Source organism: Granulicatella sp. zg-84 (assembly GCF_010892375.1).
Classification (GTDB): Bacteria; Bacillota; Bacilli; order Lactobacillales; family Aerococcaceae; genus WM01.
The window spans coordinates 1-57,671 of the sequence record NZ_WNJX01000009.1; the positions used below are offsets into that span (position 1 = coordinate 1).

Sequence of the window (57,671 nt, forward strand, 5' to 3'; positions counted from 1 at the left end):
GGCTGTGTCGACTGTTTCCAGTCGTTTTGTCGTCCCTTGCGACGACTTATACATCATACCAACACACCTTTTTTTTGTCAACACCTTTTTCAAACTTTTTTTCTTTTTTTTCAAACTTTTTTATTTCAACCGTCAGATCAACGTTTTTGGCACTTATCTCTTTTCTGTTACCATTAACCACTTGTGATTTGTAAGTGAAAAATACGTATTTTGTATAGCTTTTCATCATTTTTTGTAATCCAAAAGCGGATAAATATGTATATTTATGTTCATTTATAACTAATAACATCTCAACTGTGCCCTAAAAATAAAGTATATTTTTTGACAAAAGTCTTTTTTAGACAATACTTTTTATTGTAAAACATCTTCTTCAGTAACATCGAATAGCAACTGCTATTCACACCATTATTTACTAATTCTTGAAAACAAGGCAATTTACACCTTTCTTCCCGATACCCCACCAACGCACAAAATAAGGCTAACAATCTCGTTAGCCTTATTTTTATTTTATTCATAAATTGTTAAATCATCTTCGTTTGTTGCTTCGTATTCCCCGTCAGCAATGCTGTATACGCCATTTGTTTTATTGCTTAAAACTTCTGGTTTCATACGGCGGTATCTAGACATACCTGTCCCGGCTGGGATAATTTTACCGATGATAACATTTTCTTTTAGACCTAATAATTCGTCACGTTTTCCACGAATAGCAGCATCTGTTAAGACACGTGTTGTTTCTTGGAATGAGGCAGCAGATAAGAAACTATTTGTTTCCAATGACGCTTTTGTAATACCTAGTAATACTGGACGTGCTGTCGCAGGAGTATCACCCATACGTAATGTTGCCATATTTTTCTCTGTAAAGTCTGCAATATCCATCAATGTGCCTGGTAAAATTTCAGTTGCACCTGGATCCATAACGCGTACTTTGCGTAGCATTTGACGAACCATTACTTCAACGTGTTTATCTCCAATTTCTACCCCTTGCATGCGGTATACTTTTTGCACTTCACGTAGTAAGTATGTTTCAACTGATAATACATCACGTACACGTAATAACTCTTTAGGATCAATAGACCCCTCTGTCAACGGCATACCACGATGTACACTATCTCCTACGGACACTTTTAAGCGAGAAGTATATGGTACTGTATAAGTTCTTGTATCTGTTTTCCCTTGTACAGTAACATCTTTACTTCTATCTGAAGGATTTTCTTCGATAGACGTAATATCCCCCGCAACTTCGGTAATGATAGCACGACCTTTTGGATTGCGCGCTTCAAAAATTTCTTGAATACGAGGTAAACCTTGTGTGATGTCATCTCCAGCAACCCCGCCTGTATGGAATGTACGCATGGTTAACTGTGTTCCTGGTTCCCCGATAGATTGCGCCGCAATAATACCTACTGCTTCCCCAACCTCAACATCTGAACCTGTTGCTAAGTTACGTCCATAACAGTGTTTACATACACCATGGCGGGTATTACATGTAAATACTGAACGAATTGTTACTTCTTCAACACCTGCTTCTGTGACACGGCGAGCATCATCTTCAGTAATCATTGTATTACCTTTTACGATAACTTCATTTGTTTCTGGATGGATAATTGAGCGTTTTGCATAACGACCCACTAAACGTTCTTCTAAACTTTCAATAACTTCATTGCCTTCTTTGATAGCAGAGATAGTTAATCCTCTATCTGTTCCACAATCTGTTTCACGAATAATCACATCTTGTGCAACGTCTACTAAACGTCTTGTTAAGTAACCTGAATCGGCTGTTTTTAAAGCTGTATCGGTCATCCCTTTACGAGCACCGTGTGTAGAAATAAACATTTCTAAGACAGATAACCCTTCACGGAAGTTAGACGTAATTGGTAATTCCATGATACGACCGTTTGGAGCAGCCATCAAACCACGCATACCAGCTAACTGTGTAAAGTTGGAAATGTTACCACGGGCACCAGAGTCACTCATCATAAAGATTGGGTTTCGATCATCTAATGATTCCATTAAGGCAACTTGGATGTTATCTTTCGCTTCGTTCCAAGTTGAAATAACATTTTGGTAACGTTCTTCATCCGTAATCAAACCACGTCTAAATTGTTTTGTAATATTATCAACTTTTTTATGCGCTGCATCTAAAATATCCTTCTTCACAGCTAAGTTTGTAATATCAGCAATACCAACAGTAATTCCCGAACGTGTTGAATAACTGTATCCTAAGTTTTTCATTCTATCCAACATCTCAGATGTTTGCGTGATGTGGAATCGTTTGAATACTTCAGCAATGATGTTTCCTAGATTTTTTTTCTTGAATGGTGCTACTAATGGTTGTTCTTGGATAAAATCAGACACATTCACGCCTCTATCTACAAAGAACTTATCAGGTGTAGCCACTTCTAAATTATATTGCGTTGGTTCATTTAAATAAGGGAACTCAACTGGCATAATTTCATTGAAGAAAATTTTACCAACTGTTGTCACTAACAAACGTTCTTTTTGTGAATCTGTAAATGGTTTATCCCCTAAAGCTGTTGGATCAACGGCAATACGTGTGTGCAAATGAACAAAACCATTTTGATAAGCGGTTCTAACTTCATCAACACTGCTAAACATCATACCTTCTCCAACACGACCAGCGTCTTCCATAGTCAAGTAATAGTTACCTAAAACCATATCTTGAGAAGGTGTTACAACCGGTTTACCATCTTTTGGATTCAAGATATTTTGTGCAGCTAACATCAATAAACGTGCCTCTGCTTGCGCTTCTTGTCCAAGTGGTACGTGAACAGCCATTTGGTCTCCGTCAAAGTCGGCATTATACGCTTCACACACTAGTGGGTGTAAACGAATTGCACGTCCTTCAACCAACGTTGGTTCAAACGCTTGGATACCTAATCTATGCAATGTAGGTGCTCGGTTTAGCAATACTGGATGTTCGCGAATAACTTCTGCTAATACTTTCCATACATCATCATCTTGACGTTCAATTTTACGTTTTGCATTTTTGATATTTCCTGCTAATTCGCGTTCTACTAATTCTTTCATTACAAATGGTTTGAATAATTCAATCGCCATTTCTTTTGGTAGTCCACATTGATACATTTTTAAATTTGGACCAACAACAATAACAGAACGACCAGAGTAGTCAACACGTTTACCTAATAAGTTTTGACGTAAACGACCTTGTTTCCCTTTCAACATGTGTGAAAGAGATTTTAATGGGCGATTTCCTGGTCCTACAACCGGTCTACCGCGACGACCATTGTCAATTAGAGCATCTACTGCTTCTTGCAACATACGTTTTTCATTTTGTACAATGATAGTAGGAGCGTTAATCTCAATAAGACGTTTTAAGCGATTATTACGGTTAATCACACGGCGATATAAATCGTTCAAGTCACTTGTTGCAAAACGTCCGCCCTCTAACTGAACCATTGGTCTTAAATCTGGTGGAATAACTGGTAATGTGTTCATCACCATCCAGCTAGGTCTATTGCCTGAATGTCTGAATGCATCTAAAATATCCAAACGACGAATTGCTCTTGTACGGCGTTGTCCTTGTGCTGTTTTTAACTCTTCTTTTAGTTCTGTAACTTCTTTTTCTAAATCTACACGTTCTAATAATTTTTGAATGGCTTCAGCTCCCATCATAGCAGTGAACTGGTTTCCATATTTCAATTTATATTCACGGTATTCACGTTCTGATAATAATTGTTTGTTCTCTAAAGGTGTTGTTCCTCCATCAATGACAACATAAGAAGCAAAATAAATAACTTCTTCTAATGAACGAGGACTCATATCCAATACCAATCCCATACGGCTTGGTATGCCTTTAAAATACCAAACGTGTGATACTGGCGCTGCCAATTCAATGTGTCCTAAGCGTTCACGGCGGACTTTCGCACGTGTCACTTCTACTCCGCAGCGGTCACATTTTACGCCTTTGTATCGAATACGTTTATATTTACCACACGAACATTCCCAGTCTTTTGTAGGTCCGAAAATACGTTCACAAAACAGACCTTCTTTTTCTGGTTTTAATGTTCGATAGTTTATTGTTTCTGGTTTTGTGACTTCACCATAAGACCATTCTCTTATTTTATCTGGTGATGCTAGTGAAATCTGCATACTATCAAAATTATTTACATCTATCAAGGGGCCAACCTCCCTTTATATTTTTCGAGCTGCCCAATATGCTCTTTTATTCATGAATCTAAGAGAGCTATGCTCTCTTAGATATTATAAATCAATGTCTGCGTCATCAATGTCATCCAATGTTATGAATTCATCATCCACAACATCTTCTTCAACGATTTCTTCTTCAGCCAATTCTTCATCAACTTGTCTTAAACGTTCTGCGTATTGTTCTAGGCGATTGACGTTCACAACATCATCGTCATCGTCCATATCACGCAATTCAATTTCTTCGTCATTTTCATCAAGCACTTTCATGTCTAAACCTAATGCTTGTAATTCTTTTACTAATACTCGGAACGCTTCTGGCACACCTGGTTTTGGAATTTGTTGACCTTTAACAATCGCTTCATATGTTTTCACACGACCAACAGTATCATCAGATTTGTATGTTAAAATCTCTTGTAATGTATAGGCTGCTCCATACGCTTCTAATGCCCATACCTCCATTTCACCAAATCTTTGTCCACCAAATTGTGCTTTACCTCCAAGAGGTTGTTGCGTAACAAGTGAGTATGGACCAGTTGAACGAGCATGTAATTTATCATCAACCATGTGTGCTAGTTTAATCATGTACATGACACCAACGGATACACGGTTATCAAATGGTTCTCCTGTTCTACCGTCATATAAAACTGTTTTAGCATCTTTTGCCATACCAGCTTCTTCAATCGTACCCCAAACGTCTTCTTCACGAGCACCGTCAAATACTGGTGTTGCAACATAAATACCTAATTCTCTAGCTGCCATACCTAAGTGTAATTCAAGTACTTGTCCGATATTCATACGTGAAGGAACCCCTAATGGATTCAACATGATGTCTACTGGTGTTCCGTCAGGTAGGAATGGCATATCTTCTTCAGGCATAATGCGGGATACAACCCCCTTATTACCATGACGTCCAGCCATTTTATCCCCTTCGTTAATTTTACGTTTTTGTACGATATATACACGTACCAACATATTTACACCTGGAGATAGTTCATCACCATTTTCACGTTTGAAGATTTTTACATCATGAACAATACCACCACCACCATGAGGTACTTTTAATGATGTATCACGTACTTCTCTTGCTTTTTCACCGAAAATCGCATGTAAAAGGCGTTCTTCTGCTGATAATTCTGTCAAACCTTTTGGTGTTACTTTACCAACTAAAATATCACCATCTTTTACTTCTGCTCCAACACGAATAATACCAAATTGGTCTAAGTTGCGTAACATATCTTCCCCAACATTAGGGATTTCACGTGTGATTTCTTCAGGCCCTAATTTAGTATCACGAGCCTCTGATTCATATTCTTCAATATGAATAGATGTGTACACATCATCTTTTACTAAACGTTCACTCATAATAACAGCATCTTCATAGTTATAACCTTCCCATGTCATAAAGGCAACAAGTACATTTTGGCCTAATGCCATTTCACCTTTTTCCATAGATGGTCCATCTGCTAAGATTTCTCCAACATCTACTCTATCGCCTTTTGAAACTAGCGGACGTTGGTTATAACATGTTCCTGAGTTAGAACGAGCGAATTTAATAATATCGTATTTATCTAACGCTCCATTATCGCGACGCACTCGAACTTCTTTTGCATCAACATACTCTACAATACCTTCATGTTTACAAATCAAGGCTGCTCCAGAGTCATGTGCTGCTTTATATTCCATACCAGTACCAACAAAAGGTGCTTTTGGATTAATTAAAGGAACAGCTTGACGTTGCATGTTCGCTCCCATAAGAGCACGGTTTGAGTCGTCATTTTCCAAGAAAGGAATACACGCTGTCGCTACAGCAACTACCTGTTTTGGAGATACGTCCATATAGTCTACTCTTTCAACTGGTACTTCCAAGTTACCTTGAGCAGATCTTGCCATGACAAGTTCATTTACAAAACTTCCGTCTTCATTTAACGGAGAGTTCGCTTGGGCAATCACAATGCTTGCTTCTTCATCTGCTGTTAAATAATGAATTTCGTCTGTTACTTTGTGTGTTACTGGATCTACTAAACGATACGGCGTTTCAATAAATCCATACTCGTTTACTTTCGCATAACTTGATAAACTGTTAATCAAACCAATGTTTGGTCCCTCTGGCGTTTCGATTGGACACATACGACCGTAGTGAGAATTGTGTACGTCACGTACTTCATATCCTGCGCGGTCACGTGTCAAACCGCCTGGTCCAAGGGCTGATAGACGACGTTTGTGCGTCAACTCACCTAATGGGTTTGTTTGGTCCATAAATTGTGACAACTGTGATGAACCAAAAAATTCTTTGATGGCAGCTACAACCGGACGAATATTGATTAACGCTTGTGGCACAACTGTTTCTGTGTCTTGAATAGACATACGCTCACGGACAACACGTTCCATACGTGCCAATCCTACACGGAATTGGTTTTGTAATAATTCACCAACTGAACGAATACGTCTATTTCCTAGATGGTCAATATCATCTACTGAACCTAATCCTTCAGACAAATTCAAGAAGTAGTTCAATGAAGCAATAACATCAGCAGATGTTAAGCTTTTAATATGTGAATCTACATTGCCATTTCCAATCACATTGATGATACGATCAGGATCATTTGGTGAATAAATTTTGACAATTTGGATAACAACCGGATCTGTCGTAACACCGTCATCTGTTGGATATAATGTCACAGCATTTAATCCATTGTTAAAATGCGGTTCTAATTTTTCTAATACATCTTTAGATAAAACCGTTCCTGCGCTTGCTAACACTTCGCCTGTTTCTACATCTACAAGTGTTTCAGCTAATGTTGTATCTCTTAAACGTAGTAATAAGTTTAATTTTTTGTTAACTTTATAGCGACCTACCGCAGCCATGTCATAACGTTTTGGATCAAAAAAACGTGCATTTAATAAATTACGTGAACTATCTGCCGTTTTCGGTTCACCCGGTCTTAAACGATCATAAATATCTTTTAACGCTTCTTCTGTTCTTGTATCGGCTGCATTTTTATGTACATCTTTTTCGATTGTATTTTTTAGTTGAGGATCTTCACCAAAAATATCTAAAATTTGGTCGTCAGAACCAAAACCTAGAGCACGAACAAGTGTTGTTACAGGAATTTTTCTTGTGCGGTCAATACGTGCATAAGCAATATCTTTTGCATCTGATTCATATTCTAACCACGCCCCACGGTTTGGAATTAACGTTGTTCCAAAACTACGTTTACCATTTTTGTCCATTTTTTCATGGTAGTAAACACCTGGAGAACGTACTAACTGAGAAACGATAACACGCTCTGCCCCGTTGATGATAAATGTTCCCATTTCTGTCATCAATGGTAAATCTCCAAAGAATACGTCTTGGTCTTTCACTTCTCCCGTTTCTTTGTTAATCAAGCGTAATTTAACATACATCGGTGCAGAATAATTCACATCTCGATTACGAGATTCTGCTAAACTATATTTTGGTTCTTGGAAATGATAATCTAAAAATTCTAATTGTAACTTACCTGCATGATCTTCGATTGGTGAAATATCATGTAGTACATCACGAATACCTTCTGCTAAGAACCATTCATAAGAATCTGTTTGAATTTCAATTAAGTTTGGTAATTCCAACACTTCACTAATTCTCGCATAGCTGCGACGTACACGGTGTTTACCATATTGAACATTATGTCCTGCCACTCATGTCACCCCTAGTTTATTTTATATAACATTTTCGTTACTTTTATTACAATTACGTTACAAAAATCAATAATGAGCAAAAAAAAGGCAAAAGAAATATGTTTACACAATGATTCTTTTGCTCCTAAAATGCGAATAAAATAAGGATTGGACAATATTTCAACACTTATTTTTGATTTTAAGTACACGTTTTGCATTATGATATTATACTCCTTTCAGTTCTTTATGTCAAAATATAATAAACAAAAAGCGTTAAGTTTATCATGCAAAACTTAACGCTTTTTTATTATTTAATTTCTCGGGTTTGTGCCACTATTTTATACCAATAGGCACTCTTTTTAGGATAACGTTCTTGTGTATCAAAATCGACATAAAATAAACCGTATCGCTTATTATATCCATTTGACCATGAGAATACATCCATTAACGACCACAAGAAATATCCTTTTACAATTACTCCATCCTCGATTGCTTGATGAATAGCCTCTAAATGTTGTCTAATATAGTCAATTCGTGGCTCGTCATCAATTACGCCGTCTTTAAACTCGTCCTTATACCCCATACCGTTTTCTGTTACATATATTTTTTTATAGTTTGGATATTCTTTTTTTATACGCACCATCATATCATATAGTCCCTTTGGATAAATGAGCCAATCCCAATCCGTACGTGGAATATCCATATCAAATTTATGTTCCCCTACACCTTTTAATCGGAATACAGACGTCCCCTTCTCGCCTGTTCCATTATGAAAAATCTCATTCTCACCAGAATAATTTTGAATAAAGTTGCTTTGATAATAGTTGATACCTAAAAAATCATTTTTATCACTGGCATGTTTCAGCAACTCTAAATCTTCTTTTTTTATGTCAACACTCGCATTATTCGCCCTTAAAATAAACTGAATGATGTCCAATGTTTCTGCTGAGTATCCTCCATTGAATGTCGCCTCTAATAAAAATGTATTCGATAGTGTATCATCTTTTTTAGCAGCAAATGTATTTTCTTGCTTGTTTTCATAAGGATACTTATATTCTAATGAATGAATAACACCTATTTCCCCTTTTATTTTCAATGCTTTAAAAGCAATCACTGTTTTAGCATGCGCAAGCATCATATTGTGCATAGATTGCACAAGTTTTCCATAATCAAATCGAATACCCGGCGGAAACTTTCCGACTAAGTATTGCCCACTTGATACTGGCCAAATTTCATTGAAAGTTACCCAATAACGAACATCTTCTTGAAATTCTTTAAAGCAAAAGATTGCATAATTCACAAAATGTTCAATATTATCTCGATTTAAAAAATCTCCATTACAATGTAGTACTTCTGGCGTGTCAAAATGATGTAATGTGACAAACGGTTCAACATGTCTTTTCCGACACTCTTTAAACAAACGATGATAAAAATCAATTCCTTCTTGGTTAGGCGTCCCATAACCTTCTGGAAAAATGCGTGACCATGCAACTGAAATTCGAATACCGTTTATACCGAATTGTTCACTTAACGCCAAATCAATGGGATACTTATGATAAAAATCACTAGCAGGTTCTGCTAGAAACTTTCCCTCTTTCTCTAAATATGTATCCCATGCAACCCGCCCTTTATTCCCCTCTTTTGTGGCACCCTCTGCTTGATACGCAGCAGTTGCTCCACCAAACACAAAATCTTTTGGTAACTTTTTCAACCCAATAACCTTCTTTCTAATCTTGAAACTGTTTTAACACAAAATCTAAAGAACCTTTCGGATCTCTTGTTAAGCCAATATATTCAGCACCTTTTGTTTTTACTAATTTGATATGCAATGCATCTGTTTCTTTTTTGATATCTTCATAGTTAGAAGCTACTTGTGGTGCTAGTACGACTAAATCAAAATTTGATAATATATCATGATGTGCTCCATAGGAGTCTGCCGCTGCACTAATTGGCTGTTGATACTCTTTTGCGGCTTTATTTAGTGCATTTGCTAAAAGTCCACTTGTACCACCACCTGCACATAAGACAAGTACGCGTGTTTCATTTATTAATACAGTCGTGTCAATTTCTGTTTGTGTATCTTGTTGATTCTCTTTTAAATATTGTTTTTCAGTCAATTCTTTTTCTAAAATTTGTTTATCATACACTTTAAAAAATGGATAATAAATAAGTGTATCAAGTATAATCAGTAATGGTGCTAATACGAATGCAAACTTATCCAGTCCCGTCGTTAAAATCAGTCCTATCGGGGCAGGTGTTGTCCAAGGAAGTGTATGTATACTTCCGTTCATTCCTAGTACATCAACAAATCCTTTAAATAAAAAGACGTTCACAATCGGAGCTAACACAAAAGGAATGAAGAAAACAGGATTTAAAACAAGTGGTGCTCCAAATAAAATAGGTTCATTCACTCCAAAAGCTGTTGGAATAAAGGACGAACGCCCTACCGCTTTATTTTGTTTCGATTTACCTAACCACATAAACATAAACGGCACAACAAATGTCGCTCCTGTACCTCCCATTGTTGCAACAAACATTTGTAAACCCGGTGTCACAATATTGGTTGCATGTGCGCCTGATTGAAATAATTTTAAATTAGCATCTACATTGATATACATTAACGCTGCTACAGCAGGTTCAACAACAGACGGCCCATGAATACCAACAAACCAAAATAACGCCATGGCTCCATAAATAATTGCAATACCGACATAACCGTCCGCTGCACTAAATAGCGGTTGTAACACTTCAATCATTGCTTGCGCAAAATGTTTACCTAATAAACTTCTAATTAGAATATCAATACCAAATAATACAAAAACAGTTAAGCTAAATGGAATAACATTTTTGAACGTTTGCGCAATATTCGGTGGCACTTCTTCTGGCATACGAATTGTAATATTATTTTTTGTACATAAATAATAAATATTTACTGTAATAAAAGCTGAAATAAATGCCGCTATTAGTCCAGTAGTACCTAAGTAGCCTTTTGAAAAGGCATTGTCTACTAAATCACAAGATAACAATAAAAAACCAACAATCGCTGCTAACATCGTCGATATATGGTTTATTTGATTTGTTTTTTCTAATTGACGATTAAAAGAATCTGTCAAAGACTTTGCCGTTGTAGCTGAAACAAGTACAGCAATAATCCCCATTGAATAATGATATGGTTTCATAATGAGTGCTTCAATATCTTTCGACCAAAAGAATCCAAAAACATTTGGTACAAAAGCAACCAATAGAAACATACTCGAAAATAATACAACTGGCATTGCGGCGATAAAGCCTTCTTGAATAGCTCTTAAATATTTGTTTCTTGAAATTTTTTCAAAAAATGGTTTTGTTGCTTCAATTTTTGATATTAACCCATTCATGTTTAACCCTACCCTTTTTTATATAAATAGATAATATGTTCCACAAGATCTTTTAACAATAATGTTGTCATCAAATGGTCTTGCCCATGTATCATAATAAAACTCATTTCAATATCATCGCCACTTGCTTCTTTAGCTAGCATATCTGTTTGAGTTTTGTGTGCATTCTTAATATTCTCTTGTGCTTCTGCAATCAATTCCTGAGCCTCTTCAAAATGACCTTCTTTTGCTTTTGATAGAGCATCTAAAAGAGCAGAACGAGCATCCCCAGCATAAGCGACAATTTCAAACCCGAGCATACAAACATCTTCTTTTTTCATTCGTTCACCCCCTTTTCAAATTTTTCCGTCCATGATGTCGCCGTAGTATTTAAAACGAAATTTAATGTTTCAATATGTTTTTTTCCTATCGTTTGTAACCATTCGATCGTTTTTTCTTTACCGTATCGAACAAATACCTCAATAGCTCCGCTCCATGTGGCACGTCCACATAATACACCATTGAAAGTTGATCCAGCTTCTTTAGCCAATACTAATGTCTTTTGGAATAAGTCAGCAGACACTCCTGCACTCAAAAAAATAAATGGTAGAGGAGTGCTATCTGACTGCATTTTAAAGAATGCCTTTGCTTCCTCTTGTGTATAGACAGATTCAACACCTTCTTGTGTAAAACCTTCAACAAATGCCATATTTACAGGCACCTCAACTTTCAATACATCTACACCGTATTGAACTTGACTAAATTCTTTCATCGCCTCAATAACCTTGTTAGGTTTTATACGGGCGTATTCTATACTTGTATTATCTTGAATAAGATTATCGTATGTCACAATTTCTAAAAAGAATGGTATATCTTCCGCTCGACATTCACTACCAATTCGTTCGATATACGCTTTTTTTCTATCGTTGATAGTCATCACATCATCTATATTGTAATAAAGTAAAAACTTACAAGCATCCGCACCTTGTTCTTTCAATCGTTTTACGGACCATGTATCCAATATATCTGGTAGACGTCCAATAGTATTGGCATCATATCCTGTTTTTTCATATGCAAGAAGTGCCCCTGCTGTTGAATGTCGAACACGCATTGCTTTTATCCCATACTCTGCATCTAATAAAATCGATGAGGCATAAGCAGTCAGTTGAGATGATACCAATATTTTGAACTGTTCAATTTGTTCAACACTAGCTTTTTCTTCTTGATGGCGCTCTATCATTTTTCTCAAAGCTCCTCGTTGATCAACTGCTAATGCTGATAAAATACCCTTTTCATTACTTAATCTATTTAAACACTCTCTTTTCCCCTTTGTTAAAAACATCTTACACCTCTCTTACTTGAATACCGTCATAAAGTTCTTGATAACGTTCTAAATTCACATGTCCTGTAATATTTTCCATTGCATTTAACATACCTAATACATTTGCTTTTTTCAGCAAATCTACATCAGAAGCTTTATGGGCTAAACTAGATACAATACCCGCAACCGTAGAATCTCCCGATCCAACTGGATTAACAACTTGAATTTTTGGAATATCTACTTTGTAATAGTTATTATGATGTTTAGCAAAGGCACCGTCTTTACCTAAAGATACAATAATCCATTCGATGTCTTTGAATAAATCATGGGACAGCACCTCTTTTAATACATCTATATCTAATGTAATTTGTTTCTTCAATAACTGAGATAGTTCATCAATATTTGGTTTGATAGCAACGGGCTTAACATTACTTTGGAGAACTTCGCTTAAACTATCTCCAGAACAATCTAAGACAACAGGTTTCCCAGCACGTTCACAAATAGATAGCATATCAACATAAAAATTGGCTGGTAATCCTTTTGGTAAGCTTCCTGAAATAGATACAATCTCCACATGTTCAATTTGTTTTTGAAAATATGCTAAAAAAGCATTAGCTTCTGAGTCTAATATGGTTGGACCACTTTCTAAAATCTCTGTTTGTTGCCCATTGTGTAAAATAGCAATACAGTTACGAGTATGTCCAGAAATATTAAAAAAGTCATGTTTAATGGATGCAGTATTTAATTTGTCACGTATATCCTCTCCTAAAGCTCCTCCCAAAAGTCCCCCAGCAACAACTTGTTCACTTAGCTGGTGTAAAACACGTGTCACATTTAACCCTTTTCCTCCGGGCGTTTTGTGAACAGATGACACTCTATTGACAGTGTCTAAATCAAATGTATCTAATTGATACGATACATCTACTGACGGATTCATTGTTATTGTTAAAATCATTTTATTTCCTTCTTCCTAATTCTTTTTCTAGAATGGCATCACAATTTGTAAAACATATTGTATGATCTTTTACTCTCCTAATTGTCCACTTTCTTAATTATTAGTCGTGATAATATCCTTCGTTCCATTTTTGTAAAAATTCATCAAAAAAATACGGATTATCCATATCATCATGTTTACTTTCAAGACATTTTATTTTAGCAATGATTTTTTCTGTGTATTCTGTCGGCTTATATTCTGCATGAATAAAGGCATCAATAATATCACACATCAACAATTCTCCAATAATCTTACCGCCAAAACCGATAACATTGGCATTTAATTGTTCTTTGGCATAAAGAGCTGTTGTCATATCTCTGACAAGGGCTGAGCGAATACCAGGTACTTTATTCACCGCATTATTTATACCCACCCCTGTACCACATATACATACACCTAAATCTGCAGCACCACTAGATACTATTTCACCGACTTTTTTTCCAAAAATGGGATAGTGCGTTCTTGTAAAATCATACGTTCCAACATCAATCACATCATGACCTTTAGACTTCAAAAAATCAGATACAACAATTTTTGTATCCGTAACAATATGATCACAACCTATTGCAATTTTCATTCTGTTTTCCCCTCTCCTTTTTAACACATTTTATTCAGCATATCGACGCGTATTTGATGACGTCCTCCATCATAATGAGCTGATAGAAATGCGATAACAATTTGTTTGGCTAATTCTTTTCCAACAATATTTGCACCAATCGTAATCAACTTAGCATTATTATGTCCACGTGTCATGTAAGCTGATCGTTCATCCGATACTTCCGCAGCAATGATACCTTTTATTTTTGTAGCAGTTATAAAACTACCTGCACCATAACCGTCAAAAACAATGCCTAAACTATCCACATCTTTTTTCAATGCCATCGCAACACGATAAGTGGTGTCTACAAAATCATCTGAAGCACTTAAATCAATGACATTATAATCTCTTGATAGCAAATACGTTTTAATATCATTTTTCAGTGCCTCCCCTTCCGTGTCAGCCCCTAAAATAACATTCATACTCATTAATACCTCCTTTTCAAAGATAATGAAAGATATTCTCTCTGTTTGTATTATAAACAAGTTTAAACATAAAATCAACATATTTTGTTTAAAAAATAAACATTTTATTGTTTGTATGTTTAAAAGTCTATATAACTAGTTTTTACAGAAAAAATAAAAAGCAATAACTTTCCTAAAATCAATATCTGTTTAAACCAATAAATTTGTTAATACTTAAAAAGGCTTGAAATCAACTTATTAAATATGTTGATTTCAAACCTTTTAGTTTAATTCTATATTCATTATTTTAAAATACTTTTGTAAAAGCACTTAATTCTTTTTTATATTCAGCATCATTTCCATTAATAATAACACCGCTAATTTTATCCAAAGTATAAAATGCTGAAAAATCTTCTTTTCCTATTTTAGAAGTATCAATCAATAAATATTTATCTAGAGAATTATTCAGTGCCATTTGTTGTGTATACCCTTCTTTGAAAGTAGATGTCATAATGGCATTATCTTTGACGCCATTACTACTAAAAAAGATTTTACTAAATCTCATTTGTGATAAAATCATATTGGTTAAATCACCACAAAATGATTTCGTCACCTCTCGCATTTCTCCACCTAATAAATAAATTTCTATATTTTCAGATTTTTCTTGCATCAGTATATTGTAAATTGGCAGACAGTTGGTAATCACACGCAGAGATTTTTTCGTTTTGACAATTTTATCTGCCAACATCGCTACCGTTGTACCAGGTCCCAAGAAAACTGTATCGCCTTCTTCTATTAATTCTAATGCTTTTGAGGCTATTTCTTTTTTCTCTTCAATGTTCATCATGTGCTTATCATCATGAGATAATTCTTTATGTTGGAAAACATTTTTACTTCTAGCACCCCCATGTGTTCGAACTAAAAAACCCGATTCTTCTAATTCTGTTAAATCTCGGCGCACGGTCATATCTGATACATTTAAATTATCTACAATATCCGAAACACGTATACTCCCTTTTGTATCTACTAATTTAATAATCGCTTCTAATCTTTCTTCTTTACTTAACATATCGTACCTCTCACCCTTAACAAAAGACTCTCTTTCATTATACACAAAACAAACAAAAAACAAACATATTTTGTTTAAAAAGAAAACAGCTTAAAAAAGCTGTTTAATAGTCTGTATCGGCTGTTTCTCCTTGGCAAATCGCCACACCGCTAGAAGCTCCTAGTCTTGTTGCACCTGCATCAATCATCGCTTTCGCATCTTCTTTTGAACGAATACCACCACTTGCTTTGACGCCCATATCTTTTCCTACAACTTCACGCATGAGTGCTACATCCGCAACTGTTGCACCTCCTGTTGAGAATCCTGTTGATGTTTTAACAAAATCAGCTCCTACACGTCGACAAATATCGCATACTTGGCGTTTTTCATCATCTGTTAATAAACACGTTTCAATGATAACTTTACTTAATGCTCCATGTGTTTTCGCAACGTCCACAACCGCTTTAATATCCTTTTCAACTAATACCCAGTTCTGTGATTTTACAGCCCCAACGTTAATAACCATATCTACTTCATCCGCTCCATTTTCAATAGCATTTTTCGTTTCAAACGCTTTGACTTCTGGTGTATTAGCTCCTTGTGGAAATCCAATAACAGTACACACTTTTACTGTTGATTCTTTTAACTGGTCAGCGGCAAAAGCTACCCATGTTGGTTGAATACAAACAGACATGAAGTCATATTCTTTTGCTTCTTGACAGATTTTTTCAATATCTTTTTGTGTTGCATCTGTTTTTAAAATTGTGTGGTCGATGTATTTATTTAATGCCATTTTTAGTTTCCTCCTAATTCTAAAGCATACGATAATGATGAAAGTAAGTACAACGGAGCTGTTTCTGCACGCATAATTCTAGGACCTAGCCCACAAAGTGTTGCACCCGCCTTTTCTAATAATGTAATTTCATCTGGAGAAAGTCCTCCTTCTGAACCAAAAATCGCTAAAAGTCGATCATTGGGTTTTAAAGATGTATATATTTTTTTTAATTGACTCATCTCTGACTGTTTCGCACTTTCTTCATACGCAACAATCACATGAGTGTAATCGTTTAAATGATTTATTAGTTGTTTAAACGACATCATTGGATAAATCGTTGGAACATAGTGCCGATGGCTTTGTTCTGCTGCTTCTTGTGCAATTTTTTGTAATCTTTGTATTTTCTTGTCTTGTTTTTTCATCTCCCATTTTACAACAGACCAACTCGTTTCAACTGGTAAAATACTATGTACACCTAATTCTGTTGCTTTTTGAGCAATAAACTCTAATTTATCCCCTTTAGGTAAGCCGCAAGCAATCGTCACATCAACAGGTAATTCTACCTGCCTATCATCATCCGCAATGTACGTGAGCCAAACAACATCATCTTCTATTTCTGTGATTTCAGCTAGAAATGCACGTCTGTTCGGTTCAACTAAATACACACATTGCCCGACCTTCATACGCATGACACGTATCATGTGGTGATACTGCTCTTTTACAATACCAATTCTATCTTTATTGACAACACTATCTAAAAAGTATCGTTGCATGCATCATCCTCTAGTGGTTTCACACAAATAAGTGACACCCAATCTTTCATACAATTTTCTTGAATAATGTCAAATCCTTTTTGTTGTAACTGTATCATCAGTTGTTCTTTTTTAGACAAAATAATACCGGACAAAATAAAATGTCCACCATATTTCAAGTTGTTCCAAGCATCATCGACCAATTTCTCTAAAATTTCAGCTAGAATATTTGCCACAATAATATCAACTTGTGTATGAACGCCCGTTAATAAATCATTCTCTTTCACAATAATATCTGCATATCCATTTAGGAGAATATTTTCTCGAGCAACACTTGTTGCTTTTTCGTCTAAATCATAGGCTGTCACATGTTTAGCACCTAATTTTTTTGATGCAATACTTAATACACCAGAACCCGTACCTACGTCTAAAACTATCTCGCCTCCACGTATCACACGTTCCAGTGCTTCTAATGATAGTTGTGTTGTTGGGTGTGTACCCGTACCAAATGCCATCCCTGGATCCATTTCAATGATTTGTTCATGCTCACTTGGTTGATAGTCAATCCAGCTAGGTACAACCGTTAAATAACGTGTAATACGTACGGGGAAGTAGTGTTTTTTCCAAGCATTCGCCCAATCTTCTTCTGAAACACTTGATAATAAAATTTCATTTCTTCCTAAAGGCAAATCGTATTGAGTTGCTTCATTTAATTTTTCTTGTATCAAAGACTGGATTTCAATAATATTTTTTGTATCTGGAAAATAACCTGATACAAATACTTCTTGGGTGTCATAAATATCTTCTACTTCAGGTTTAATCTGCCCAAATCCGTCGTCTTCTAAATACAGTAAGTCACTCGGATCTTCAATCGATACACCATTTGAACCTGCTTCAATTAAAATACTCGATACCATTTCTGTTGCTGGCGACGTTGTCGCTATTTTTAATTCATACCACTTCATCTTTAACCTCATTTATATTGTAAATAAAATGTATCAAATCTATTGATGTCTTTTCTTGTTTGAATATATTGTTGAAAGAGCAATTTATCAAAAACAATATCTTCATCATCTGCATGTTTTGCTTTTAGAGTCATGTGTCGTAAATAATCTAAAAATGTATCCACCTCACCTTTTAAACATCCTTTATCTTTTTCAAATGTTAATACAGCAAAATAATACGTTTCATTCAATAAACTAATTTTAGGATCATGTATTAACACTTTAAATTGTTTTTGACTGATTTGGAACATTATTTCTATTTCTGCACGTTCAGATACATTCGATACACGCCAACTAGATACGCTATATTTCGATAAATAGTGTAAAATATATGTAATTAAATCATTCTGTTTCATATTACCTCTTACACTAAAAGTGCTTCTAATATTGCCATATTCATATACACACCGTTTTTCATTTGTGTCAATATACGGCATTTGTCTAATGTCAGTACCTCGGGTGCGATTTCTACACCTTTATTGATTGGACACGGATGCAAAATAATCGCTTTTTCTTTCATGTTCCCTACTCTATCAAGAGTCAATCCATAATCTTTAAAATAGGTTTCATCACTAATGGATAGACTATGTCTTTCACGTTGAATACGTAAAAGAACCAATACATCTACCTCTTTAACTAAAGCGTCCATTGACATGTAATCTCCATACATCTGACATTTATCATTCTGAAATACTTCTGGACCGGAAAAATAAACTTTCATACCTAAGCGTCTAAACATTGCCATATCTGAATTAGCCACACGAGAATGTTTAATATCACCTACAATACCTACTTTTAAGCCTTCAAAAGAACCAAAATGTTCATAAATCGTCATCAAATCAATCATACTTTGAACGGGATGTTCACCCATTCCATCTCCAGCATTTACAATGGTGCATGTCACATTTTTATCTTCTAATAAAGAAGTGTAAAATTGTTCTTCATCAGAACGAATAACAAGTACATCAACACCTAATGTACACATCGTAACAACTGTATCGTGTAAGCTTGCTCCTTTTGTCACACTACTTGTTTCATAATCAAAGCTCAGTTGCTTAATCCCTAAATGATGTTCTGCCATTTCAAAAGCACATCTTGTATGTGTACTACTTTCAAAAAATAAATTGGCAATAAATTTAGGTTCTAAAAAATGGTAACTTGCCCCTTTTTTATATGCAATAGCTCTATCAATAAGCGATTGAACAATCTCTTTACTTAAATCACTAGTTGATACAAAGTGATTTAAATGTTGTAAATTTTTTCTTCCCATAGGTCTACACTCTCTCCAGTACAACCTCATCCACGTTGTCTACTTCTTTTAATCTTACAAAAATTTGCTCTGTTAAAGATGTTGGCATGTTTTTACCGATATAGTCAGCTTTAATTGGTAGTTCTCTATGACCTCTATCTACTAATACACCAACCGTAATGCGTTTAGCTCTTCCAAAATCCATAAGGGCATCCATTGCTGCACGTACAGTTCTAGCAGTAAACAATACATCATCAATCAATACAACACTTTGCCCTTTTATAGAAAAGGGAATATTCGATTCATTCACAACGGGTTGTGCTCGATCATCTATTTCATGTCGGTCATCACGATATAATGTAATATCTAATTCTCCTACCGGAACACTGACACCTTCAAATGTTTGAATTTTTTCTGCAATACGTTTTGCCAAATAAATCCCTCTTGTTTTAATACCAATCAGAACAAGATTTTCTGTTCCTTTATGTCTTTCTAAAATTTCATGTGTAATACGCGTTAACGCTCGATTCATTGCCGCTTCTTCTAAAATCAATATTTGTTCCAAAATATCATCACTCTTTCTCTATTCTTCTTTATTATTATACCGAATAGTTTACAGATAAAGCAACAACCACACTACCAACTCAGGCTTTAGACTGATTTTTTATCAAAAAACACAATATATAGTTACATAAATGCTTCTTATAACTATATAATCGACTTTTTTTAAAAAACCTCTATTTTTTATAAATCATTCATGTTATAATATACGCATAATGACTAAAAAGGTAAAAGCACCTCTAACATTGAAAGGAGTGGTTACTAGATGATTACCTTATATACTTCCCCAAGCTGTGCATCTTGTCGTAAAGCACGTTCTTGGTTAGAAGAACATGATATTCCTTATGTGGAACGTAATATTATTTCTGAACCTTTATCTATTGATGAAATAAAAAATATTTTGCGTGTGACAGAAGACGGAACAGAAGAGATTATTTCTCAGCGTTCTAAAACCTTTAAAAAACTAGATATCAATATAGATGAACTACCATTAAGTCAATTATTAGATTTAATTCACGAAAATCCAACATTATTACGTCGCCCTATTTTAATGGACGATAAAAAATTGCAAGTCGGTTTTAACGAAGATGAAATCCGTCGTTTCTTACCACGTTCTGTGCGTGTATTAGATTTAATTGCTGCACAGCAAGCTATATAAAACAAAACTCGCTTTAGACAGTTTGTCTAAAGCGAGTTCGTATTAACAGCGAACGGACGTTTTGACGTCCGTTCGCTGTTTTTATTTATTTCCATTCAATTGTGTAGGTTACTGCACCGTCAGACCAACGCACAGACATTACTTGGTACCCACTATACTTTTTATCTTGTAACATTTTTAATTTTTCTGGATTATTCAAAACATCTGCACCGTATGAATATGCTTCATCTAATGTATCAAATTCTAATCCTGAATTACCTAAGTCATCCAAACGATGTGCTGTTGATTTTTCTTTTTTTGCCTCTGTTGTTTCACTTGTTTTTTCTGTTGTTTGTTGAGTTGTTTCTTGTCGGGTTTGTGTCGTCACATAGGTTCCTTTTGTTTGTTGTGATTGCGTCGTCATCACTTGTCGTGAAAGGGCACCGTTCTCTAGTTTATTCACTTGATTATTGCGACTTGCATCATTCACTAGTGTAAAAAACAAGATGATTGCAATAGGAATAATAGATAATAGACCTACTGTCACAATAATTTGAATAGGAGAAATTTTTTTATGCGCTTTTCGTTTTGTTTTTTTAGCCATAAGTCACCTCTTTTATAAAACCAATTCCTCTAAAATATGCGCAACACCGTCTTCATCATTTGATGTTGTCATATAAGTCGCATGTTCTTTGACTCTATCCACTGCATTTCCCATTGCAACACCGTATCCAGCAACATCAATCATATCAATGTCATTATCGTTGTCGCCAATCGCCATTATTTGAGAAAGATCTATATTTAGAAACGTAGCTAAAGCTGCTACTGCATTTCCTTTGTTGGCATCTTTATGCAAAATTTCCAAGTAAAAAGGTGCACTTTTTACGAGGAAATATTTTTCTTTTATTGCTTGTGGTATTTTCAACAAAACATCATCTAAAATATGCGGTTCATCCACAAACATCATTTTGTATGGATTTAAATTTATATTTTTTAACTCGTCTATCGTTCGATAAGCAATGGGCATATTTACCAATACAGATTCATACGCTGTATAAATACCAATCATACGATTTGTCGTATATAAAGCATCATCTCCAGCAGCATGATAATGAACTTGTAATGTATCTGCCAATTCTCTAATTTCGTCTAGTTCTTTAAATGTAAAGGAATATGATTGAACAATTTGTTTTTTGTTGGTCGACTGTACCAAGGAACCATTATAGGAAATCACATATTGTTCATCACTCATTAAGTCTAACTCGTTCAAAAGGTTTTCAACACCTTTCGTTGGTCTTCCTGTACATAACACAATTTTTACACCTTTTTGTGTTGCTTTTTTAATTGTTTCTTTTACTTTAGGTGTCAGTTCACCTTTAGAATTTAATAATGTTCCGTCTATATCAATAGCGACCATTTTTATATTCGTCATGACTTCTCCTTAATAAGTTACTCAACTTTATTTAAAATCGTTTTAAACGATTCGTACTCCAATAATTCCTTAGGAAAATAAAACCGTATATCTCCATTTTCTTTTCCTGTTAAAGACTCTACCAACATACTCGCTTTGGACAGTTCAAGTAATGTGCCGTCTTTTTTCATCAATTTAATTGATGTACGTGCTTTCTTTTGGTTTGGTCTATAAAAATCATATGGTAAATCATAGCTATTATTGTATCCTGTATAATATTTTTCAGAAAATCCTTTAGACTCTGAAAAATCAATAATATTCTGTACATAGTCAGAATGCTCTACCGATACAGATTTCAGTGGTTTTCGAGATAAATAACGATGTGCCAAATCTTTTAAAACCGTATCGTTTTCATTTAAAAATAACGTAAAATAGGTGGTCATCACACCGTCATCTAATTTTAAATAATCTTGTAATGTCCATCTTTTTTCAAAAAACGGAATAAGGAGTGGTACATTCTGACTATTCTCTAAAGACCCATTATGGTAACAGTCATTCGCACGTTCAAAAAGGTTGTGAATAATCATTTCAACACCTCTAGAAACTGGATGAAAATAAACTTGCATATACATTTGATAACGACTGACAATGTAATCTTCTACCGCATGCATTCCGGAATAGTCAAAACAAATACCCTCTTTATATGGTTTAATGACTCTTAAAATACGATTTAAATCGAACATACCATAACTAACTGCCGCAAAATAGGCATCTCTTAATAAATAATCCATTCTATCAGCGTCAATTTGACTAGAAATCATTTGCACAACTTGTGGATTTGGATATGTTTTTTGAATAACAGATGCTACTTTTTCAGGAAACTCTGGACTAATTTGCGTTAAAATATGATTGATTTCTGTTTCTTTGGATAAGATAATTTTTGTTGTTAAACTTTCATGATCTGTATCAAAGACTTTTTCAAAAGTATGTGAAAATGGACCATGCCCAATATCGTGCAATAACGCTGCACATAATGTAACAAGTCTTTCGTTATCATTCCACAAGCCGTCCCCTTCTACTTTTGATTTATAAGCACGCTCAAATTTATCGCAAATACGTCTTGCTATTTCATAGACACCTAATGAATGCGAAAACCGTGAATGCTCTGCTCCATGAAAAATAGAGGACGAGGTCCCTAATTGTTTAATACGTCTTAATCTTTGAAACTCTGTTGCGTTAATTAAATCTAGTATTGTTTTATGTTGTACATGAATATAACCATGTACAGGATCTCTGAATACTTTTTCCCTCTCTAATGAAAACGTCATTCATACGCCTCCTCTTCATTCCAATTCGTATACTTTCCTTATTGTAATTATATCTCTTTTAGTTCGTTTTTCAAAGGGGTTGTGTCTATTCATCTTATGATTGTAATAATTTGTTACACAATCATCATCTATTTGATATATCTTTTATTAAGACGAAAAGAGCGTCTATCTGTTTGAAAGACGCTCTTTTATGAAAATTTATTCTTCTTTATTTGTAGTTGTCACTAATGGTTGCTGTACAGATTGTCGTACTGTTTGCTGTATTGTTTGTTCAACGGTCTGTTGTACCGTTTGTTGTATTGTTTCATTTTCAGTCGTATATGTACCAGCATTTCTAGTAGGTATCACAGCACACTCAACCGAATTCCCATTCGCATCAATACATTCTACTGAGTTGTATAAATGATAGATGTCATTATCTTGACTTAACGAAATATCTTTATCAATAAATGTCTGTTGCGTAATTGGATTTAATTTTAATTCTTTACGCAAAATATTACTTACACGTAAACGTTCTGTATCCGTCACAAGTCCGTAATAACCATTTTGAATATCTACACCAAACGCTTCAAAACTTTCTTGCTTCATATTTGTTAGTGCTGAACTATAATCTCTTTGTATTTCTAACAATCTATCAAATGTCAAATCTGTTTGAACATGAGAACTAATTGTATCTAAAATATTTTTATAGTTAAATAATGTATTAGCACTAAGTAATTTTTTCGCTAAAGCTGTAATCAATGTACGTTGTCTGCCCTCACGCCCAGCTGTTCCCTCTGGATCAACCATACGCATTCGAGCAAAAACATTTGCTCCAAAACCATCTAGATGAATCGATTCTCCTTCGACAAAATTATATCCTTCTTGTGAAAAAGTAATTGGACTCACAACATCAATACCACCAATTTTATCTACCAAATCCATCAATCCATCAATATCAATACGGATATAACTATCAATAGGGACTTGTAAATATTGTTGAACAGTATCTATTGTTCCTTTAATACCTCCATAGGCATAGGAATGATTGATTTTATCCCACAAACCATTTTCAACTGTTGCTGATACTTTCATTTTAGCATACGCATCTCTTGGGATACTTGCCAATGTTGTTGTATTGGTTTCAGGATTGATTGTTGCTAAAACAAGTGTATCTGCTCGTGCATCCTCTGAGTATCCATATTCACCACCTTGGTCAATCCCCACCAATAAAACAGAGAACGGATCTCTTTTTTTCAATGCTTCACTACGTAAATTGTCTTTCTTCACTTCGTGAGTTGTTTTATTAACAGCAGTTTTGAAACTATTCCACACATCAAATCCATAAATAGTCGCTCCCCCTAGTAACACAAGCAACACTGTCAACCAAATAAGACGTCTTTTTCTTTTCTTTTTTCTTTTTCTAGTTTCATTTAATGTTGTTCTTGAAAGTGTTTCTAGTGATTCATTGTAATATGGGTCTTTAAAATCGGATTTTTTTCTACGCATATAAACCCTCCATAATTTGTATCATTTGCTATTATACATCAACTCTTTGAAAATTTCTTTATTTTACACTATTTTGTTACATATATGTAACAAAAAACAATTCATTTTCATTTTAATAGGTTGCCTACCTATTAAAATTATGATACACTACTTAACAAAGAAATGGAGGTGCATCATGCCAAATCAACACAAACTTATCCAAGAAATGCTACAAACCTTTAAACGAGTTAGCAAAATATCCGTATTTAGAAATACCGTAGAATCTCTGACAGAGATGGAAAAATGTCTTTTAATGAAACTTTATTTTTATGAACAAGATCATAAAAATCCACTATCAATCAAAGAACTTAGCCATATTTTCAATATACGATCAGCATCTATTATCCAATTTATAAATGCTTTAGAAAACTATCAATACGTTAAAAGAGAACACTCAACAGAAGATAAACGTATGACCTTTATCACGCTAACAGAAGTAGGCAGACAGCTTGCCGTTGCTGTTTATAAAGATGATTTACGTATATTCGATACATTAGAAAAAAAATTTGGTAGCACTATTTCCACTACTTTAACACAATTAAACAATATTTTAGATACATTAGAAAGTATGCCAATAGAGCACATTACACTTTCTAATCAAGAAAGGAGTCACACACAACATGACACAAATTTGGACACACGTTAGCCGCTATAAAAGGCAGCTCTTTTTTATTTTTGGATTAACAATTTTACAAGTGAGTGCTAGTTTATATACCCCAACCATTTTATCAACATTAGTTTCAGAAGGTATTTTAAAACAAAATAATAATCAAATTTATTTACAAGGTACATATATGCTCATCGCTTCTCTTATAGATCTTGTTTTATCTATATGGATTGGATTAAAAATCGGAAAATTTGCAACTGGTCTAGCAAAAGACTTGCGTTCTGATTTATTTCATCATATACAACATTTCTCTACACAAGATTTTCAAGAGTTTGGGACTAGCTCTTATATCAACCGTACAACAACTGATGTACAAACATTAAGTCAAACTTTAGGATCTGCTATGCGACTAGCACTAACAGCTCCACTTGTTTTTATTGGATCTATTATTTTATCTATTCGGATTAGTTTAGGCTTATCTATTGTCTTAATGGTATCTATTCCAATTTTAGTTGTCTTTGTGTTCTTACTTGTGAGAGCTATTTCCAAAGATTTTACAAAACTTCGTCAATTTACCGATAAAATGACACAAATTGTACATGAAGGCCTAACTGGTGTACGTGTTATTCGTGCTTTTAATAAAGATACATTTGAGCTAGAACGTTTTAATACAATCAATACCAATTATAAACAACTACTTTTTGATATAAATCTAAAATTCAGCTACATCATGCCTACAATGATGATTATGATTAATTTCTCAAATTTAGCAATCGTTTGGTTAGGTGGACAATTTATTCAAAATAACTCTCTCGATTTGGGAGATTTAATGGCAATTTTACAATACTCTTCTCTAGTACTTATTTCTTTAATGCTTTTATCTATGGTTTTCATTATGATTCCACAAGGTATTGTATCTGCCAATCGTATTAACTCTGTACTTGAACAAAAACCTGAACAAACTTTTTCTAATGAAAGAAAAGGATTGAGCAGTATCACACATGTTCAATTTGATAATGTATCGTTCAAATACGATGGTGCAGAGAAAAAAATGTTGTCAAATGTATCATTTGAAGCAAAAACAGGTGAAAAAATTGCCATTATTGGTTCAACTGGTGCAGGAAAATCTACATTGATGAATTTATTATTACGCTTTTTAGATGCCACAGAAGGTACCATTACTTATAATGGCACAAATATACAAGACTTTGAAGAAGTTGAGTTACGTCAACAACTTGCTTTAGTCCCACAAAATAGAAATCTATTTTCAGGTACTATCGCAGATAACTTACGTTTTGGGAACGAAAACGCGACAGAAGAAGAGATGATTAGCGCACTAAAAGCTGCTCAAGCATGGGAATTTGTTTCTAAATTAGACAACACATTATATGCACGTGTCGAACAAGGAGGAGAAAATTTCTCTGGAGGACAAAAACAACGTCTAGCAATTGCTCGAGCTTTGGTTAAAAAAGCATCTATGTTTATTTTTGATGACAGTTTTTCTGCTTTGGACGCTAAAACAGAATCCCAGTTACGTCAAAGTTTGAAACCTATTAATGAACAAGCCATTGTTTTTGTTGTTGCACAGCGTATTTCTTCTGTTACTGATGCAACAAAAATAATTGTATTAAATGAGGGAAATGTCGTTGGCATTGGTACACACGACGAATTAGCACAATCCAATACGGTTTATCAAGAAATTATGCGTTCACAATCAAACTTTGAGGAAATGGAGGATGTACAACATGGATAAAAAACAACATCAAAAAGCACTTTTACGTTTATTAACATATATGAAGCGCTATTCTTTAGCACTCGTTGCTATTATTATCATTACTATCCTGTCAGTCTTTATGGATGTACAACTCCCTAAAATTTTAGGAGGAGCTACCACACTGATTTTTGATAGCTTTTCACAAAATCAACAAGTCGACTTCAACGGATTATGGCAAATCGCTCAAACACTGATTATTTTGTATGTTCTTGCTGCAGCTTTGAACTTTTTAGGAAAATATATTTTATCCATTATTCAAGCGGATATTATGTATCGACTACAAAAAGAAGTTAAAGAAAAATTAGTACGTGTGTCTATTCGTTACTACGATGAAAACTCAAAAGGTGATTTACTGAGTCGTGCAACAAATGATATGCAAACTATTGATAATGCTCTCGGACAAATTACAACCCAAATTTTAACGTCTGTTTTTACACTAATTGGTATTGTTTATATGATGTTCACTATTCATTGGGGTATTGCTTTATTAGGTATTTTGGGTATTCCTTTATCTTCAATGGTTATTTCATATATTACAAAACATTCACAAGTATTATATGTTAAACAACAAAATCGTTTAGGCGCCTTAAACGGTTATATTGAAGAACATTATACAGGTCATGAAATTGTCAAATCGTTCAGTTATGAAGAACGTTCTATGGATAAATTTAAAGCCATGAATGACAAATTATACCAAGCTAGTTGGAAAGCACAATTTCTATCTGGCATGATGTATCCTATTTCTCGTCTTATTAACAATATAGTTTATGTCTTTATCGCTGTTATCGGCGGCTTGTCAGTTAGTGCGGGAGCTTTATCTGTCGGAAGTATTCAAGCTTTATTACAATATACACAACAACTAAGTCGTCCAATGGGAGATGTAGCAAATATGATTGGCTTAATGCAAGCTATGAGTGCTGCGTGTCAACGTGTCTTTGATTTACTAGATGCTCCCGAAATGGAAATGGAAGAAAAACCTGAATTACCAAAAGTTGACGGACAAGTTGACTTCGACCATGTATCGTTTGGATACAGTATCGACAAACCACTGATGAAAGATTTGAATATCCATGTGAAAGCCGGACAAACTGTGGCGATTGTCGGCCCAACAGGAGCAGGAAAGACAACTGTTATCAATTTGCTCATGCGTTTTTATGATATTACAGGTGGTAAAATTTTTATTGACGGACACGACATTTCAAACTATAGTAAACAATCGCTTCGTGATAATGTCGGTATGGTACTGCAAGATACGTGGTTATTTAACGGAACTATTCGTGAAAATATTCGTTACGCTAAACAAGACGCAACAGATGAAGAAGTAGTATCCGCAGCAAAACAAGCATTTGCTGATGATTTTATTCGTAAATTGCCACATGGTTACGATACAATCATCACCGAAGAATCCGATAATATCTCACAAGGGCAAAAACAATTATTAACGATTGCTCGTGCCATTTTAGCAGGACCGTCTATTTTTATTCTTGATGAAGCAACATCAAATATTGATACACGTACCGAAATGCAAATACAATCTGCAATGGATCATATTATGGCAAATAAAACATCCTTTGTTATTGCACATCGTCTATCAACTATTCGTGATGCGGATAAAATCCTTGTGATGCAACAAGGAAATGTTATCGAGCAAGGAACACATGACGAATTATTACAAGCAAATGGATTTTATGCCGGACTATATCGTGCTCAATTTGAACAGTAGTGCTAATATAAAGAAAGCGAAAAAATGGCTCTTTATCAACTCATGTTGGTAAAGAGCATCGTCAAAAGAACGGCTAACCTAAAAGTCAAAACAAAGACGAGGTAGGGTCAAAAAATCATGACACGATAAATTTAGCTTTTTGAAAAATATGATGACATCAAAACTAAAGCGGAGAAAACAAACAGCCTAACACTGTTTGTTTTCTCCGCTTTTATCATATACTGACTTTTGGGTCAGCCTTTATTTTTTTGACCTAGTTTTATATGTAAAATTCTTCTACTAAGACGATTTAATGAAAAACATCAAAATAACGAGCGTATATTATACTGATACTGTTTGAAAATATCTTATATATTGACATAAATAAAAGATAGAGAAACATTTCAGTGATAAACTCACAAAAATATCACTCTATCTTTTTTATCATATTTTTTTCATCCTAGAATACTTTTGACTTACTCCCTAGGGAATTTTCTTGATATAAAAATAAAACTACTCATCAAAATAATCGAACTCATTACTAGCACTCTTTCTGTCAGCATCCATAATGACAAGCACAAAATGATATTCCTAGCAACCCAAGGATGTGGGTAAACTGTCCAAAACAACAGCGTTAAAACAATACCTACTATATAAATGATAAAGATACGTTTATATTTAAACGCTCGCTCCAAAACGGTGGCTTTGAATAATAGTAGATGTGCGAATATCCCGAAACAAAATAGTCCTCCGGTAATAATCAGCCCCACGGTATTTCCTCGTTGTACAAGAGTATTTATCTCTTCAACACAATATGGCGTGACGAATAAAAACGCAATATAAAAAAGAATAGATATATAATATCGATACAATCGCATGATACATCACTCCCTATAGAATTTTAAGAAAAAGGAAATTCGATTTTTATTAAATACGTTCCACTCATACCAGAAACTCTAGATACTGCTTCACTCCAAGCTCTTGGAGATAATGGTCCCCACAATCTAACATTATATCCCCAATTTAACGAATAGCTAAATGAATTAGTAGATACATCTGTTTGAAAAAGTTTTCCAGTACCCGAACCTGAGTGACATCCTACTTTTCTACTTATAAGATAATATATATCACCAGGTTTCCAACTACCGTAAATTCTATTCACTCTAATTTTTTCATTATTAGAACTTACATCATAATCAACATATAGTTCAGCTTTGACCCCTGCGATATACTTACTACTTCCATCAACATCTCTATCTTCACCAATGGTGTTTTTTTCCAACGGTATTTCAATTTCGTAACCAGCTGTATATGATTTTCTAGCAAACGTACTTAAAGTCTGTTTATGTGTAACATTAAGCACTTTTACTTTATCACTTGTTAACTCTATTTTATCTCCTACCTGACGCAACTGTAAATCATCTACATTTACAACAGTAACATCTAAATTTTGGATATTAAAATCTGCCTCTTCTGCACTGACAAACCCAAAATTTATAAATAATAAAATAATCAAAAACGTAACAACACTTATCACTTTTTTCATAATATTTCCTCCTTTTATCATTAAATAAAGTTCTATAATCTAATCCAATAAAATATCCCCATTTTTGTACCTATAACAATTTCTATAGTACATTTTATCCACATCTTTTTATTATATTATTATTATTTTAACTTTTTTTATAATTTTGTCAACGCTTTAATTTTAATCTTTTAGAAATGGTTGACCTTAAATATATACGATTAAACGTGTGCTGTCTTAACAGTCAGCACATAAAGAGAACCACCACTATTTATATGCGAGGTGTCTTTTTGAAAACGCTAGTCTAATACTATTTTTTATAACAATTGTCTTTTTATCTCTACAAATACGGCTAACCTAAAAGTCAAAATAAAGACGAGGTAGGGTCAAAAATCATGACACGATAAATTTAGCTTTTTGAAAAATATGATGACATCAAAACTAAAGCGGAGAAGACAAACAGCCTAACACTGTTTGTTTTCTCCGCTTTTATCATATACTGACTTTTGGGTCAGCCTGTATCATCACATTTTCTCTTTAGTCTACTTTCAAAATGATAACTTTTAAATAGTTCGATAATTCAACTTGTTTTAAAGTCGTAAAATCTTCTGGTAGCCTAAATACTTTTTCAATCGTATAGGCTCTTTTTAGTCGTTTAAAGGCTTTATCAATCATTGCAACAAAATCTGTATATGACACATTTGAGGCATTTGTTGATGCAACAATGTAGCCATGTTTTGATGTTATATGAATGGCATCTTCGAGTAATTCTGTATAATTTTTTGCCACAGAAAATGTTCTTTTCTTCGTTCTGGCAAAACTTGGTGGATCCAGTACAACCCAATCAAATACTAACTCTTTTTTCTTCGCATATTTGAAATAATCAAAAACATCCATAACATATAGTTTTTGAGAATCCATGGACAAACCATTCACATCAAATTGTTCTGTCGTTTTTTCAATACTTCGTTTCGCTACATCCACACTTGTCGTCTGACTTGCTCCACCAACAGCGGCCGCAACCGAAAATGCTCCTGTATAACTAAAAGTATTCAATACCGATTTACCTCGACATTTTTCTTTTAAATATGCTCTTACTTCTCTTTGATCTAAAAAAATTCCGGTCATTAAACCGTCGTCCATATATGTCGCAAATTTTACACCATTTTCTTCAATGATTAATCGCTCAATAGGTTGGCCAGTGACAAAACGTGATACAAATAGAGGATTCTCATATCTCAATTTTTCATAAACAGATTGGCACTCTGTCACAACTTTTAAAAAGACTTCTATAATTATATCCGCATAAGCATAAATCGCTTGCGTATACCATGAAAAAACTGCAACTCCCTCATACATATCAATCGTAAATCCTCCTAATCCATCTGCTTCCCCATTATACAAACGATAAGCAGTAGAAGAAATCACCAAAGATTGTTTTCGTTGATACACCTTATACAATAAATTTTCAAAAAAACTAGCGGATAGTGTTTCTTTTGGGTTTTGACTAAAGACAAATCCAATCCCTTTGTTCTGCTTCCCTAATAATGCTTGTGCAACGAATTGTTGTCGCTCATCGTACAAAGCCACTACTTTTCCCTCTGCAAATGATATAGAAGAAAAGTCTTTTTCTACTAATAAAGGGTTACCTCTTTTTATTTTTTGAGCACTTTGTCGTGTGATATAAGCTTTTTCCATACTATTCCTTTCTTACTCTACACATTTTTATCATAAAAAAGCACGATACTAAGTACCGTGCCTTTGTCATTATCCCCAAACACTTTCCAACACATTCGTTTGATCTCTATCTGGACCAACAGAAAATGTTGAAATACGTACACCAACTAATTCTGATACACGACGTAAATATTGACGTGCATTTTCTGGCAAATCTTCTAATGTACGGCAACTTGTAATGTCTTCAGACCAACCCGGTAACACTTCATACACAGGTGTACACTCTGACAATTCTTTTAAACTTGCTGGATAGTGTTCAATTCGTTCGCCATTTGCTTTCTCATAAGCAACACAAATTTTAACTTCATCTAAACCACTTAAAACATCTAAACAGTTTAAAGATAAATTCGTAATACCCGATACACGTCTTGCATGACGCATCACAACACTATCAAACCATCCAATACGTCTTGGTCGACCTGTTGTTGTTCCATACTCACGACCAATTTCACGGATACGATTTCCGACTTCATCAAATAATTCTGTTGGGAATGGTCCATCTCCTACACGCGATGTGTATGCTTTACAAACGCCAACAACTTTTGTGATTTTTGACGGTCCAACACCACTACCAATGGTTACACCACCAGCTACCGGATTAGATGATGTCACAAATGGATATGTTCCTTGGTCAATATCTAACATGACACCTTGGGCACCTTCAAACAATACACGTTTACCTTGATCCAATGCATCATTTAAAATTACAGATGTATCACAAACATATTGTTTAATTTGTTGTCCATATTCATAATATTCTTCAAATATATCTTCAAATTTTAATGGTTCTGCTTGATATAATTTTTCAAATAATCTATTTTTTTCTTCTAAATTCGTACGTAAACGTTCTTCAAATATTTCTTTATCTAATAAATCTGCCATACGAATACCGATACGAGCTGCTTTATCCATATAAGCAGGTCCAATCCCTTTATTCGTTGTACCTATTTTATTATCACCTTTAGATTGTTCTTGTAATGTATCTAATAAAATGTGGTACGGCAAAATCACATGTGCACGAGAAGAAATACGTAAATTTTTTGTATCAACATTTCTTTCTGCTAAATATGCTAATTCTGTTACTAAAGATTTAGGGTTTACAACAACTCCGTTCCCAATAACACTAATCTTTTCTGGATAAAAGATACCTGATGGAATGAGATGCAATTTATACGTAACACCACCAAACTTAATTGTATGTCCTGCATTATCTCCACCTTGATAACGTGCGATAACCTCTGCATTTTCACTTAAAAAGTCGGTAATTTTACCTTTTCCCTCATCGCCCCATTGGGTTCCAACAACTACTACTGATGCCATAATTTACACCCTTCCTTAGAGTAAACAGATTTATTTACTTCTTCGATTTTTTATGTTTCCGCAAAAAAGTACAGCACATGAGAAATCCTATTTATAGCTGCTTCCTTCCGGATCTGACTCGGTTCATAAGCTTCTCATTGCCGTACTTCGATATTATAACAAATTCTTTTTTATTTTTCCACTAAGAATACAGGATTTCTCTAAATTTTCTTTTTAATCATCTATTTGACAGAAAAATCCGACTATTTTTGTCGAATTCAAGAATTCTTAAAATAATACATAAACATTCATTTCTATAACCCATTTATATACTACGACAAGTAAAAATCGAAAATACACTTTTGACTAATAAATACCTTTGATACCGCATTATTATCTATGAAAGGAAATAAGGTTCCAACTGTTCTGATAAAGCAAATAAAATGTCTTCTCGCCCTTTTCTAGCCGTCAACTGTACACCAAGTGGTAATCCGTTTTTGGTTTGATATATCGGTAAACTAATAGCAGGTTGTCCCGTCAAATTGGCCTGTTGGGTAAAAGGTGTTAATGTTAATCCTTTTAAAAACATCTCCCAAACAATATCTAATTTTCTTTTAGTAGATGTCGTACTTTCCACATCATTTGCCATTTTTTCAAACAATTTATGTTGTATACCATATTCTGTTAGTTTAGGCGCTACATCTGCTGTACTTGGTTGCAAAAACACATCATATTCTTCATGAAAATCAGTCACTACCGCTGCAGCACTGTCCCAACAAGATAGAGCTTTTGTATAATCACTCGCTAGTAAATCTTTACCTGATTGATAAATAATCCATGCCATTATATTCATATCCTCTCGTGTTAAAGGACGCTTTAAAGACATTTCCATATCGCAAAACATCGCTGCTGTTTCTGCACTATTCATCATATAATAACTTTGCATCAATCCAATACCGTCTAATTTAGGTGTTGCTTCTTCTACAATACAACCCAGTTCTTTTAGCATTTGTACTGTATAATAAACAGCATTTTTCGCAGCATCCGAAACCGGTGTTCCTACCGGTGACTTGGTGCTATATGCAATTTTTAAAGGCTTAATCATAGGTAGCTCTTTATTTAAAGGCAAGGTAAAGGGACTTTCCCACTGTTCTGTTTGAAGTGCATAGAATAAGTCTTTTGTATCTCGTACGCTTTTTGTAATAGCAAAATGAATAGATGCTCCTTGCCACCCTCGGTAACTAAATGGTCCAACAGGAATACGCCCTCTGCTCGGCTTTAGTCCGATTGTACCTGTCCAACTAGCCGGAATACGAATTGACCCTCCTCCGTCACTTGCCAGAGCCAAAGGAATCATATCACCGGCAACCGCACTAGCAGCACCTCCACTGGAACCGCCCGCATGTCTTGTCATATCAACAGGATTTCTTGTCGTACCATATAACATATTGTCTGTAAAATTAGTAAATCCAAACTCTGCTGCGTTTGTTTGCCCAATCACAATAAATCCTAATTCTTCTATTTTTTTAACGAGATTGTCTGTATGATTAGATACATTGTTTTGTAACAAAGAACTACCACATGTATTAAGTTCTCCTTTTAGATTTTGTCCTAAATCTTTTAATAAAATAGGCACACCTTTATACATTGTCTTAGATAATGGTCTTGTCTGTATTTCATATAAAGCTTTATCGTATCGTGTGCGCACAACAGCATTTAATTGTGGATTGATATTCTCTATCTTTTTTATCGTTTCTAATAACAGTTCTTCAGCAGATATAGCACCTTTTTGAATTTGTTTTGCCCAATATAAAGCATCTTCCATGTTTATTCCTCTTTTACTGTATAATGACTCTGTGATGCTTTTTATTTTAAATGAAATTCGTTTATTTCTCTAGTTTTTTAATCAATAGACCTCGTATACCTAAACAAATACATACACTACCAATAACCAATAAATACACAGCATTATGCTCTCCTGTTTCTGGTAGGGCATCGTCTTGTTTTTGTGTCGTTTCTTCAACTGTTTGAGTTGTTTCTTCTGTTGCTTCTTTCTCAAAAGACTGTTCTTGCGAATTAGTATCCGTATGTTCAGCAAGTAAAGCACCTTTTTCTTTTTGAGAGTAATCAAAAATTTGTTCCATTACTACATATTTCCCCTCATCAAGAGCATCTAAATTTACTTTATCTAGCGCAACAGATAGACTGCCTTTTTCATCTACCGAATAAATTTTCTCTGTCGGCTCAACAACAATATCTTCTTTACCAAGTGGTGTTATCCATGTTTTGACAAGTACTTCCCCTTGTTTAAACCCCTCATAATTGATTGTATCAACATAAGTATCATCCACTTTATTCACATACGTTTGAATCTTCGGATGTAGTGCATACACCGTTTGATCTTGATTTTTTAAATCAAGATGCGTTGTAATCAACACATCATTCAAATATAATTCATCTGCATATATAACTGTATCTTCATACCCTTCAAACTCGAAGGACTGTTCGTCTTGAGTACCGTTCGCAACAAATGAACGACGTTGTTCTTTCAATACTTTACCTGATGTATCAAGCTGTTTTACTACAAGCATATATGTTTTATCTTTCACTAAATTGGATAGCACAACAGCTTCTACATGTTTCTCAAATGGATAACTTTGTTTTTGATGATACATCGTTGTCGCTTTCGACTGTATGGTTGGTTGTTTATCGTCTACAATCGTGATAGTGCCCAATTCATCAGAATAGACTTCTGGATTTAACAAAAATCCATCTGGTGCTTTGACTTCTTTAATTGTATAGTGCTTTTCTATATTTAAATTTGAAAATGTAACATTCCCATTTTCGTCTGTTTCTAACATATCGATTAATTGATTCCCTTCATAGACACCAATGTTTGCCCCTTGTAATCCTTTGCCATTACGATCCACTTTATGTACGACAACATCTTTCTTTTTAATTAAATTCAAGCGAACGGTTGAAAATCTCTCCGTGTCTAATTTAAATTTTCCTAATGTTTGCGAATGCTCTCGCTGATAAATAAATGACATACCATGATGTTGTGGTTGTTTTTCTTGGTAAAACGATAGTATCGTTGTATTAGCAGAGGAAGTTGGTGTTAATATTAAGCGATTATCAATACGTTCTATCTTCCACCCTTCAATCTGCTCTGGAATAATCAACTGAGACACTAAACCATTCAAATCCTCAAGTACAGCACGTTCTCCTAAAGTTACTGTAACAGTTTGATTATGCCAACTTGTATATTTTTTGTACTGTTCGATTTTCTTTGTCACATTTTCTTTAAACTGTTGATACTCTTCTAAAGAAAGTGTACCTGTTACTTTTGCAATGCGATACCCTAAGTTTTCCCAAACAAGCATTTGTGTATAATGATAGTGTTTATCGGATACTTGGATGGCATACCCAAAATATGTTGTTAAAGACAATTTTTCTTTTAAAGAAGCATCAATCTTTTTTTGTTTCTCTCCTGTAATAATCTCTTCATTTGAGAACACTTTCGTCTGATACTCTTTTCCGTTTACTAATGTTGTGGGATCTAAACAAAATAACACATCATCATCTGAAACTAAAACATCATCATAACTCAATGCTGTATGAAAATCCTCCTCTTCCACATACACAACTCCAGATTCTTTGGAATCTCTCATCGTCACAACTGTATCTGTTGCAAATACTTGCGTTGAACAAAACACACTCAACAAACAGACACCGATCATTAACCATTTTTTCATTGTTTTCCTCCTTCATGTTTTCTATTATGTATATATGCCATTTCAACTCTTTTTTGCACAAAAAAACTACATTTTTCAATGTAGTTTTTCATCTATTTATTTCACATGAATGGTAATTGCATCTTGTTTTAACCCGATTTTAACATGACTGTCTTGTCGAATTGTTCCATCCAAGAGCTTTTCACTCAATTTATCTTCAATCTCTTTTTGGATAGCACGCTTAATTGGACGTGCTCCATACTCAATATCAAATCCGTCTTTCGCAATTTTTTTGATGACGCTTGATGATACACTGACAGTTGCACCTAAGTCTTCTAAACGTTTCAATGTATCTTTCATCAATAATTTAACAATTTGATATACATGCTCTTGTTCAAGTGAATGGAATACAACAATTTCATCAATACGGTTTAAAAACTCTGGACGAACAACTTTTTTCAATTCATCACGAATCGTTTTTTCCATAGCCATTTGGTCTTGACTAACTGCAGCACCAAACCCTACTTTTTTCTCATCACGTAATAATGTTGCACCAATATTAGATGTTAAGATTAAAATTGTATTTCTAAAATCAACTCGTCTACCTTTTGCGTCTGTAACATATCCATCGTCTAAAATTTGCAACAAAATATTAAACACATCTGGATGTGCTTTTTCCATTTCATCAAATAAAATAACAGAATATGGTTGACGTCTCACTTTTTCAGTCAGTTGTCCCCCCTCATCATATCCGACAAACCCAGGAGGCGAACCAATAAATCGACTCGTACTATGTCTATCCATAAACTCAGACATGTCCACTCGAATCATTTTATCTTCACTACCAAATAAAATATCTGCAAGAGCTTTTGCTAATTCTGTTTTCCCTACACCTGTTGGCCCTAAAAATAAAAATGAACCAATCGGTTTTTTTGGATCTCCCATACCACTCTTAGATCGTCTTATCGCTCTGGAAACAGCACTAACCGCTTTATCTTGCCCAATGACACGTTTATGCAATTCTTTTTCCATTCTCAACAAACGTTGACTTTCTTTTTTCTCCAATTCTGTAACGGGTACCCCTGTCCAAGACGACACAACTTGAGCAATATCTCTTTGACTTAGTACCGGTATTTTTTTAACTGTTTCTTTTTGTTTTTCTTGCTTTTTCATCGTCGACACAAGTTGTTTAAACGACGCACCTGCTTGTTCAAAATCTTTTGCCGATAATTGTTGTTGAATGGTATCCTCTAAAATAGCTGTTGGTTCTTCTTTTTGATTTTGACATAAATCAAGTATCAATTTAGAGGCTGCTTCATCAATCAAGTCAATGGCTTTATCTGGTAATTTACGATCAGAAATATAACGGGAAGATAAGTAAACAGCTTCTTTAATGACATCTGCAGGAATGGATACCCCGTGATACTGCTCAAACTCAGAAATAATCATGTTCAACATATCAAATGTTTTTTCAGGGGTTGGTTCATCAATAGATACTGGTGCAAAACGTCTTTCTAAGGCAGCATCTTTTTCAATATTTTTTTGATATTCTGAAAATGTTGTTGCCCCAATAATTTGAATTTCCCCTCTAGCTAGAGCTGGTTTCAAAATATTTGCTGCATCTACTGAACCTTCTGATCCACCTGCACCGACTAACATATGAATTTCATCAATAAATAAAATAATATCGCCACTAAACAAAATTTCATCAACGATACGTTTCATACGTTCTTCAAACTCACCACGATATTTTGTTCCTGCTACCAAACTACCTACGTCTAGGCTAAGTAGTCTTTTTCCTTGTAACGATTTAGGTACTTCTTGGTTAACTAATAAATTTGCCAAAGCTTCAATGACTGCTGTTTTTCCGACACCAGGTTCGCCAACTAAAACAGGATTATTTTTATTTTTACGAGAAAGCACTTGTAAAATACGTCTTGTTTCCGTTTCTCTTCCAATAATTTTACTAATTTTTCCCGCAACGGCTTGTTCTGTTAAATCTCTTGTTAAAGCATCTAAAACAGGCGTTTTACTTTGTTTTTTATCCTCTAAATCACCTGTTTTTTCATTGATTGAAAAACCAATTTCACGATAAATATCTTTGACTAATCGTTGAACATCTACTTTTAAACGATTTAAAATTTGTGTAGCTTTTACATCTTCGCTCAATATTCCTAATAATAAATGTTCTGTCCCTACTAAATTGGACTGCAATCTTTCAGAGATTTCTAAAGCATTGTCTAAAATACGATTCATTTTAGCTGAATACGTGACATTTTTGACATTTACACTTGTATCCATATTCACATCAATACAATTTGCCACATCTTCAACAGATACGTAACGATTTAAAACACTTCCTGCAATACTATTTTTTGTCATCACTAAAGCTAATAACAAATCTTCAGATCCGATAAACGCATGTCGTGACCTTCTTGTTTGCTCTTTTGCAAGAGCTAATACATCTAAACTAAGTTGTGTAAATTTATTTTCCATACTATTCTTCACTCTCATTATATTGGTATCGTAATTGTCGTAATTGACTTTTTAATAAATCTGCTCGTAATTGATCATCATTGTCTACATGAGATTGTAGCATATCACGTTCAAGACTTGCTTGAATCAATAACATTTCTCGCTTTGTTAACACTTGCTCATGATGTAACTGAGAAATGACTTTAACAGCTTCATTCATAGACAATGAATTAGACAACGTGCTTAGTAACGCATCAATAATATGCGTATGGCAAAAATCTAGTTTGCTAATACGAACATATCCAGCACCCCCACGCTTACTTTGGACAATGTATCCTCTATTTTGTGTAAAACGTGTTTTAATCACATAGTTAATTTGTGAGGGCACGCACTCAAACAAAGTCGCAAGTTCATTTCGCTGAATAATCACATGATTGTCATTCACTAAAAAATCTTTTAAATAATTTTCAATAATATCACTTATATTTCGTTTACCTTGCATCTTTATTGACCTTTCTTGACCTTTTGATTATTTTACGACAGGTTTTTAAACTTTGCAAGCACAGTAACTTTTTGTACGTAAAAAACTCAGTACAGAACAATATTGCTTTGCACTGAGTAATGGCTATTTAAAATGTATAGATTATTTGTCTAAAATCAGTTTAGAAAATTGAATAATTATGAAAAATATGAATATTAACTAATTAGACTTATCGTTATTATAAATCTCATCGTAAGTAATATCTTCCTCATTATTGCTAATTCGTACACTTCTATCCATAGCTGTATAAGAAGATTTTTCTATATATCCTTGTATATCATAAACTGAATATCTGCCTATTACTTCAAAACGTAAAAATACTTTCCCGTCAGAACCCATAATATGAGAAAAACTTGTATTTACAGTACCGTTATATACTCTACTAGCAACAGAGTCAGAACCTCCATACCAATTATACTTTTCTAATGATACTAAAAATCCAGCAACACTATAATTTACATAGCAACTCACATTTTGTTTATAGTGAATAATCGCTATTTCTCCTTTGTTAAAATAAGCTTCTCCATTAGAATGTGTACTTTTAATTGCTTTTCCACTATATGTTACAACATACCCACCAGCTTCAGCAATAGACACGAAAAACCCTAAAAAAATACACATTTTATATTTTTCTACTCTTTATTTGTGAATATGTTCTGTAAAATAAATACATAACATATCCTGTAGATACCAATGTAACAAAATGATTTAATAAATAATCATCTCTTATAAATTCTATGTTTCCAAACAGTATATTTCTAATGAAAACAAAGTAAATAAATATTAAAAAAATGATTGTATTATAGTAACATTTCGTTTTTAATCTAATTTGTCTATAAAATACACTATCGTATAACAAAGATGTCACAATAAATGCAAACAAAAAGTAAAGCGGTAAAACAATCCCCGCATCCATTCGATATGTTTGCATTAGCCACATATATAGAGGACGAAATGTATAATACAGATAATTTGAAAAAAATGATACATATAACTCTTTCGCAACAAATAAAGAGATAATAAACACACCTAAACAAAATATAATTTTTTTAACATTCATTGTTTCTCCTCCCTTACTTCTTTTATTCAAAAATTGATATATGAAAATGATAGATATTCTTGATACATTTTAGATACACTGACATTACATTGCTATATGTTTTTACAAAAATTACCATATATTTATCCGGCTTTATTTTTGTTTTCATTTATCCTTAAATAATATATACAATATTTCCGATCCCTCCTTTTTTCACATTGCTTCATTTAAACAAATAGCAATTTATAACAATTATAGAATACAACAATAGTTATCTTTTGTGTAAAAATGTCGCAAAAGTGACATTGCTATAGCACTTTTGCGACATTTTGGATCTAGATATTTCATTTGAGGAACAACATCATTTAACACAAACAACAAATAGTTAAAAAATAATTTTCCGTCAAATTGTGTTGACGGAAAATCAAAATATCTCATATTTTCATGAATTGTCTTTTCAAACTCTATTTTCATCATATATAAAATAATATATCATCTCGACAATATATTTTTATATTACCGAAGTGCTTTGCTGCCAATATCTTGTCTATAAAAAGTTTGCGGAATTGGGTTTTCTGATAAATATGTATAAACCTCTTGCTGTGCTTCTTTGACAGTTTGAGCCGTTGCGGATACTAAGAAAATACGACCTCCACTTGATACATATTCTCCGTTTTTCTCGGTAACACCAGCAGCAAATAATTCCATTGATGTATGTTGAGGAACTGTTAGAGTTCCTAATGGTAAGTCTTTTACATAAGCACTTGGATAACCGTTTGCTGCCACAACAACACCTAGTGTTATACCTGATTGACGCCATTCAATAGTTGGCTCTTTATCTTCTAAAATATCGGTAATAATCTCTACAAAATCACTTTTTAAACGTTGCAAAACGACTTGTGTTTCAGGATCTCCAAAGCGTGCATTAAATTCGATAACTTTTATTCCGTTTTTTGTCATCATCAATCCTGCATATAAAACACCTGTATATGAAGCTCCCTCTAATACTAACCCATCAATAATAGGTTGTACGACATGCATCATCACATCATCAATAACCGTTTGGTCAAATTGTGGCACCGGAGAGTATGCCCCCATACCTCCTGTATTGGCACCTTTATCATTATCATAAGCACGTTTATGGTCTTGTGAGATACCCGCAAACCAAGCTTTTCGACCTTTGACAAAACTAAATACGGAAAATTCTTCTCCTTCTAAATACTCTTCAATGACAACTCTAGCAACATCATTGTCATTTGTATATGAGCCGTCGATGAGCATTAAGGATAGAGCATCTAGCGCTTCTTGCTCTGTCATCGCAACCACGACACCTTTTCCAGCTGCCAATCCGTCTGCTTTAATAACAATCGGCACTCCTTTTTCAAGGCAATAGGTTTTTGCTTTTTCAAAATCTGTAAAGGTTTGCGATTGTGCTGTTGGCACATTGTATTTTTTCATCAATTCTTTCGCAAAGTCTTTAGAATATTCAATCTTTGCAGCACGTTGACTTGGGGAAAAAACCAATAACCCCTCTTGTTCAAACGCATCACTGACACCATGAAACAGCGGTAATTCCGGCCCAATAAATGTCCATGAAATTTCATGCTCTTTTGCGAATTGAACCAGTGCTTGTTTATCTGTTTCTGAAATATCTACACAAACAATGCCGTCTTGTGCCATTCTTGGATTTCCTTTTGCACAATATACCGTTTTTACTTTTGGTGAACGAACAATCGCTTTTGCAATTGCGTGCTCTCTACCACCACTACCAATCACTAATATATTCATGAGTTTTCCCTCTACATCTTAATGTCTAAAATGTCTTATATCTGTTTTTAACATCGCTATATGATGCTCATTTGCCACATTCACAGAATCATCATCTTTAATACTACCACCCGGTTGTATAATGGCACAGATACCATACTCCGACGCCAACGTTACTGTATCAGACATAGGGAAAAAGGCATCACTCGCCATAACCGCTTTAGACAAATCCATACCACTTTGTTTGGCTTGCTCTAAAGCAATTTTTGCTGCACCAACACGGTTCATTTGCCCCGCACCAATACCTAATGTTTGTTTAGCATCTGAAATAACAATCGCATTTGATTTCACATGTTTCACAACTTTCCACGCCAATAACAACGCTTTTTCTTCCTCCAAGGTTGGTTTTCTTTTTGTCATGACGCTAAATGTTTCTGGCTCATCAAGATGATTGTCTTGTTCTTGAACCAATAAACCACCTAAAACAGACACGTACTCTAATTCATTCGTATGCATTTCCTCAAAAGGTAGTGCTAATAAACGAATATTTTTCTTTTGTGTTAAAATCTCAAGTGCTTCTTCATCATAAACAGGAGCAATAATAATTTCTAAAAAGATTGTATGTAATTGCTCAGCAACACGTTTTGTGACTGGTCGATTTAACACAACAATACCACCAAATATAGAAACCGGATCTGCTTGATAACAGCGTTCAAATGCTTCTTCAATCGTTTCTCCAACACCAACACCACAAGGATTCATATGTTTCAACGCAACAGCAACAGGTTCGTTAAACTCTCTAGCAATGCGAATAGCAGCATCTGCATCTTTAATATTATTATAAGACAATTCTTTTCCATGTAATTGTGTTGCATTTGCTATGGAAAAACGCTGTGGAAGAACTGTTTCATAAAACAAAGCTTTTTGTTGACTATTTTCACCATAGCGTAATGTTTGTTTTAAATCATACGTTATTGTTAATGTTTCAGGTGTATCTTGTCCAACTTGTTTTGTCATATAATCAGCGATTAACGCATCATAACTCGCCGTGTGTCTAAAAACTTTTGCCGCCAATGTTTGTCGTGTTTCAAAACGTGTATTCCCGTATTCTTTCCATTCGCTTAAAACAGTATCATAATCTGCTGGATCTACTAAAACTGTCACATCTACATGATTTTTTGCAGCTGAACGTAACATACTAGGTCCGCCTATATCAATATTTTCAATAGCATCCGCATAGTGTACATTAGGTTTTAAAATTGTTTGTTTAAATGGATATAGATTTACCACAACAATATCAATATACGAAATACGATGCTCTTCTAAAGCATTTGTATGCTCTTGACTATCACGTCGCGCCAATAATCCTCCATGAATGACTGGGTGTAATGTTTTAACACGTCCGTCTAACATTTCAGGAAAACCCGTAACCTCTTCAATCCCAATCGTCTTAATTCCTTCTTCTTCAAGAACTTTTTTTGTTCCTCCTGTTGAGATAATCTCAATACCTAATGATACAAGTGCTTTGGCAAACGGGACAACTCCTGTTTTATCTGATACACTAATCAATGCTCTTGTCATACGTTTCTCCTTTCATCATTTCTTTTATTTTGATAATACATTTGTATCGCTTTAGGATACAGACGATGCTCTACCGCGTGGATACGTTCCTCTAAACTTTCCAATGTATCCGTTTCAAAAACAGGGACACGTTCTTGTAAGATAATCTCTCCTGTATCAATTCCCTCATCGACAAGATGTACCGTCACACCAGTTTGTGAGACACCAGCACTAAACGCATCTAAAATACCTTGCTTCCCTTTAAATTCAGGCAAGTAAGCTGGATGAATATTCAAAATATGTTGTGAATATTCATCCAATAATGTTTGTCCAATGATTTTCATATACCCTGCTAAGATAATATAATCAATATGATATAATGCTAGTATGTCTAAAATAGCTTTTTCATAAGCTTCTTTGGAATCATACTCACTTAATGCAATATGATAATATGGAACAGAAACCTGTTTAGCACGTTCTAATACATACGCATCTTTTTTATCACAAATGACACAACTAATATGTGCTTTTAATATTCCTTCCTGTATAGCTTGGTACAAAGCAGAAAAATTAGAACCATTACCACTTGCAAAAACAGCTAAATTCATAAAATAACCTCTTGTGATGATAATGTTTGTGAATAGTTCTCTTTAGAAACAACATCGCCTATGACATACGCTGGTGTGTCAAAAGTTCCCAAAAGATGTAGAACATCTTGCACGCTTTCTTTAGGGACAGCAACAACCATACCGATACCTAAATTAAATGTATTTAGCATCGTTTCTTGAGTGTATTTCCCTAAACGTTGCATAAGAGTAAAAATCGGTAATGTTTGAAAAGAATTCATGTGAATACGTGCGGTCATTGCATCTGGGAGCATGCGTGGAATATTTTCAAGAAATCCTCCACCTGTAATATGTGCCACTCCGTGTACAAATCCTTTTTGATGCAAGGCAAGAATTTCTTTCACGTAAATGCGTGTAGGTTCCAATAAAACATCGCCCAATGTTTTCTCACCCAACTCATCAAAATGACTTTCATACGTATATTGATTATCTTTGAAAAAAAGTTTTCTAACAAGCGAATAGCCATTGGAATGAATACCACTAGAACCTAAGCCAATTAGTACATCACCTATTTGTACATTCTCTTTATGAATTAACTGCTCTTTTTCTGCGACACCCACCGTAAATCCTGCTAAATCAAAATCTTCTGGATCATACATATCTGGCATTTCTGCTGTTTCACCACCAATTAAAGCAGCCCCTGCTATTTGACAACCTGTGGCAACACCCGACACAATTTGTTCGATAATCTCTGGTTTATTTTTACCAACGGCAATATAGTCTAAGAAAAATAGTGGTTCTGCTCCTTGAGCAACAATATCATTTACACACATCGCCACACAGTCTATTCCGATTGTATCATATTTTTTTTGCTGAATCGCTAACAATAACTTTGTTCCTACGCCATCTGTTCCAGAAATGAGAACAGGATTTTTATACTGTAAACTTCCTAAATCAAATAGCCCTCCAAAACCACCTAAAGCACCCATAATACCACTGCGGTTTGTTTTTTGAACATGCTTTTTAATTCGTTCGACAACTTCGTATCCGGCATGCACATCGACACCGGCTTCTTTATATGCATTCGACATGATGTATTCCTCTACTTTCTTTTTTCCAAAAAGGCTTGCTGAATGGGTGTTAATTTGCGATAAAACTCTTCTTCATAATCATATAAACCTGCACAGTAATCACCATTAAAACAATCCATACATAAGCCTCCGTATAAATCATCTACCTTTAATCCAATGGATTCAATCAATCCCTCTTCACTTAAAAAGCCTAATGAATCTGCACCAATAAACACACGCATTTCTTCAAGTGTTTGATTGGCAGCAATTAATTCACTTGATGTTGAAATATCAATACCGTAATAACTCGGGAAAAGTAATGGTGGTGCAGCAATACGTACATGCACTTCTTTAGCACCTGCTTCTTTTAATAATCGTACAATACGTTGGCTAGTTGTTCCTCTAACAATCGAATCATCAACCATGACCACCGATTTCCCCCCTACGATACTTTTTACAGCAGATAATTTTAATCGTACACCTTGTTCTCTTAGTTCTTGTGTTGGTTGAATAAATGTACGCGCTATGTATTGGCTTTTAACTAATCCCATTTCGTATGGCAAACCACTTTCTTCTGCATATCCACTTGCCGCAGATAAAGAAGAATTTGGTACTCCAATCACAATATCCGCTTGTGGTGTTGGCCACTCGTGCGCAAGACGTCTACCTGTTCTTTTTCTAGCTGCATGTACATTGATACCTGCTATATTAGAATCGGGTCTTGAAAAATAGACATATTCCATTGCCGCAATAGCATGACGATTTTTTTCAATATATGATTCGACACGTAATCCGTCCTTTGTAATAATCACTATTTCTCCCGCATAAATATCTCGGACAAATTCTCCTCCCAAAATATCAATAGCACATGTTTCGCTTGCCAGGACATATGCCCCATTCTTTAACTTACCAACAACTAAAGGACGTAAACCATTTTCATCAACAGCTCCATACAAAGCGTCTTTTGTCAAAAGTAAATACGTGAATCCACCTTTAATACGACATAAACTTTCTTTTAACTGTGCTTCGAATGTTGCTTGCTTGCTACGGCGAATTAAATGAATTAACACTTCTGTATCAGACGTTGAATAAAAAACAGCCCCCTCTTGTTCTAGTTCTTTTCGCAATGTTTTACTGTTGATAAGATTACCATTGTGACATACACCAACTTCCATATCATAAAAGCGATGTAAAAACGGTTGAATATTACGTAAACTACTTCCTCCTGATGTAGCATAGCGTACATGCCCGATTGCTTTATCTCCATACATATCTAAATTTTGCTTATCTTTAAATACTTCAGCTAGTAGGCCTAATCCTCTATACCCAACCATTTTGTCATCATTCGATACAACAATACCTGCTCCTTCTTGCCCGCGATGCTGTAAACTGTGCAATCCAAAATAGGTCACTTCACTCGCTCGTGAATGTCCAAACACACCAAAAACACCACATTCTTCATTTAGATGACTACTCATGAGTTAATCTCCTTAACACTTCTTCGTACGCTTCCATAACACCACCTAAATCTCGGCGAAATCTGTCCTTATCAAACTTTTCTTGTGTTCCAACTTCCCATAATCGACATGTATCTGGAGAAATTTCATCTGCCAAAATAATTTGATTATTTTTTGTCTTTCCAAACTCAATTTTAAAATCAACCAATGTTAAATTAGCTTTTAAGAAAAATTCTTGCAAAAGCATATTGATACGTAAAGCTTGGAATTTGATAAAAGCTAATTCATCTTCTGTCACAATATGCAACGCCACGGCATGATCATCGTTTATAAGTGGATCTCCTAACGCATCATTTTTATAACTTAACTCAAATACGGGTTTTGCCAGTACTTGACCTTCAGGTAGACCGTATTTTTTCGCCATAGATCCTGCAACAATATTCCGAATAATGACTTCTAGAGGAATAATCGTCACATGTTGACAAATCTGATCCGTATCATTCACTTTTTCAATGAAATGTGTACGTACACCTGCATTCTCTAAATAATTAAAAATCAACGATGTAATCGTATTGTTTAAAACGCCTTTTTTCTCAAATTCTTCTTTTTTTATACCATTAAAAGCTGTTGCACTATTTTTATAATGAACATAAACTTTATCTGGTTCTTCACAAGAATACAGTTGTTTTGCTTTGCCCTCATACAATAAATTCATCATTTTTTCTCCTTTTTATATTTGAAGTATTGAACACCGTTTGTAAAAATATCTTGTCTACCTTTCAGTGTGTTTGTTTTATACAGTCCTTCACCATAACGTTCACTATGTCCCATTTTTCCTAAAACAAGGCCATTTTCACTCATCATTCCCTCTATCGCCAGTACTGAGCCATTTGGATTAAATTGTCCATGTTCACTTGCCAAACCATTAAAATCACAATATTGAAAAGCTACCAAATGTTTATACGCAGGAAGCATTGTACCAACTAATTTACCCTCTCCATGACTAAACATCACTTCGTGCATTTCATCTAATGTAAATCCTTGTGTCCATGGAGAATTCAGATTTGCAACACGCGTCCATGCAGATGTTGAAATATGATGATAACTATCATTACGATATAAGGTTAAATCGTCTTGAGTCACATCTCGAATTTCTCCATAAGGTATTAGCCCCGATTTAATTAAGGCTTGAAATCCATTACAAATACCTAAAATCAATCGTTTTTTTGCTAAATGTTGATGAATGGCTTCTTTTACTTTGGCATTTTTCAATACATTAACAATAAATTTTGCACTGCCGTCAGGTTCATCACCACTTGAAAATCCACCTGGAAACATAATAATATGCGATTCTTGAATGGCTTTAACAAAGGCATCAATAGATTGTTCAATATCATGCTCTTTCTTATTTCGTATCACAACTGTTTGTGTCATTGCACCCGCATCTTTGAATGCTTTTTCTGTGTCATACTCACAATTTGTCCCAGGAAAAACAGGAATCACCACTTTAACATCATCGACATACTCATCATAATAAATAGGCTCTTTTGGCAAAACAGAGATTTGTTCACAATGCCCTTTATCTTCATTTTGATAAAGTGGATAAATCGGATTTAATGTCTGTGTATAGGCTTTATATACTTCTTCAAACGAGAATGTTTCTCCATTGATAGAAATATCTTCACTAACATAGCCAAGTAAAGTAAATGGTAAATCTACGGTTGATTCCACCACCAATGACGCAGGCGTAAAATCTAAAATAGTATCGTGATTTACGGTAAATCCAACTCTATTGCCTAATGCCATTTTGATTAAAGAAGCTGCAACGCTGCCTTCTTCTTGTACGTACACAGATACGATGTGTTTATTTCGTATCGCTGTTTTGACATATTCATAATGCTCTATTGCTTTTTCTATATTTGGATAACCCCGTTCATCTTTTTCTACTGGTACATAATATAATTTATTTCCAATATTTTTTAACTCAGGTGTTATGATATGCTCTGTTTTGACTGGAGCACAAGCAAATGAAATTAGCGTTTCAACAACATTTAAATCATTAAACGTACCAGACATACTATCTTTCCCGCCAATACTTGCTCGTCCAATTTTATGTTGTGCTACAATACTACCTAATAAACTTTGTGTCACTTTGCCCCATTTTTCTGGAGAAGTTCCTAATTTTTCAAAATACTCTTGGAAAGAAAAATACAAACTTTCTTTATCTCCACCAACAGCATATATTTTTGCCACACTTTCTAAAACAGCATACATAGACGATAAAAACGGTGAATAGTGAGAAATTTTTGGAATAAGCCCATAGGTCAAAATTGTTCCTGTATCCCCAGTTGCATGTAGCACTGGTAAAGCTTGAACACTCGCTTGAACAGGAGTTAGTTGATGTTTCCCCGCAAAAGGCATCAAAACGGTTGTTGCTCCAATAGAAGCATCAAATCGTTGGGCTATCCCTTTTTGACAGGTCACATTTAAGTCACTTAATTCTTCTAAAACAGCTTCTTTAGAAAATGACTTATGGTTGAAAGGATTGTTCCCTTTATTATCAATCAACAGTGCATTTGCATGCTGTCTTACACCACTTGTTGCTAAAAAATCAGCACTCATATCCACGACTTTTTCAGCCCCATAATACATTTCCAAACGACGTTTATCAGTAATGGTTGCCACATGTGCATATTCAATATTCTCTTCTTCACATGCTTTCGTAAATACTTCATAATCACTTGGAGAGATAACGACCGCCATCCGCTCTTGAGATTCACTCGTTGCCAATTCTGTTGCATTTAATCCTTGATATTTAACAAGTACTTTATCTAATTGTATATGTATGCCCTCCGACAATTCTCCAATAGCAACACATACACCACCTGCACCAAAGTCATTGCATTTTTTAATCAATTTTGTCACATGAGGTTGTCTAAACAAACGCTGTAATTTACGTTCTTCAATAGCATTTCCTTTTTGCACTTGACTAGACGCTGTTTCTAAAGACTGGTTGGTATGCACCACACTTGATCCACTCGCACCTTGAATACCGTCACGTCCCGTTCTTCCCCCAATCAATAAAACCAAATCATCTTTCTTAGGTGTTTCTCGCTTAAAATCACCAACTTTAACAGCACCAACAACAGCACCAACTTCCATGTGTTTGGCAATATAAGAATCATCATACAACTCTCTTACAAATGTCGTTGCCAATCCAATTTGATTACCATAAGAAGAATTACCATGCGCTGTCCCTTTTGAAATATCAATTTGAGGTAATTTATGTGGTAAAGTTTCTTCTCGTTTTTGTAGAATATTGCCACTACCCGACACACGCATTGCTTGATACACATAACTTCTACCAGAAAGCGGATCACGAATAGCACCGCCAATACATGTACTAGCACCCCCAAAAGGTTCAATCTCACTCGGATGATTATGCGTTTCATTTTTAAACTGCACTAACCACTGCTCTGTGCGTCCATTGACTATATTCTCTGTGAAAAAAGAGCATGCATTGATTTCTTCACTTACTTCGATTTTTTTATCTTTTAACACCCGTACATGATACTTTCCGATAATGCTTGCCATATCCATTAGCGTTACTGGTTTACTGACCTGTAATGACTTTCTCATAGCCAAATAAGTATCGTACGCTTCTTGCATTTCTTTTTTAAACAGTGCCGATTGAATAGACACATCATCTAACACTGTTTCAAAGGTTGTGTGACGGCAATGGTCACTCCAATAGCAATCCAACACATAAATTTCTGTTTCTGTTGGATCTCTATGCTCCGTTCTAAAATAGGATTGGATAAACACTAAATCCTCAATCGACATCGCCAAAGACATCTCTCGTTTTATCTCTTCTAATTGTGCGGTATCAAATACATTAAATCCTGTCATATCCCTTAATGGTTTTGGCGTTGCATCAATCGAAAAAGACAGACAAGACATATCTTTGACACGGGCTTCAATCGGATTGACTAAAAATTGTTCAACTTTTAACAAATCATTCTCAGATAAACACTTATCAAACACAATAACCCTACCACTTCTAACAACAGCCTGTGATTGATTATCCAATAATGCAATACACTGCATCGCACTATCTGCTCTTTGATCGTATTGAGCAGGCAATGTTTCGTAAGCAAAATAATATCCCTCTTTTAATGTAAGTGTTTCGTACACATCATCAATCATCACTTCTGAAAAAACAGATTTCTTTGCCAATGAATATGTTGTTTCCTCAATATTGTATATATCATATACATGATATATTGTCGCTTGTGCCAATTCAAAACCATACATGTTATTCAGTTGTTGACATAACATAAATGATTCTTGATTATAACTTTCTTTTTTCTTTACAAAAATCCGTCTATCCATATACCCTCCCTAAAATACGAACTATTTATAAAACAACTTCTAATTATGTTCGTTTTTATCGTAACACATTATCGTTTTTTGTCAACTTTTCTAACAAAAACATTGATATAACAATAAAAACAGCGCATACTACTATTTTAGCTTTTAAACAAGGATATTTTATTTTTTTAACGAACATAAACTTTATAAAAAAAGACAATAAAAGAAAAATGAAGACTTTTTCCCTTAAAAAAAGATTGACTTTCGTTTTTATGACACACAAAAAAGCTAAAAGTATCCATACGAATACTTTTAGCTTTTTTCTTATTCCCGTATATAATCAACTATATAATACATACTACGATGTCTACCACCCGTATATATTTTTTTATTTACTTCTAAAATAACGGTTGCTACTTTCTTAGTTTTATCAAAACTACTCATCATTGGTATTGTTATTCTATCCCCTTCTGTGATCCACTTACTTAGGTCCGCTGGTACTGGGAATCCTGCGCCACCAACACCTCCGAGTTGAGTGTAGACAAATTTTTTATCTTGTTTTAAATACACCGCACCTTTAGATTCTCCTAACAGTGCAACTAACTCATCTTCAGTCTTTCCAATAGCAGAATCATCAATTTCACGAAAATCTTGTTTATCTCTGCTATAAATATCGCGAATATTTGCTAAAACATCTTCTTCTTGGAAAACAGCTACATTATATTCATTATAAATATCTACGATATTGGCTAAATCAGCCATATAATACGCATTTCCCTCTACATTTTTTATCAATTTCCCTCCAATAAAACCTGGCGGTATCGTATTTTGCTTTCCATTATTAAAACGATTTATCTGAATAGAAATCATATCACTGGCTAACCGTATCGCTTCTTCAACGGCGTCAGGACTCGTGTCATATTTTCTTCCACTTGAAACAGAAGTCCATTCTAAATTATCTAAAAAGATTTCTTTTTTTGCATTATACTTGTCAAAAAACTCTTTCTTAGAGATAACTTTTCCCTCTGTATCTTCTTTCTTCTCTGAAAAGAACACAGCAAAACGCTCTTCCATTAAAGAAGTCAAATCATTTGCTATTTTTATATCTGTCATACTCGACACATTTACCTGTTGATTATCTAAGAAATAATACTGATTATGCTTACTCAAAATCGTTCCATCATCATACAGTGAATAAGCCATTCTCTCAGGTCTACCCGCTTTAAATGCCTCACTGAATAAACGCACAACACTATTGTCTTTTATCGTGTATAAATCAGCCAACTCTCTAATTTGTCCTTTTATTAATAACTCTTTCACATTATCATGATTGATATCATAAAAAGCATAGTACATATCTTTCTTACCCGCTTCAACAGACAAATTGACATCCTCTGGAATATCCGTATTTTTTGCGTCTAGAGCTTCTTTATACTTTTCAATTATCGGACGATACAAACTTTCATAGTCCACCACAACTTTTTCCGTTACACTTACTTCGGCTTGCTTACTATTACTACTACAACCTACCAAACACCCCAAAACGATAGTTATCATCCATTTTTTTATTCCCATATTTCTAACTCCTTAATCTCTCTCAATGTTTCCTCAACATCCTCACTCAGCACCGTCACATGCCCCATTTTTCGATTGACTTTACTCTCCAACTTTCCATAATCATGGAAATGCCAATTCGGTTTTTCTTTTTTTAGTGCAAAAACAGCATCAACATGCTGACCTAACACATTGATCATGACAACTGAAGAGTACAATTTGATTACTGGCATAGGTAATTGTAAAACCGCTTGAATAGATACATCAAATTGGGACATATTGCACGCCTCAATCGAATAATGTCCCGAATTATGTGGACGTGGTGCCAATTCATTCACATAACATTGATTATCTGCTGTTACAAAAAACTCGATGCCTAGCGTTCCAACTAATTGCAAAGCATCTGCTATTCTCTCTGCAATTTCTTGTACACGCTCCAAGACATCATCGGGTAATCTTGCCGGAACAATTGTTGTATGTAAAATATTATGAATATGATGATTTTCACTGACTGGAAAAACAGACGTTTGACCTTTTAGATTCCGACTAATCATAATAGATACTTCTTTCTCAAAAGGCACAAATGCCTCTAATACACAAATCGTTTGACTTACTAGCGTTTCTGCTTTTTGTATATCTTCATCCGAGATGAGTACAACTTGTCCTTTTCCATCATATCCAAATCGTGTGGTCTTTAAAACACACGGATACCCTATGTTTGCTATCGCTTGTTGTAAATCTTCTTTAGACAAAACTGCTTCATACTGCCCAACCGGAAACCCATGTGTCTTTAAAAACTCTTTCTCTAATAATCTATCTTGTGAAATACGTAGCGTTTTAATCCCTTGAGGAAATTTATCCGCAGGAATAGTATCTATAATCGCTTGACAATCGACGTTCTCAAATTCATACGTAATGACATCACAACAATTTGATAACTCGCACAAAGCCTTTGTATCATTATAATGAGATACGATATGCCAATCACTCACTTGAGAAGCAGGACAATCTTCTTGAGGATCTAAAATAGCCACCCTATATCCTTGCCTTTTAGCAGACTGTGCCATCATTTTCCCTAACTGACCCCCGCCAATAATACCAATCGTTACATTTATGTTCGGATTACCTTTTATCATCGTCTACCCTCTCTTATTGATACAAGATATAATCACTTTCTAGTACTTGTTGTCGCATATTTTCTCTATACACTGCCATTTTTTCCGCCAATACGTCATCAAATGCACTTAATATTTGCACTGTATATAAGCCGGCATTGATAGCCCCCGCTTTCCCAATAGACATTGTACCGACAGGAACACCTCCTGGCATTTGTACAATAGATAATAATGAATCAATACCATTTAATGTACTTGACTTGATAGGAACGGCAACAACAGGTAATGTTGTTTTTGAGGCAATCATTCCCGGTAAATGTGCAGCGCCTCCAGCCCCTGCAACAATGACTTTAATACCTGTTTTTCGTGCATCCTGTGCAAATTGAAACATTAAATCTGGGGTGCGGTGTGCAGAAATGACTTGTTTATGATAGGATACTCCAAATTTATCTAATATCTCACAAACATGTTTCATCGTTTCCCAATCCGATTGACTTCCCATAACAACAGCGACTTGTACCATATTGATTTATCTCCTTTCATACTTTATTACACTATATCATATAAAATTTATTTTTACGAACAATTTTACAAAAAAACCATGTCCCATTCAGAAAACAATACATCGTGTTGATAGTTTCACCTACCCACACGATGTATTCATTCTTTTAAAATAACCTCATAAGTGTCATAATCAAACCTACAAGAACAGAAACAGCCAATACAGCAGCGGTTATGACAGATAGTTTTTCAAACGATGACTTCTTTTCTTCTTTTTTCTTTGGTACATAACGTGCCTTAGAAATTTTTTCATCAATACTATCTTTTAATATATCTTTCTCTTCTCTCATCATACTCACCTCTTAACGCAATAACTGATGATACGATTGCACCCCAACTTGATGTGCTGCATATTTTTGCTTTTCTAGTAATGTATCAAATAATTGTCGATTAGAAAAAACATCCGATAATTTTTGACTCATATTTTTCCATTGCTCACTTGGATAATTATTGTCCGGTGAAACAAAATGACTATGTTTTGTATTCGTAAAACTAAACAATAGTAACTGATAATCAAACGCTCTTCTTGTCGCATATAAAATTTCATTGGCATGATTTATATCTAAATAAACATCACAGTTTTGGAATAATTTATCTACTATACGCATTGTTACATTTTGATATAGGCGTACATTCGTATATTTTGATAAATTTGTTAGACGATTTGACATTTCTGTAAGAGCAGCAACATGAAATGTGATATGCGGTAGCTCTTGAATAAAATCTTCCAGATGCTCCACTTGATCAGAATTCGTTAAAACAAGAGCATTTGGTTGATAATGATTATCACGTTTATATGTATAAATATATCCACTTAAAGACACTTTTGTTTTTTGCGCATCTGTTAATAATGGTTGCATTTTTTCATAAACAGAACGATCTGGAACAGCAACTTTAAATTCTCGATTATCATTAAACATCGTTTGCATATTCCCCGGAATGCTATCGTGTATAGGCTCTTGCCAAAAAAGAACACCTTTTTTTAATGTTTGTAGCCCATAAAGCACAAGGAATGATAGTGCCAGTGTATTGTAAATCACACATTCACAATCAAAGCCTGCTTCGTTTAAATAAAATCGAATAAATTCAATTTTGGATTTAAACGTATAAATTTTTTCACGATAAGAAAGCAATATATTTCCTGTTTTATGATTTTCTACAATCACTTCTGTACCATTAACATGATAGTAAGTCGTCACAATAGGTTCTTGCTTTGTATTATAAGTTGTTCGAGCATACTGTCTACCGTATTGATTATAATAGTCTACACAACGTACGATATTAGCTTTATCTAACCATTCAACCGTTCTAACAAGACGTTTATGTGTTGGTTCTGCATAAAAAATATTCGCCCTTTTTTCATCATAACAATAAATTTCCCCCGATGTATTCGTTCCTTTTATTTCCCAAAATTTAGGCGTTTTTACTTGATTAAAATAAAGAGCTTTTGCTTGTTTATTTTCTTGACCTAAAAAATACATATATGGTGAATGTATCCCTTCAGGTAAGAAACCATTATCATCTATAACAACTGTCGGATGCGTATATCCGGCCAACGTCAAAGACTGATGTAAATCTTTGGTTAACTGATTATAATGATCAAACAGATTTATCATGTAGCACCTCCTCTAAGACACATTGCCATTTATACTCGATTTCTTTATCTAAAAACTGACTCGCTTTACGATAAGAAGCCTCTTGAAATGCTGTCAACTGACCTGTTGTGAATAACTCAATTATTTTTTTAGAAAATTGCTCAATAATATAGTCTTCATTATCTTCCTCGTGTCGTTTAATCAAATACCCATTCACACCATTGTCAACAAATGTTGGGTTGCCGTACGGTACATCAAATCCAATAATTGGTAATCCCGATCCGACCGCTTCCATAAGCGTTAACCCAAATCCCTCACTTGTTGAACCTGCGATATACGCTTGGTAATCTGCATAAACATCCGTTAAATGATGATGCCCCATTAACCGAATATACGCTTGTGCTCCACGCTCTTCGATCATTGATTTTAATTTTGATTCTTCTCCACCTTTACCATAAATATCAAAGGATAAATCGGGCAAATATTTTTTCGCATGGATAACTGCTTTAATTAACCAATCAATATGCTTTTCTCCCGCCAATCGAGAAGCTGTCATCAATGCATAGGGACGTCGTTCTCCCTTAGGATACATGAGTTGTTTTAAACTTCCCACTGGGATAGTCACCACTTTTGGAGAAAATGATGTGTATTTTTCAAATTGCTCTGTTAATGTTTTTGTTTGTGTATCCGTAGAAGTAATAAACAAATCAATACTACCCGCATTTGAAAATTGATATTCATAATAATTATTCCATAAAATATAAGACTCATCAATCATTGTGGGACTATAATGCTCTGCATGTACGACCGTT

The 57,671-nt window shown here is 34.5% G+C and carries 46 protein-coding genes and 1 other RNA gene (1 of these 47 running past the window's edge); 4 read left to right on the plus strand and 43 right to left on the minus strand.

Going from position 1 to position 57,671, the window contains the following annotated elements:
* Nucleotides 1-46 precede the first annotated feature (46 nt).
* The 17 genes from GMA06_RS02945 to pyrR all read right to left on the minus strand — a co-directional run bounded on the left by GMA06_RS02945 (nucleotide 47) and on the right by pyrR (nucleotide 19,911).
* Nucleotides 47-289 carry a hypothetical protein gene (locus tag GMA06_RS02945; RefSeq protein WP_163561631.1) on the minus strand — a complete coding sequence of 81 codons (243 nt, stop codon included), beginning with the start codon at nucleotides 287-289 and terminating at the stop codon, nucleotides 47-49.
* 218 nt (nucleotides 290-507) lie between these two features.
* Nucleotides 508-4,158 carry a DNA-directed RNA polymerase subunit beta' gene (rpoC, locus tag GMA06_RS02950; protein WP_163561632.1) on the minus strand — a complete coding sequence of 1,217 codons (3,651 nt, stop codon included), beginning with the start codon at nucleotides 4,156-4,158 and terminating at the stop codon, nucleotides 508-510.
* An 84-nt stretch (nucleotides 4,159-4,242) separates the two neighbouring features.
* Nucleotides 4,243-7,866, minus strand: coding sequence for a DNA-directed RNA polymerase subunit beta (rpoB, locus tag GMA06_RS02955; RefSeq protein ID WP_163546545.1), 3,624 nt, complete (start codon nucleotides 7,864-7,866; stop codon nucleotides 4,243-4,245).
* A 286-nt stretch (nucleotides 7,867-8,152) separates the two neighbouring features.
* Nucleotides 8,153-9,556 (minus strand): 6-phospho-beta-galactosidase, encoded by a 1,404-nt coding sequence (lacG, locus tag GMA06_RS02960; RefSeq protein ID WP_163561633.1) that lies wholly within the window; start codon nucleotides 9,554-9,556, stop codon nucleotides 8,153-8,155.
* Nucleotides 9,557-9,572: 16 nt separating this feature from the next.
* Nucleotides 9,573-11,222, minus strand: a complete 1,650-nt coding sequence (locus tag GMA06_RS02965) for a lactose-specific PTS transporter subunit EIIC (protein WP_163561634.1) — start codon at nucleotides 11,220-11,222, stop codon at nucleotides 9,573-9,575.
* A gap of 8 nt (nucleotides 11,223-11,230) precedes the next feature.
* Nucleotides 11,231-11,542, minus strand: a complete 312-nt coding sequence (locus GMA06_RS02970) for a PTS lactose/cellobiose transporter subunit IIA (protein WP_163546548.1) — start codon at nucleotides 11,540-11,542, stop codon at nucleotides 11,231-11,233.
* Nucleotides 11,539-12,543, minus strand: coding sequence for a tagatose-bisphosphate aldolase (lacD, locus tag GMA06_RS02975; protein ID WP_163546549.1), 1,005 nt, complete (start codon nucleotides 12,541-12,543; stop codon nucleotides 11,539-11,541). Before lacD ends, GMA06_RS02970 begins: the two co-directional genes overlap by 4 nt.
* Nucleotide 12,544: 1 nt before the next feature.
* On the minus strand, nucleotides 12,545-13,477 hold the full coding sequence (locus GMA06_RS02980; RefSeq protein WP_163561635.1) for a tagatose-6-phosphate kinase: 933 nt from the start codon (nucleotides 13,475-13,477) through the stop codon (nucleotides 12,545-12,547).
* 100 nt (nucleotides 13,478-13,577) lie between these two features.
* Nucleotides 13,578-14,093: a galactose-6-phosphate isomerase subunit LacB gene (lacB, locus tag GMA06_RS02985; protein WP_163546551.1), complete on the minus strand. Its 516-nt coding sequence runs from the start codon at nucleotides 14,091-14,093 to the stop codon at nucleotides 13,578-13,580.
* A 20-nt stretch (nucleotides 14,094-14,113) separates the two neighbouring features.
* Nucleotides 14,114-14,536, minus strand: coding sequence for a galactose-6-phosphate isomerase subunit LacA (gene lacA / locus GMA06_RS02990; protein ID WP_163546566.1), 423 nt, complete (start codon nucleotides 14,534-14,536; stop codon nucleotides 14,114-14,116).
* A 289-nt stretch (nucleotides 14,537-14,825) separates the two neighbouring features.
* Nucleotides 14,826-15,587 carry a DeoR/GlpR family DNA-binding transcription regulator gene (locus GMA06_RS02995; RefSeq protein ID WP_163546552.1) on the minus strand — a complete coding sequence of 254 codons (762 nt, stop codon included), beginning with the start codon at nucleotides 15,585-15,587 and terminating at the stop codon, nucleotides 14,826-14,828.
* 103 nt (nucleotides 15,588-15,690) lie between these two features.
* On the minus strand, nucleotides 15,691-16,359 hold the full coding sequence (gene deoC, locus GMA06_RS03000) for a deoxyribose-phosphate aldolase (protein ID WP_163561636.1): 669 nt from the start codon (nucleotides 16,357-16,359) through the stop codon (nucleotides 15,691-15,693).
* A gap of 2 nt (nucleotides 16,360-16,361) precedes the next feature.
* A complete protein-coding gene (locus GMA06_RS03005; RefSeq protein WP_163561637.1) occupies nucleotides 16,362-17,114 on the minus strand; it encodes a 16S rRNA (uracil(1498)-N(3))-methyltransferase in 753 nt (250 codons plus the stop codon).
* Nucleotides 17,096-18,058 (minus strand): 50S ribosomal protein L11 methyltransferase, encoded by a 963-nt coding sequence (gene prmA, locus GMA06_RS03010; protein WP_163561638.1) that lies wholly within the window; start codon nucleotides 18,056-18,058, stop codon nucleotides 17,096-17,098. The genes GMA06_RS03005 and prmA overlap by 19 nt, the downstream gene beginning before the upstream one ends.
* A gap of 8 nt (nucleotides 18,059-18,066) precedes the next feature.
* On the minus strand, nucleotides 18,067-18,453 hold the full coding sequence (locus GMA06_RS03015; protein WP_163561639.1) for a DUF3013 family protein: 387 nt from the start codon (nucleotides 18,451-18,453) through the stop codon (nucleotides 18,067-18,069).
* 8 nt (nucleotides 18,454-18,461) lie between these two features.
* Nucleotides 18,462-19,367, minus strand: a complete 906-nt coding sequence (locus GMA06_RS03020) for an aspartate carbamoyltransferase catalytic subunit (protein ID WP_163561640.1) — start codon at nucleotides 19,365-19,367, stop codon at nucleotides 18,462-18,464.
* A 4-nt stretch (nucleotides 19,368-19,371) separates the two neighbouring features.
* Nucleotides 19,372-19,911: a bifunctional pyr operon transcriptional regulator/uracil phosphoribosyltransferase PyrR gene (pyrR, locus tag GMA06_RS03025; RefSeq protein ID WP_275896928.1), complete on the minus strand. Its 540-nt coding sequence runs from the start codon at nucleotides 19,909-19,911 to the stop codon at nucleotides 19,372-19,374.
* Nucleotides 19,912-20,172: 261 nt separating this feature from the next.
* Between pyrR and spxA the strand changes: the two genes are divergently transcribed.
* Nucleotides 20,173-20,565 (plus strand): transcriptional regulator SpxA, encoded by a 393-nt coding sequence (gene spxA / locus GMA06_RS03030; RefSeq protein ID WP_163546558.1) that lies wholly within the window; start codon nucleotides 20,173-20,175, stop codon nucleotides 20,563-20,565.
* Between the two features lie 85 nt (nucleotides 20,566-20,650).
* Here spxA and GMA06_RS03035 read toward each other — a convergent pair whose 3' ends face one another.
* The 4 genes from GMA06_RS03035 to GMA06_RS03050 form a co-directional block, all read right to left on the minus strand.
* A complete protein-coding gene (locus GMA06_RS03035; protein WP_163561641.1) occupies nucleotides 20,651-21,148 on the minus strand; it encodes a hypothetical protein in 498 nt (165 codons plus the stop codon).
* A 12-nt stretch (nucleotides 21,149-21,160) separates the two neighbouring features.
* Nucleotides 21,161-21,976: a sugar-phosphatase gene (gene yidA / locus GMA06_RS03040; RefSeq protein ID WP_163561642.1), complete on the minus strand. Its 816-nt coding sequence runs from the start codon at nucleotides 21,974-21,976 to the stop codon at nucleotides 21,161-21,163.
* 17 nt (nucleotides 21,977-21,993) lie between these two features.
* The gene (locus GMA06_RS03045; RefSeq protein WP_163561643.1) at nucleotides 21,994-23,283 is read right to left on the minus strand and encodes an HD domain-containing protein; all 1,290 of its coding nucleotides are present in this window, start codon (nucleotides 23,281-23,283) and stop codon (nucleotides 21,994-21,996) included.
* Nucleotides 23,284-23,481: 198 nt separating this feature from the next.
* Complete coding sequence (locus tag GMA06_RS03050) at nucleotides 23,482-24,771, minus strand: LCP family protein (protein WP_163546562.1); 1,290 nt, start codon at nucleotides 24,769-24,771, stop codon at nucleotides 23,482-23,484.
* 175 nt (nucleotides 24,772-24,946) lie between these two features.
* On the opposite strand from GMA06_RS03050, the gene GMA06_RS03055 reads away from it, so the two are divergent.
* From GMA06_RS03055 to GMA06_RS03065, 3 genes are read left to right on the plus strand one after another with little or no spacing between them, the layout of a single operon-like run.
* Entirely contained in the window at nucleotides 24,947-25,456 is a 510-nt protein-coding gene (locus GMA06_RS03055) for a winged helix DNA-binding protein (RefSeq protein WP_163546563.1), read from the plus strand.
* Nucleotides 25,431-27,170, plus strand: a complete 1,740-nt coding sequence (locus GMA06_RS03060) for an ABC transporter ATP-binding protein (protein WP_163561644.1) — start codon at nucleotides 25,431-25,433, stop codon at nucleotides 27,168-27,170. The genes GMA06_RS03055 and GMA06_RS03060 overlap by 26 nt, the downstream gene beginning before the upstream one ends.
* Nucleotides 27,163-28,914, plus strand: a complete 1,752-nt coding sequence (locus GMA06_RS03065) for an ABC transporter ATP-binding protein (protein ID WP_205426190.1) — start codon at nucleotides 27,163-27,165, stop codon at nucleotides 28,912-28,914. The genes GMA06_RS03060 and GMA06_RS03065 overlap by 8 nt, the downstream gene beginning before the upstream one ends.
* Nucleotides 28,915-29,794: 880 nt before the next feature.
* Here the strand turns inward: GMA06_RS03065 and GMA06_RS03070 are convergent.
* The 22 genes from GMA06_RS03070 to gtfA all read right to left on the minus strand — a co-directional run.
* Nucleotides 29,795-30,439 carry a hypothetical protein gene (locus GMA06_RS03070; RefSeq protein ID WP_163561646.1) on the minus strand — a complete coding sequence of 215 codons (645 nt, stop codon included), beginning with the start codon at nucleotides 30,437-30,439 and terminating at the stop codon, nucleotides 29,795-29,797.
* Between the two features lie 516 nt (nucleotides 30,440-30,955).
* Nucleotides 30,956-32,116, minus strand: coding sequence for a class I SAM-dependent rRNA methyltransferase (locus GMA06_RS03075; RefSeq protein WP_163561647.1), 1,161 nt, complete (start codon nucleotides 32,114-32,116; stop codon nucleotides 30,956-30,958).
* A gap of 69 nt (nucleotides 32,117-32,185) precedes the next feature.
* Nucleotides 32,186-33,475, minus strand: a complete 1,290-nt coding sequence (locus GMA06_RS03080) for an adenylosuccinate synthase (RefSeq protein WP_163561648.1) — start codon at nucleotides 33,473-33,475, stop codon at nucleotides 32,186-32,188.
* Nucleotides 33,476-33,529: 54 nt separating this feature from the next.
* Nucleotides 33,530-33,629: signal recognition particle sRNA small type (gene ffs / locus GMA06_RS03085), an RNA gene on the minus strand.
* 222 nt (nucleotides 33,630-33,851) lie between these two features.
* A complete protein-coding gene (locus GMA06_RS03090; RefSeq protein WP_163561649.1) occupies nucleotides 33,852-35,279 on the minus strand; it encodes an amidase in 1,428 nt (475 codons plus the stop codon).
* A 61-nt stretch (nucleotides 35,280-35,340) separates the two neighbouring features.
* The gene (locus GMA06_RS03095) at nucleotides 35,341-37,209 is read right to left on the minus strand and encodes a SpaA isopeptide-forming pilin-related protein (protein ID WP_163561650.1); all 1,869 of its coding nucleotides are present in this window, start codon (nucleotides 37,207-37,209) and stop codon (nucleotides 35,341-35,343) included.
* 96 nt (nucleotides 37,210-37,305) lie between these two features.
* Nucleotides 37,306-39,684, minus strand: a complete 2,379-nt coding sequence (locus GMA06_RS03100; protein ID WP_163561651.1) for an ATP-dependent Clp protease ATP-binding subunit — start codon at nucleotides 39,682-39,684, stop codon at nucleotides 37,306-37,308.
* Between the two features lies 1 nt (nucleotide 39,685).
* Complete coding sequence (locus tag GMA06_RS03105; RefSeq protein ID WP_163561652.1) at nucleotides 39,686-40,165, minus strand: CtsR family transcriptional regulator; 480 nt, start codon at nucleotides 40,163-40,165, stop codon at nucleotides 39,686-39,688.
* A gap of 198 nt (nucleotides 40,166-40,363) precedes the next feature.
* A complete protein-coding gene (locus tag GMA06_RS03110; protein ID WP_205426192.1) occupies nucleotides 40,364-40,825 on the minus strand; it encodes a hypothetical protein in 462 nt (153 codons plus the stop codon).
* A 934-nt stretch (nucleotides 40,826-41,759) separates the two neighbouring features.
* The gene (purD, locus tag GMA06_RS03115) at nucleotides 41,760-43,031 is read right to left on the minus strand and encodes a phosphoribosylamine--glycine ligase (RefSeq protein WP_163561654.1); all 1,272 of its coding nucleotides are present in this window, start codon (nucleotides 43,029-43,031) and stop codon (nucleotides 41,760-41,762) included.
* An 18-nt stretch (nucleotides 43,032-43,049) separates the two neighbouring features.
* The gene (gene purH / locus GMA06_RS03120; RefSeq protein WP_163561655.1) at nucleotides 43,050-44,591 is read right to left on the minus strand and encodes a bifunctional phosphoribosylaminoimidazolecarboxamide formyltransferase/IMP cyclohydrolase; all 1,542 of its coding nucleotides are present in this window, start codon (nucleotides 44,589-44,591) and stop codon (nucleotides 43,050-43,052) included.
* Complete coding sequence (purN, locus tag GMA06_RS03125; RefSeq protein ID WP_163561656.1) at nucleotides 44,588-45,178, minus strand: phosphoribosylglycinamide formyltransferase; 591 nt, start codon at nucleotides 45,176-45,178, stop codon at nucleotides 44,588-44,590. The genes purH and purN overlap by 4 nt, the downstream gene beginning before the upstream one ends.
* Nucleotides 45,175-46,227, minus strand: coding sequence for a phosphoribosylformylglycinamidine cyclo-ligase (purM, locus tag GMA06_RS03130; protein WP_163561657.1), 1,053 nt, complete (start codon nucleotides 46,225-46,227; stop codon nucleotides 45,175-45,177). Before purM ends, purN begins: the two co-directional genes overlap by 4 nt.
* Nucleotides 46,228-46,238: 11 nt before the next feature.
* On the minus strand, nucleotides 46,239-47,684 hold the full coding sequence (gene purF, locus GMA06_RS03135) for an amidophosphoribosyltransferase (protein WP_163561658.1): 1,446 nt from the start codon (nucleotides 47,682-47,684) through the stop codon (nucleotides 46,239-46,241).
* The gene (gene purC, locus GMA06_RS03140) at nucleotides 47,677-48,381 is read right to left on the minus strand and encodes a phosphoribosylaminoimidazolesuccinocarboxamide synthase (RefSeq protein WP_205426194.1); all 705 of its coding nucleotides are present in this window, start codon (nucleotides 48,379-48,381) and stop codon (nucleotides 47,677-47,679) included. Before purC ends, purF begins: the two co-directional genes overlap by 8 nt.
* Nucleotides 48,378-52,055 carry a phosphoribosylformylglycinamidine synthase gene (locus GMA06_RS03145; protein ID WP_163561659.1) on the minus strand — a complete coding sequence of 1,226 codons (3,678 nt, stop codon included), beginning with the start codon at nucleotides 52,053-52,055 and terminating at the stop codon, nucleotides 48,378-48,380. The genes purC and GMA06_RS03145 overlap by 4 nt, the downstream gene beginning before the upstream one ends.
* Nucleotides 52,056-52,358: 303 nt before the next feature.
* On the minus strand, nucleotides 52,359-53,609 hold the full coding sequence (locus tag GMA06_RS03150) for a hypothetical protein (protein WP_163561660.1): 1,251 nt from the start codon (nucleotides 53,607-53,609) through the stop codon (nucleotides 52,359-52,361).
* Complete coding sequence (gene purK / locus GMA06_RS03155) at nucleotides 53,600-54,724, minus strand: 5-(carboxyamino)imidazole ribonucleotide synthase (RefSeq protein WP_163561661.1); 1,125 nt, start codon at nucleotides 54,722-54,724, stop codon at nucleotides 53,600-53,602. The genes GMA06_RS03150 and purK overlap by 10 nt, the downstream gene beginning before the upstream one ends.
* A 13-nt stretch (nucleotides 54,725-54,737) precedes the next feature.
* Entirely contained in the window at nucleotides 54,738-55,226 is a 489-nt protein-coding gene (gene purE, locus GMA06_RS03160) for a 5-(carboxyamino)imidazole ribonucleotide mutase (protein ID WP_163546530.1), read from the minus strand.
* Between the two features lie 145 nt (nucleotides 55,227-55,371).
* A complete protein-coding gene (locus GMA06_RS03165) occupies nucleotides 55,372-55,557 on the minus strand; it encodes a hypothetical protein (RefSeq protein WP_163546531.1) in 186 nt (61 codons plus the stop codon).
* 9 nt (nucleotides 55,558-55,566) lie between these two features.
* The gene (gtfB, locus tag GMA06_RS03170) at nucleotides 55,567-56,880 is read right to left on the minus strand and encodes an accessory Sec system glycosylation chaperone GtfB (protein ID WP_163561662.1); all 1,314 of its coding nucleotides are present in this window, start codon (nucleotides 56,878-56,880) and stop codon (nucleotides 55,567-55,569) included.
* Nucleotides 56,864-57,671: the 3' portion of an accessory Sec system glycosyltransferase GtfA gene (gene gtfA, locus GMA06_RS03175; protein WP_163561663.1), read on the minus strand. 710 nt of this gene lie beyond the right edge of the window; only the last 808 of its 1,518 coding nucleotides appear in the window; its start codon lies beyond the right edge, outside the window — the gene reads right to left on this strand; it ends in the stop codon at nucleotides 56,864-56,866. Before gtfA ends, gtfB begins: the two co-directional genes overlap by 17 nt.

What these genes read in the sequence shown, in the direction of transcription:
- GMA06_RS02945 (WP_163561631.1), bottom strand. Translation starts at nt 289, where the DNA reads ATGTTATTAGTTATAAATGAACATAAATATACATATTTATCCGCTTTT.
- GMA06_RS02965 (WP_163561634.1), bottom strand. Translation starts at nt 11,222, where the DNA reads ATGAATGGGTTAATATCAAAAATTGAAGCAACAAAACCATTTTTTGAA.
- GMA06_RS02970 (WP_163546548.1), bottom strand. Translation starts at nt 11,542, where the DNA reads ATGAAAAAAGAAGATGTTTGTATGCTCGGGTTTGAAATTGTCGCTTAT.
- lacD (WP_163546549.1), bottom strand. Translation starts at nt 12,543, where the DNA reads ATGTTTTTAACAAAGGGGAAAAGAGAGTGTTTAAATAGATTAAGTAAT.
- GMA06_RS02980 (WP_163561635.1), bottom strand. Translation starts at nt 13,477, where the DNA reads ATGATTTTAACAATAACAATGAATCCGTCAGTAGATGTATCGTATCAA.
- lacB (WP_163546551.1), bottom strand. Translation starts at nt 14,093, where the DNA reads ATGAAAATTGCAATAGGTTGTGATCATATTGTTACGGATACAAAAATT.
- lacA (WP_163546566.1), bottom strand. Translation starts at nt 14,536, where the DNA reads ATGAATGTTATTTTAGGGGCTGACACGGAAGGGGAGGCACTGAAAAAT.
- GMA06_RS02995 (WP_163546552.1), bottom strand. Translation starts at nt 15,587, where the DNA reads ATGTTAAGTAAAGAAGAAAGATTAGAAGCGATTATTAAATTAGTAGAT.
- deoC (WP_163561636.1), bottom strand. Translation starts at nt 16,359, where the DNA reads ATGGCATTAAATAAATACATCGACCACACAATTTTAAAAACAGATGCA.
- GMA06_RS03005 (WP_163561637.1), bottom strand. Translation starts at nt 17,114, where the DNA reads ATGCAACGATACTTTTTAGATAGTGTTGTCAATAAAGATAGAATTGGT.
- prmA (WP_163561638.1), bottom strand. Translation starts at nt 18,058, where the DNA reads ATGAAGTGGTATGAATTAAAAATAGCGACAACGTCGCCAGCAACAGAA.
- GMA06_RS03015 (WP_163561639.1), bottom strand. Translation starts at nt 18,453, where the DNA reads ATGAAACAGAATGATTTAATTACATATATTTTACACTATTTATCGAAA.
- GMA06_RS03020 (WP_163561640.1), bottom strand. Translation starts at nt 19,367, where the DNA reads ATGGGAAGAAAAAATTTACAACATTTAAATCACTTTGTATCAACTAGT.
- spxA (WP_163546558.1), top strand. Translation starts at nt 20,173, where the DNA reads ATGATTACCTTATATACTTCCCCAAGCTGTGCATCTTGTCGTAAAGCA.
- GMA06_RS03035 (WP_163561641.1), bottom strand. Translation starts at nt 21,148, where the DNA reads ATGGCTAAAAAAACAAAACGAAAAGCGCATAAAAAAATTTCTCCTATT.
- yidA (WP_163561642.1), bottom strand. Translation starts at nt 21,976, where the DNA reads ATGACGAATATAAAAATGGTCGCTATTGATATAGACGGAACATTATTA.
- GMA06_RS03045 (WP_163561643.1), bottom strand. Translation starts at nt 23,283, where the DNA reads ATGACGTTTTCATTAGAGAGGGAAAAAGTATTCAGAGATCCTGTACAT.
- GMA06_RS03050 (WP_163546562.1), bottom strand. Translation starts at nt 24,771, where the DNA reads ATGCGTAGAAAAAAATCCGATTTTAAAGACCCATATTACAATGAATCA.
- GMA06_RS03055 (WP_163546563.1), top strand. Translation starts at nt 24,947, where the DNA reads ATGCCAAATCAACACAAACTTATCCAAGAAATGCTACAAACCTTTAAA.
- GMA06_RS03060 (WP_163561644.1), top strand. Translation starts at nt 25,431, where the DNA reads ATGACACAAATTTGGACACACGTTAGCCGCTATAAAAGGCAGCTCTTT.
- GMA06_RS03065 (WP_205426190.1), top strand. Translation starts at nt 27,163, where the DNA reads ATGGATAAAAAACAACATCAAAAAGCACTTTTACGTTTATTAACATAT.
- GMA06_RS03070 (WP_163561646.1), bottom strand. Translation starts at nt 30,439, where the DNA reads ATGAAAAAAGTGATAAGTGTTGTTACGTTTTTGATTATTTTATTATTT.
- GMA06_RS03075 (WP_163561647.1), bottom strand. Translation starts at nt 32,116, where the DNA reads ATGGAAAAAGCTTATATCACACGACAAAGTGCTCAAAAAATAAAAAGA.
- GMA06_RS03080 (WP_163561648.1), bottom strand. Translation starts at nt 33,475, where the DNA reads ATGGCATCAGTAGTAGTTGTTGGAACCCAATGGGGCGATGAGGGAAAA.
- GMA06_RS03090 (WP_163561649.1), bottom strand. Translation starts at nt 35,279, where the DNA reads ATGGAAGATGCTTTATATTGGGCAAAACAAATTCAAAAAGGTGCTATA.
- GMA06_RS03095 (WP_163561650.1), bottom strand. Translation starts at nt 37,209, where the DNA reads ATGAAAAAATGGTTAATGATCGGTGTCTGTTTGTTGAGTGTGTTTTGT.
- GMA06_RS03100 (WP_163561651.1), bottom strand. Translation starts at nt 39,684, where the DNA reads ATGGAAAATAAATTTACACAACTTAGTTTAGATGTATTAGCTCTTGCA.
- GMA06_RS03105 (WP_163561652.1), bottom strand. Translation starts at nt 40,165, where the DNA reads ATGCAAGGTAAACGAAATATAAGTGATATTATTGAAAATTATTTAAAA.
- GMA06_RS03110 (WP_205426192.1), bottom strand. Translation starts at nt 40,825, where the DNA reads ATGTGTATTTTTTTAGGGTTTTTCGTGTCTATTGCTGAAGCTGGTGGG.
- purD (WP_163561654.1), bottom strand. Translation starts at nt 43,031, where the DNA reads ATGAATATATTAGTGATTGGTAGTGGTGGTAGAGAGCACGCAATTGCA.
- purH (WP_163561655.1), bottom strand. Translation starts at nt 44,591, where the DNA reads ATGACAAGAGCATTGATTAGTGTATCAGATAAAACAGGAGTTGTCCCG.
- purN (WP_163561656.1), bottom strand. Translation starts at nt 45,178, where the DNA reads ATGAATTTAGCTGTTTTTGCAAGTGGTAATGGTTCTAATTTTTCTGCT.
- purM (WP_163561657.1), bottom strand. Translation starts at nt 46,227, where the DNA reads ATGTCGAATGCATATAAAGAAGCCGGTGTCGATGTGCATGCCGGATAC.
- purF (WP_163561658.1), bottom strand. Translation starts at nt 47,684, where the DNA reads ATGAGTAGTCATCTAAATGAAGAATGTGGTGTTTTTGGTGTGTTTGGA.
- purC (WP_205426194.1), bottom strand. Translation starts at nt 48,381, where the DNA reads ATGATGAATTTATTGTATGAGGGCAAAGCAAAACAACTGTATTCTTGT.
- GMA06_RS03145 (WP_163561659.1), bottom strand. Translation starts at nt 52,055, where the DNA reads ATGGATAGACGGATTTTTGTAAAGAAAAAAGAAAGTTATAATCAAGAA.
- GMA06_RS03150 (WP_163561660.1), bottom strand. Translation starts at nt 53,609, where the DNA reads ATGGGAATAAAAAAATGGATGATAACTATCGTTTTGGGGTGTTTGGTA.
- purK (WP_163561661.1), bottom strand. Translation starts at nt 54,724, where the DNA reads ATGATAAAAGGTAATCCGAACATAAATGTAACGATTGGTATTATTGGC.
- purE (WP_163546530.1), bottom strand. Translation starts at nt 55,226, where the DNA reads ATGGTACAAGTCGCTGTTGTTATGGGAAGTCAATCGGATTGGGAAACG.
- GMA06_RS03165 (WP_163546531.1), bottom strand. Translation starts at nt 55,557, where the DNA reads ATGATGAGAGAAGAGAAAGATATATTAAAAGATAGTATTGATGAAAAA.
- gtfB (WP_163561662.1), bottom strand. Translation starts at nt 56,880, where the DNA reads ATGATAAATCTGTTTGATCATTATAATCAGTTAACCAAAGATTTACAT.